This is a genomic window from Streptomyces griseoflavus, assembly GCF_014649995.1.
GTDB lineage: Bacteria > Actinomycetota > Actinomycetes > Streptomycetales > Streptomycetaceae > Streptomyces > Streptomyces griseoflavus.
Window position 1 is genome coordinate 215,767 of record NZ_BMUC01000006.1, and the last position, 56,662, is coordinate 272,428.

51 protein-coding genes and 3 pseudogenes (2 of these 54 running past the window's edge) are annotated in these 56,662 nt (G+C 73.4%); 36 read left to right on the plus strand and 18 right to left on the minus strand.

The window, feature by feature from the left end:
• Positions 1-1,048, plus strand: the end of a protein-coding gene (locus tag IE172_RS15395) for a SpoIIE family protein phosphatase (protein ID WP_190097789.1). It extends 1,385 nt beyond the left edge of the window; 1,048 of the gene's 2,433 nt are visible here — the last part of the coding sequence; its start codon lies off the left edge, out of view; the stop codon is at positions 1,046-1,048.
• Between the two features lie 18 nt (positions 1,049-1,066).
• Here IE172_RS15395 and IE172_RS15400 read toward each other — a convergent pair.
• Positions 1,067-1,498: pseudogene (locus tag IE172_RS15400) on the minus strand (ATP-binding protein); the annotation flags it as partial.
• 37 nt (positions 1,499-1,535) lie between these two features.
• Here IE172_RS15400 and IE172_RS15405 point away from each other — a divergent pair.
• From IE172_RS15405 to IE172_RS15420, 4 genes and pseudogenes are all read left to right on the plus strand, one after another.
• On the plus strand, positions 1,536-2,399 hold the full coding sequence (locus tag IE172_RS15405; protein WP_229886110.1) for a helix-turn-helix domain-containing protein: 864 nt from the start codon (positions 1,536-1,538) through the stop codon (positions 2,397-2,399).
• Entirely contained in the window at positions 2,396-2,581 is a 186-nt protein-coding gene (locus IE172_RS15410) for a DUF397 domain-containing protein (protein ID WP_190097790.1), read from the plus strand. The genes IE172_RS15405 and IE172_RS15410 overlap by 4 nt, the downstream gene beginning before the upstream one ends.
• 23 nt (positions 2,582-2,604) lie before the next feature.
• Positions 2,605-3,281 (plus strand): annotated as a pseudogene (locus IE172_RS15415) (DNA alkylation repair protein).
• 65 nt (positions 3,282-3,346) lie between these two features.
• Positions 3,347-3,907 carry a DinB family protein gene (locus tag IE172_RS15420; RefSeq protein ID WP_190097791.1) on the plus strand — a complete coding sequence of 187 codons (561 nt, stop codon included), beginning with the start codon at positions 3,347-3,349 and terminating at the stop codon, positions 3,905-3,907.
• 17 nt (positions 3,908-3,924) lie between these two features.
• Here the strand turns inward: IE172_RS15420 and IE172_RS15425 are convergent, their stop codons facing one another.
• Positions 3,925-5,469: a carboxylesterase/lipase family protein gene (locus IE172_RS15425; protein ID WP_190097792.1), complete on the minus strand. Its 1,545-nt coding sequence runs from the start codon at positions 5,467-5,469 to the stop codon at positions 3,925-3,927.
• Between the two features lie 210 nt (positions 5,470-5,679).
• Between IE172_RS15425 and IE172_RS15430 the strand changes: the two genes are divergently transcribed.
• Entirely contained in the window at positions 5,680-6,747 is a 1,068-nt protein-coding gene (locus IE172_RS15430) for a LacI family DNA-binding transcriptional regulator (protein ID WP_190097793.1), read from the plus strand.
• 245 nt (positions 6,748-6,992) lie between these two features.
• The gene (locus tag IE172_RS15435; protein ID WP_190097794.1) at positions 6,993-8,219 is read left to right on the plus strand and encodes an MFS transporter; all 1,227 of its coding nucleotides are present in this window, start codon (positions 6,993-6,995) and stop codon (positions 8,217-8,219) included.
• On the opposite strand, the gene IE172_RS15440 is transcribed toward IE172_RS15435, so the two are convergent.
• Entirely contained in the window at positions 8,194-8,883 is a 690-nt protein-coding gene (locus IE172_RS15440; RefSeq protein WP_190097795.1) for a ThuA domain-containing protein, read from the minus strand. The genes IE172_RS15435 and IE172_RS15440 overlap by 26 nt on opposite strands.
• A gap of 119 nt (positions 8,884-9,002) precedes the next feature.
• On the opposite strand from IE172_RS15440, the gene IE172_RS15445 reads away from it, so the two are divergent.
• Positions 9,003-9,407, plus strand: coding sequence for a VOC family protein (locus IE172_RS15445; protein ID WP_190097796.1), 405 nt, complete (start codon positions 9,003-9,005; stop codon positions 9,405-9,407).
• Here the strand turns inward: IE172_RS15445 and IE172_RS15450 are convergent.
• The 3 genes from IE172_RS15450 to IE172_RS15460 all read right to left on the minus strand — a co-directional run bounded on the left by IE172_RS15450 (position 9,390) and on the right by IE172_RS15460 (position 12,312).
• Positions 9,390-10,076 carry a helix-turn-helix domain-containing protein gene (locus tag IE172_RS15450; RefSeq protein ID WP_190097797.1) on the minus strand — a complete coding sequence of 229 codons (687 nt, stop codon included), beginning with the start codon at positions 10,074-10,076 and terminating at the stop codon, positions 9,390-9,392. The genes IE172_RS15445 and IE172_RS15450 overlap by 18 nt on opposite strands.
• A gap of 10 nt (positions 10,077-10,086) precedes the next feature.
• On the minus strand, positions 10,087-11,031 hold the full coding sequence (locus IE172_RS15455; protein ID WP_190097798.1) for an AraC family transcriptional regulator: 945 nt from the start codon (positions 11,029-11,031) through the stop codon (positions 10,087-10,089).
• Positions 11,032-11,160: 129 nt separating this feature from the next.
• On the minus strand, positions 11,161-12,312 hold the full coding sequence (locus tag IE172_RS15460; RefSeq protein ID WP_190097799.1) for a YihY/virulence factor BrkB family protein: 1,152 nt from the start codon (positions 12,310-12,312) through the stop codon (positions 11,161-11,163).
• 88 nt (positions 12,313-12,400) lie between these two features.
• Between IE172_RS15460 and IE172_RS15465 the strand changes: the two genes are divergently transcribed.
• From IE172_RS15465 to IE172_RS15530, 15 genes are all read left to right on the plus strand, one after another.
• A complete protein-coding gene (locus tag IE172_RS15465) occupies positions 12,401-14,035 on the plus strand; it encodes an acyl-CoA dehydrogenase family protein (protein WP_190097800.1) in 1,635 nt (544 codons plus the stop codon).
• Between the two features lie 252 nt (positions 14,036-14,287).
• On the plus strand, positions 14,288-15,574 hold the full coding sequence (locus IE172_RS15470; RefSeq protein ID WP_190097921.1) for a GAF domain-containing protein: 1,287 nt from the start codon (positions 14,288-14,290) through the stop codon (positions 15,572-15,574).
• A 182-nt stretch (positions 15,575-15,756) separates the two neighbouring features.
• Positions 15,757-17,031, plus strand: a complete 1,275-nt coding sequence (locus IE172_RS15475) for a hypothetical protein (RefSeq protein ID WP_190097801.1) — start codon at positions 15,757-15,759, stop codon at positions 17,029-17,031.
• Positions 17,032-17,115: 84 nt separating this feature from the next.
• Positions 17,116-17,688: a GNAT family N-acetyltransferase gene (locus IE172_RS15480; RefSeq protein WP_190097802.1), complete on the plus strand. Its 573-nt coding sequence runs from the start codon at positions 17,116-17,118 to the stop codon at positions 17,686-17,688.
• 127 nt (positions 17,689-17,815) lie between these two features.
• Complete coding sequence (locus IE172_RS35345) at positions 17,816-17,899, plus strand: putative leader peptide (protein ID WP_310591794.1); 84 nt, start codon at positions 17,816-17,818, stop codon at positions 17,897-17,899.
• Positions 17,900-18,027: 128 nt separating this feature from the next.
• The gene (locus IE172_RS15485; protein WP_190097803.1) at positions 18,028-19,725 is read left to right on the plus strand and encodes a nitrite/sulfite reductase; all 1,698 of its coding nucleotides are present in this window, start codon (positions 18,028-18,030) and stop codon (positions 19,723-19,725) included.
• The gene (locus IE172_RS34540; protein WP_229886090.1) at positions 19,722-19,901 is read left to right on the plus strand and encodes a hypothetical protein; all 180 of its coding nucleotides are present in this window, start codon (positions 19,722-19,724) and stop codon (positions 19,899-19,901) included. Before IE172_RS15485 ends, IE172_RS34540 begins: the two co-directional genes overlap by 4 nt.
• Positions 19,898-20,608, plus strand: a complete 711-nt coding sequence (locus IE172_RS15490) for a phosphoadenylyl-sulfate reductase (protein ID WP_190097804.1) — start codon at positions 19,898-19,900, stop codon at positions 20,606-20,608. Before IE172_RS34540 ends, IE172_RS15490 begins: the two co-directional genes overlap by 4 nt.
• 2 nt (positions 20,609-20,610) lie before the next feature.
• Positions 20,611-21,180, plus strand: a complete 570-nt coding sequence (gene cysC, locus IE172_RS15495; protein ID WP_190097805.1) for an adenylyl-sulfate kinase — start codon at positions 20,611-20,613, stop codon at positions 21,178-21,180.
• A complete protein-coding gene (gene cysD / locus IE172_RS15500; RefSeq protein ID WP_190097806.1) occupies positions 21,177-22,112 on the plus strand; it encodes a sulfate adenylyltransferase subunit CysD in 936 nt (311 codons plus the stop codon). Before cysC ends, cysD begins: the two co-directional genes overlap by 4 nt.
• Before the next feature lie 2 nt (positions 22,113-22,114).
• Positions 22,115-23,449: a sulfate adenylyltransferase subunit 1 gene (locus IE172_RS15505; RefSeq protein WP_190097807.1), complete on the plus strand. Its 1,335-nt coding sequence runs from the start codon at positions 22,115-22,117 to the stop codon at positions 23,447-23,449.
• Between the two features lie 226 nt (positions 23,450-23,675).
• Positions 23,676-24,779 carry an aliphatic sulfonate ABC transporter substrate-binding protein gene (locus IE172_RS15515; RefSeq protein ID WP_190097809.1) on the plus strand — a complete coding sequence of 368 codons (1,104 nt, stop codon included), beginning with the start codon at positions 23,676-23,678 and terminating at the stop codon, positions 24,777-24,779.
• Positions 24,780-24,815: 36 nt separating this feature from the next.
• Positions 24,816-25,604, plus strand: a complete 789-nt coding sequence (locus tag IE172_RS15520) for an ABC transporter ATP-binding protein (protein WP_190097810.1) — start codon at positions 24,816-24,818, stop codon at positions 25,602-25,604.
• On the plus strand, positions 25,591-26,487 hold the full coding sequence (locus IE172_RS15525; protein WP_190097811.1) for an ABC transporter permease: 897 nt from the start codon (positions 25,591-25,593) through the stop codon (positions 26,485-26,487). Before IE172_RS15520 ends, IE172_RS15525 begins: the two co-directional genes overlap by 14 nt.
• Positions 26,488-26,495: 8 nt before the next feature.
• Complete coding sequence (locus tag IE172_RS15530) at positions 26,496-27,233, plus strand: sirohydrochlorin chelatase (protein ID WP_190097812.1); 738 nt, start codon at positions 26,496-26,498, stop codon at positions 27,231-27,233.
• Between the two features lie 17 nt (positions 27,234-27,250).
• On the opposite strand, the gene IE172_RS15535 is transcribed toward IE172_RS15530, so the two are convergent.
• Both IE172_RS15535 and IE172_RS15540 read right to left on the minus strand, forming a co-directional pair.
• Complete coding sequence (locus IE172_RS15535; RefSeq protein ID WP_190097813.1) at positions 27,251-27,868, minus strand: mycothiol-dependent nitroreductase Rv2466c family protein; 618 nt, start codon at positions 27,866-27,868, stop codon at positions 27,251-27,253.
• Positions 27,869-27,981: 113 nt separating this feature from the next.
• Positions 27,982-28,530, minus strand: coding sequence for a DUF1697 domain-containing protein (locus tag IE172_RS15540; RefSeq protein WP_190097814.1), 549 nt, complete (start codon positions 28,528-28,530; stop codon positions 27,982-27,984).
• 258 nt (positions 28,531-28,788) lie between these two features.
• Between IE172_RS15540 and IE172_RS15545 the strand changes: the two genes are divergently transcribed.
• Positions 28,789-31,044 (plus strand): MMPL family transporter, encoded by a 2,256-nt coding sequence (locus IE172_RS15545; RefSeq protein WP_190097815.1) that lies wholly within the window; start codon positions 28,789-28,791, stop codon positions 31,042-31,044.
• A 71-nt stretch (positions 31,045-31,115) separates the two neighbouring features.
• Here the strand turns inward: IE172_RS15545 and mgt are convergent, their stop codons facing one another.
• Positions 31,116-32,315: a macrolide-inactivating glycosyltransferase gene (gene mgt / locus IE172_RS15550; RefSeq protein ID WP_190097816.1), complete on the minus strand. Its 1,200-nt coding sequence runs from the start codon at positions 32,313-32,315 to the stop codon at positions 31,116-31,118.
• Between the two features lie 204 nt (positions 32,316-32,519).
• On the opposite strand from mgt, the gene IE172_RS15555 reads away from it, so the two are divergent.
• Positions 32,520-33,383, plus strand: coding sequence for a phosphotransferase (locus IE172_RS15555; RefSeq protein ID WP_190097817.1), 864 nt, complete (start codon positions 32,520-32,522; stop codon positions 33,381-33,383).
• A gap of 16 nt (positions 33,384-33,399) precedes the next feature.
• On the opposite strand, the gene IE172_RS15560 is transcribed toward IE172_RS15555, so the two are convergent.
• Both IE172_RS15560 and IE172_RS15565 read right to left on the minus strand, forming a co-directional pair.
• Complete coding sequence (locus IE172_RS15560) at positions 33,400-34,122, minus strand: 3'-5' exonuclease (protein ID WP_190097818.1); 723 nt, start codon at positions 34,120-34,122, stop codon at positions 33,400-33,402.
• 131 nt (positions 34,123-34,253) lie between these two features.
• Positions 34,254-35,495: a DUF5919 domain-containing protein gene (locus IE172_RS15565; protein ID WP_229886092.1), complete on the minus strand. Its 1,242-nt coding sequence runs from the start codon at positions 35,493-35,495 to the stop codon at positions 34,254-34,256.
• Positions 35,496-35,793: 298 nt separating this feature from the next.
• Here IE172_RS15565 and glgX point away from each other — a divergent pair, with 298 nt between their 5' ends.
• From glgX to IE172_RS15610, 9 genes are all read left to right on the plus strand, one after another.
• A complete protein-coding gene (gene glgX / locus IE172_RS15570; protein WP_190097820.1) occupies positions 35,794-37,932 on the plus strand; it encodes a glycogen debranching protein GlgX in 2,139 nt (712 codons plus the stop codon).
• A 101-nt stretch (positions 37,933-38,033) separates the two neighbouring features.
• Positions 38,034-40,382: a malto-oligosyltrehalose synthase gene (treY, locus tag IE172_RS15575; protein WP_190097821.1), complete on the plus strand. Its 2,349-nt coding sequence runs from the start codon at positions 38,034-38,036 to the stop codon at positions 40,380-40,382.
• A gap of 116 nt (positions 40,383-40,498) precedes the next feature.
• Positions 40,499-41,347: an STAS domain-containing protein gene (locus IE172_RS15580; protein ID WP_190097822.1), complete on the plus strand. Its 849-nt coding sequence runs from the start codon at positions 40,499-40,501 to the stop codon at positions 41,345-41,347.
• Complete coding sequence (locus IE172_RS15585) at positions 41,344-41,712, plus strand: STAS domain-containing protein (protein WP_190097823.1); 369 nt, start codon at positions 41,344-41,346, stop codon at positions 41,710-41,712. The genes IE172_RS15580 and IE172_RS15585 overlap by 4 nt, the downstream gene beginning before the upstream one ends.
• On the plus strand, positions 41,709-42,128 hold the full coding sequence (locus IE172_RS15590) for an anti-sigma regulatory factor (protein ID WP_190097824.1): 420 nt from the start codon (positions 41,709-41,711) through the stop codon (positions 42,126-42,128). The genes IE172_RS15585 and IE172_RS15590 overlap by 4 nt, the downstream gene beginning before the upstream one ends.
• The gene (locus tag IE172_RS15595) at positions 42,125-43,162 is read left to right on the plus strand and encodes an ATP-binding SpoIIE family protein phosphatase (protein ID WP_190097825.1); all 1,038 of its coding nucleotides are present in this window, start codon (positions 42,125-42,127) and stop codon (positions 43,160-43,162) included. The genes IE172_RS15590 and IE172_RS15595 overlap by 4 nt, the downstream gene beginning before the upstream one ends.
• Positions 43,159-44,997: an ATP-binding response regulator gene (locus IE172_RS15600; RefSeq protein WP_190097826.1), complete on the plus strand. Its 1,839-nt coding sequence runs from the start codon at positions 43,159-43,161 to the stop codon at positions 44,995-44,997. Before IE172_RS15595 ends, IE172_RS15600 begins: the two co-directional genes overlap by 4 nt.
• Positions 44,994-46,610 (plus strand): fused response regulator/phosphatase, encoded by a 1,617-nt coding sequence (locus IE172_RS15605; protein ID WP_190097827.1) that lies wholly within the window; start codon positions 44,994-44,996, stop codon positions 46,608-46,610. Before IE172_RS15600 ends, IE172_RS15605 begins: the two co-directional genes overlap by 4 nt.
• A 184-nt stretch (positions 46,611-46,794) precedes the next feature.
• Positions 46,795-48,009 (plus strand): M14 family zinc carboxypeptidase, encoded by a 1,215-nt coding sequence (locus tag IE172_RS15610; RefSeq protein WP_403374898.1) that lies wholly within the window; start codon positions 46,795-46,797, stop codon positions 48,007-48,009.
• Between the two features lie 39 nt (positions 48,010-48,048).
• On the opposite strand, the gene IE172_RS15615 is transcribed toward IE172_RS15610, so the two are convergent.
• Positions 48,049-48,477, minus strand: coding sequence for an SSI family serine proteinase inhibitor (locus IE172_RS15615; protein ID WP_190097829.1), 429 nt, complete (start codon positions 48,475-48,477; stop codon positions 48,049-48,051).
• A gap of 121 nt (positions 48,478-48,598) precedes the next feature.
• Positions 48,599-49,150, minus strand: coding sequence for an FHA domain-containing protein (locus IE172_RS15620; protein WP_190097830.1), 552 nt, complete (start codon positions 49,148-49,150; stop codon positions 48,599-48,601).
• Positions 49,151-49,324: 174 nt separating this feature from the next.
• Between IE172_RS15620 and treZ the strand changes: the two genes are divergently transcribed.
• Positions 49,325-51,070, plus strand: a complete 1,746-nt coding sequence (gene treZ, locus IE172_RS15625) for a malto-oligosyltrehalose trehalohydrolase (RefSeq protein ID WP_190097831.1) — start codon at positions 49,325-49,327, stop codon at positions 51,068-51,070.
• 76 nt (positions 51,071-51,146) lie between these two features.
• Here the strand turns inward: treZ and IE172_RS15630 are convergent.
• The 3 genes and pseudogenes from IE172_RS15630 to IE172_RS15640 form a co-directional block, all read right to left on the minus strand.
• Positions 51,147-51,314, minus strand: a pseudogene (locus tag IE172_RS15630) (CGNR zinc finger domain-containing protein); the annotation flags it as partial.
• A gap of 371 nt (positions 51,315-51,685) precedes the next feature.
• Entirely contained in the window at positions 51,686-52,633 is a 948-nt protein-coding gene (locus IE172_RS15635) for an aminoglycoside phosphotransferase family protein (protein ID WP_190097832.1), read from the minus strand.
• Between the two features lie 49 nt (positions 52,634-52,682).
• Entirely contained in the window at positions 52,683-53,843 is a 1,161-nt protein-coding gene (locus IE172_RS15640; RefSeq protein WP_190097833.1) for an aminopeptidase P family protein, read from the minus strand.
• A gap of 191 nt (positions 53,844-54,034) precedes the next feature.
• Here IE172_RS15640 and IE172_RS15645 point away from each other — a divergent pair, with 191 nt between their 5' ends.
• On the plus strand, positions 54,035-54,790 hold the full coding sequence (locus IE172_RS15645; RefSeq protein WP_190097834.1) for a metallophosphoesterase: 756 nt from the start codon (positions 54,035-54,037) through the stop codon (positions 54,788-54,790).
• On the opposite strand, the gene IE172_RS15650 is transcribed toward IE172_RS15645, so the two are convergent.
• Positions 54,783-55,376: a PDZ domain-containing protein gene (locus IE172_RS15650; protein WP_190097835.1), complete on the minus strand. Its 594-nt coding sequence runs from the start codon at positions 55,374-55,376 to the stop codon at positions 54,783-54,785. The genes IE172_RS15645 and IE172_RS15650 overlap by 8 nt on opposite strands.
• Positions 55,377-55,406: 30 nt before the next feature.
• Positions 55,407-56,662, minus strand: the 3' portion of a protein-coding gene (gene cyc2, locus IE172_RS15655) for a germacradienol/geosmin synthase Cyc2 (protein ID WP_190097836.1). Its footprint extends 901 nt past the window's final position; 1,256 of the gene's 2,157 nt are visible here — the last part of the coding sequence; the start codon falls outside the window, past its right edge; the stop codon is at positions 55,407-55,409.

Below are 56,662 nucleotides of genomic sequence, written 5' to 3' on the forward strand. Positions count from 1 at the left end.
GGCCCGCACGCGGGCGGGACTGGGCGGCGACTGGTACGACGTCATACCGCTGTCCGGCGCCCGGGTCGCGCTGGTCGTGGGCGACGTCGTGGGCCACGGCCTGCGGGCCTCGGCCACGATGGGGCGCCTGCGGACCGCCGTGCGCACCCTGGCCGACGTCGACCTACCCCCGGGCGAACTCCTGACGCAGCTGGACGACCTCGTCACCCACGTGGCGTCCGCCGAGGAGACCCCGGCGACCCGCAGCGCCGACCTGGACGTGCCCACCGACCTCATCGCCACCTGCCTCTACGTCGTCCACGACCCCGTGTCCCGGCGCTGCACGGCCGCCGCCGCGGGCCATCCGCCGCCCGCGGTCGTCACACCCGCCGGCACGGTGGACTTCGCCGGCATCCGCCCCGGTCCGCCGCTGGGACTGGGCGGTCTGCCCTTCGAGACCTGCGAGTGGGACATGCCGCCGGGCGGCCTCCTCGCCCTCTTCACGGACGGGCTCGTCCAGGGCACGCGGCACGACCTGGGCAGCGGCCTCGCCCGGCTGCGCCGCTACCTGGAGCGGCCCGCCGACTCCCTGGAGGCCATCTGCGACGACCTGTTCCGCACGCTGCTGCCGACGCGGCCGCAGGACGACGCCGCCCTGCTCCTCGCCCGCACCCGGGCCTTCGACGGGGACCACGTCGCCACCTGGGATCTGCCGCCCGACCCCGCTGCGGTGGCCGACGCTCGCGCGGAGGTGGCCGCCCTGCTGGAGGCGTGGCACCTGGAGGACACCGCGTTCACCGCCGAACTCGTGGTGAGCGAACTCGTCACCAACGCCATCCGCTACGGGCAGCCACCCGTCCAGCTACGGCTGATCCGCGGCGGGACGCTCATCTGCGAGGTGTACGACAGCAGCGGTACCGCCCCGCACCTGCGGCGGGCCCGCACGTTCGACGAGGGCGGCCGCGGTCTGCTGCTGGTCGCCCAGTTCGCCCGGCGCTGGGGCACCCGCCACCGCGTCGACGGGAAGACCATCTGGGCGGAGGTCGAACTCCCGGGCGGCGCGGCGTGACGGCACGGCGGCGGTGACGAACTCGCCCCACACCACCTTGCCCGGCGCCCTCTCCTCCACCCCCCACCGGTCCGCCAGCCCGGACACGAGCAGCAACCCGCGCCCGCTCTCGTCGGGTTCACCGCGCGGTACGGCAGGCACACCACCGCCACTGTCGTGCACCTCGACACGGACCCTGTCGGCGTACGGCAGCAGCCTCAGCAGCAGGCCCCGGCCGGGCGGTACCCCGTGCAGCAGGGCGTTGGTCACCAGTTCACTGACGCACAGCAGCACGTCGTCGATCCGCGACGCGTGCACGCCCCAGTCCTCCAGCACCCGCCGCGCGAACGCCCGCGCACCGGGCACGGAGCGCCGCTCACGGCGGAAGAGGCGCTCACGGGGGCAGAGGGACTGGGACGGGGGTGAAGTTTCCTGATTCACGGGACGAGACTCACGCTCCGTGTCCACCATGGAACAGTCCGCGCACCCGTACGGCCCGACTGTACGGATGCGCGACGGTGAACGTACGCGCACGGCTGGGGGGTTCCGCCTCATGGGCACCACGACACGGAGAAACGCCTCGGCGATGAGGATGGTGGGCGCGCTGCTCGCCCTGTACCGCCAGTCCGCCGGCCACACCCAGAAGTCCCTGGGCGAGCGCTTCGTCATCGGCGAGCAGCAGATCGCCTCCATCGAGCAGGGCAGACGCCCGCTGAAGCCGGACCTCGCCGAGCAGCTCGACGACCTCCTCGACACCAAGGGCGCCCTCTCGGTCGCGCTCAGCCGGATGCCGGAGGTGGACCTGGTGCCGCTGTGGGCGGAGGAGTACCTGGACCGGGAGCGGGAGGCTATCGCGATCTCCGTGTACGGAAGCCTCGCCGTACCGGGGCAGCTGCAAACCGAGGCGTACGCCCGGGCCGTCTTCCGCAGCCGGGTCCCTGTCTACGACGAGGAGGAGATCGAGCAACTCGTCGCCTCGCGCATGCAGCGGCAGGACATCCTGCGGCGCAAAGTGCCGCCCACCACCAGCTTCGTCGTCTGGGAGGCTGTGCTCAGGGATCGTCTGGGCGGGAGGGACGTGTACGTGGAGCAACTGAGGAAGCTGCGCGAATACGCCGACGTACCCGGAATCACCCTTCAGGTGCTGCCCCTTGGCCGCACGTCTCACGCCGGGCTGGACGGCCCCTTCGTCCTCCTGGAAACCCCCGAGCATCAGCGGGTCGCCTACATGGAAACCCACCGAGGCAGTCAACTGATCGCCGATCCGGATGGGGTGGGGATCCTCACACAGAAGTATGCGATGCTGCGAACCCAGGCCCTCAACACCGAGGATACGAGGGACCTGCTGGACCGGCTTCGGGGAGAGGCATGAGTGGCACCGCACTTGAGTGGTTCAAGTCGAGTTACAGCGGCAGCGAAGGCGGCGAATGCCTCGAAGTCGCCACCCGGCCCGCCGCCGTCCACATCCGCGACTCCAAGAACCCGGACGCCCCCCACCTCACCGTCACCCCTGAGGCCTGGACGGCCTTCCTCTCCGTACCGTCGACGGAGTAACGCGCGAGGCACGGGAGGCCGGGATGTCCGGGACGACGGCGACGACGGCCGAGGTGATGGCCGAGCTGGCCGCGCTGGAGGATCCGAGGATCCGCGCCGTGAACGAGAAGCACGGTGACGACCACGGGTGAACCTGAGCAAGCTGCGGGCGCTCGCCAAGCGGCTGAGGACGCGGCAGGAGCTCGCGCGTGAGCTGTGGGCGACGGAGGACTCCGCCGCGCGGCTGCTGGCGCTGCTGGTGTGCCGGCCGAAGGCGTTCGGGCGGGACGAACTGGACGGGATGCTGCGCGAGGCCCGTACGCCCAAGGTGCAGGACTGGCTCGTCGCCTACGTGGTGAAGAAGAGCCCGCACGCCGAGGACCTGCGCCTCGCCTGGCTCGCCGACCCGGATCCGGTGGTCGCCGCCGCGGGCTGGGCGCTGACCACCGAGCGGGTGGCGAAGAAGCCCGAGGGTCTCGATCTGGCGGGGCTGCTCGACGTCGTCGAGTCGGAGATGAAGGACGCCCCGGACCGTCTCCAGTGGGCGATGAACCACTGCCTCGCGCAGATCGGCATCGACCACGCCGGGTACCGCGCCCGGGCGATCGGCATCGGTGAGCGGCTGGAGGTGCTCAAGGACTACCCGGTGTCCCCGGGCTGTACGTCCCCGTTCGCGCCGGTGTGGATCGGCGAGATGGTCAGCCGGCGGCAGGGCGCGTAGGCAACGCGCGGCACGGGCGGGAAAAGCGATGGCGCGGCCGGAACCGCCCGTCCAGCATGGGGCGCATGACTGACGCACCCGCGCGATGGACCGAGGCCACCGTCCACCCCGACATGTGGGCCGACCCCGACACGGACCCCCGCAACAACGACGGCCCCGCCCCGGACGGGGAGCTCGCGACCCTGGTGGACGTGCTGACGAACTACCGGCTGACCCTGCGGATGAAGTGCGAGGGGCTGGACGCGGAGCAGCTGGCGCGGCGGTCGGTGCCGCCGTCGACGATGTCGCTGCTCGGGCTGGTGCGGCACCTCGCCGAGGCGGAGCGGGACTGGCGCAACTGGATCACCGACGGGGAGCCGCTGCCGAAGCTGTACGGCAGGCGCGACGGGGACTTCGACGGGGCGGTCGGCGACCCGGCCGTGGTCGAGGCCGCGTACACGGACCTGGAGCGGGAACAGGCGGCGACCGACGCCGAGCTGGACGGGCACGCGGACCTCGGGGCGCGGCTCGGCAAGGACGGGATCGCGGTGCGGGAGCTGCTGGTGCACCGGGTCGAGGAGTACGCGCGGCACTGCGGGCACGCGGACCTGCTGCGCGAGTGTGTCGACGGGCGGGTCGGACAGTAACGGGCCCCGCTCGCGGTTCAGCCGCGGCGCAGGGCGCCCGTGCGGCGCAGCCGGCGGACGACCGAGCGGAGTTCGGCGGGCTGGTCGGTGGGGGTGGGGGCCTCCGGGGCGTCCCACAGGGCGAGTTCGCGGTCGCGGGGGCCGTGGACGGTGTGCGGGGCGCCGTCCCCGAACACCCGCACCGGGTGTCTCTCGTCCCACCGCTCCCATCCGGGGGAACCGTCGGTGACGAACCGTACCCAGGCGCCGTGCATCGCGTCGGCCAGGTCCTGCGGCGCGCCCTCGCCGGCGAGCTTGCGGGCGTCGGGTTCGTCGCCGCTGTCGAAGACGAAGCCGAGTTCCAGCGCGTGGCAGGCGCCCATGCCGGGGCGGCCGGAGGGCCAGGCGAACTCGTACACGTACGAGGGGGCGTCGCGGCCGTCGGCGAGGCGGTGCAGCGGAGCGCGCAGCAGGTGGTCGGTGACCATCTGGCCGACGGTCTCGGCGGTGCCGGCGTCGGGGTGCAGGGTGCGGTAGCCGCGCGGGACCTCGCTGCCGCAGTGGCAGCGGGCCTTCGCACCGGCCAGGGCGACCGTGCCGAGGCGGTCGACGCGTTCCAGGAGGCCGCCGGGGACCAGCCAGAGGCGGTACTCGTCGCGGGTCCAGCCGGTCAGGAGGTCGACGCCGGGGGCGGCGCCGTCGGTGAGGGCGTCCAGGGGGTCGCGCGGGACCAGGTCGCCGTCGACGACGATGCCGAAGGCGGGGCCGCCGAGCACGGGGCTGCTGCGGCGGCCGATGTCGGCCTGGACGCGCAGCAGGTGCTCGCGGTCGACGGCGGCGAAGGCCTCGGCGGTGGCGGGTGTCTTCAGGCGGGCCGCCATCCGGCGGACCATGCGCCGCACCTTGTCGCGGTCGGTGGTCTCGGGAGGGCCGCTCTGCAGGACGGCCCGGCGGACCAGGCCCCGCGCCTGCGGGGCGGCGAGCAGCGCGCCCGCGCTGATGGCCCCGGCGGACTGGCCGCCGAGGGTGACGCGGGCGGGGTCGCCGCCGAAGGCGGCTATCGCGTCGTGGACCCACCGCAGGGCGGCCAGCTGGTCGCGCAGTCCGGGGTTGGCGGGGGCGTCCGGGAAGAGGCCGTAGCCCTCGACGCCCAGGCGGTAGTTGAGGGACACGAAGACGACGCCGTCGCGGGCGAAGGTGCCGCCGTCGTAGACGGGGACGGCGGAGGATCCCCTGGTCAGGGCGCCGCCGTGGAGCCACACGAGGACGGGGAGCCGGGCGTCGGGGGACGGGTCCGGGGTCCACACGTTCAGGTTGAGGCAGTCGTCGCCGGGGATCACCGGGTCCGAGAGGTACTGGGCGAAGGCCTCGGAGTACGGGGGTTTCGGGGCCGTCGGGCCGAAGGCGCCGGCGTCGCGCACGCCGTCCCAGGGCTCCGGGGGGACGGGCGGGCGGAAGCGGCGGGGGCCGAAGGGGGGTGCCGCGTAGGGGATGCCCCGGAACACGGCGGCGTCCCGCTCCCAGCGGCCGCGCACGGCACCGTACGGCGTCCTGATCACGGGGTTCGCTCGGTCCGCCGTCATGTGCCCACCAGCCCTTCGTCGCGTGGCGCCCACGCCCCGGCCCCTCCGTCCGGGGCGTCGCGGGCCCGGACCCGCCGGTAACCACAAGAGCACCACACCGCTCACCGGTATTCCTGTCGTCTGTGAGAGTTCTTCCCGCCCCGGGCCACCGGATCTACAGTAGGAAGCGCTTTCTACACGCTGTCCGTCCGGTGGAGGTGGGGTGTCCCGATGGTTCGTTCGGGTGGTGCCGGGATGACGGCGGGGCCGACGCTGGCGGTCGTGGCCCGCGAGGCGGGTGTGTCGGTGCCGACCGCGTCCAAGGTCGTCAACGGCCGCGAGGACGTGGCCCCGGAGACCCGCCGGCGCGTCACGGAGGCCCTGGACCGGCTCGGCTACGTCCGCCGGCCCCGGTTCGACGGAGCCCGTTCCCCCCGCCTGGTGGACCTGGTGGTGCACTCCCTCACGGACTCCGCTTCGGGCGCGGTGCTGCACGGCGCCGAGGAGGCGGCGCACGACGCCGGACTGGAGATCGTGGTGTCGGCGGCCCTCTCCCGGGGCCGGGCCGCGGCCGGACGCCCGGAGCGTGCCTGGCTGGACAAGCTGGTGCTGCGCGGGTCGGCGGGCGTGCTGCTCCACCTGGCGGAGCTCAGCGAGCCGCAGTACGCCTGGCTGGAGCAGCACCGTGTCCCCTTCGCGATGATCGACCCGGTGCACGAGCCGCCGCCGGGCGCGGTCTCGGTGGGCGGGGCGAACTGGCAGGGCGGGGTGACGGCGGCCGAGCACCTGCTGTCGCTCGGCCACGAGCGCGTCGCCGTCATCGCCGGCCGCCGGCGCACGCTCTCCGGCGGTGCGCGCATCGCCGGATACCGCTCGGCCCTCGCCGCGGCCGGCCTGCGCCACCGCCCCGAGTACGTCCGGCACACCGGGCCCGACGAGAACGCCGCCCGCCGCCGGATGCGGGAACTCCTCGACCTGCCGGAGCCGCCGACGGCCGTCTTCCTCTGCTCGGACCGGATGGCGTTCGGGGTGTACGAGGCGCTGGCCGAGCGGGGCCTGCGGGTGCCGCGGGACATGAGCGTGGTCGGCTTCGACGACCTCCCCGAGGCGCGCTGGCCGGCCCCGGCGCTGACCACCGTCCGCCAGCCGCTGGCCGAGATGGCGGCGACGGCCCTGCGGCTGCTGGTCCGCATGATGGACGGCCACCGCCCCGAGAGCACCCGCACGGAACTGTCGACCCGGCTGGTGGAACGCGCGAGCACGGCGCCGCCCGGAGGGCGACCGGACGGTCACGGGTGACGGGCGTCGCCCCGCCCGGTCCGCCGTGACGCAGCTCACGTCGATCAGCGGCCCGATCTTGGAATGCGCGGCCCGCCGTCCTTGCTCCCCTCCTTATGGGCGCGCTCCGCCCATGGGCCTGCCCTCTCCCGGGGTGCGCCGGGCAATGGTGCTCAGCGCGACCGGCCACGAGAGCCGGGGACGACCTCGGTCCCACCCCCCTCCCTCGGATCCGGCCCGCTGTCTTCGAAAGGTTTCCCCGCACCATGCCCCTGGCCCTGCTGGCCCTGGCCGTCGTCGCCTTCGGCCTCGGCACGACCGAGTTCGCCACCATGGGGCTGCTGCCCCAGATAGCCGACGGGGTCGGCGTCTCCGTGCCGGACGCCGGCAACCTCGTCTCCGCCTACGCGCTCGGTGTCGTCGTCGGCGCGCCGCTGCTGACGGGCATCGGCGCGCGCCTGCCGCACAAACGACTGCTGCTGCTCCTGACCGGGCTGTTCGTGGTCGGCAACATCGCGTCCGCGCTCGCGCCCACCTACGGCACGCTCTTCGGCGCGCGCTTCCTGACCGGGCTGCCGCACGGGGCGCTGTTCGGCGTGGGCGCCGTCGTCGCCTCCCGGCTGGTCGCCCCCGACCGGGCCGCGCGGGCCGTCTCCCGCATGTTCCTCGGACTCACGGTCGCCAACATCGTCGGTGTGCCGGCCGGCACGGCCCTGGGCCAGCAGCTCGGCTGGCGGTCCGCCTTCCTCGCCATCGCCGTCATCGGGGTCGCCGCCCTCGCCGCGCTGGCCCTCTTCGTCCCCCACCAGCCCCGTGCCGGGCAGTCCGGCATCCGCCACGAGCTGCGGGCGATGGGCAACCGGCAGGTCGCCCTCGGCCTGGCCGTCGCCGTGGTGGGCTTCGGCGGCTTCTTCGCCGTCTACAGCTACCTGGTGCCCATCCTGACCAACGTCACGGGCATCTCCGAGTCCTCGACCACCCTGGTGCTCGCGCTCTACGGCGTCGGCATGACGCTGGGCACGCTGATCGCGGGCCCGCTCACCGACCGTGCCCTGCGCCCCACGCTGTACGCGGGCCTCGCCCTGCTCGCCGCGGCGCTGGTGACGTTCTCCTTCACCGTCCACAGCACCTGGCCCGCCCTGGTGACGATCACCTTCATCGGCGCGCTGGGCTCCCTCATCACCACGCCGATCCAGATGCTGCTCATGGCGAAGGCCAAGGACGCCCCCACCATGGCGGCGGCCTCCAACCACTCCGCCTTCAACCTGGCCAACGCGGGCGGCGCCTGGCTCGGCGGTCTGGCCCTCTCGGCGGGCTGGGGCTGGACCTCCCCCGCCCTGGTCGGCGCCGTCCTCGCCGTGGCCGGCCTCGGCCTCGCCCTCACCGGCGGCCTGCTGGGCCGGGGCGGCCGCCGCTCCGAGGTGATCACCTCGTCCTCCACCGGCGCCCCGGCGGGGGACGGCAGGGTCACGGCGTCCCACCGCCCGGACTGACCCGCTCGCCCGCCCTCGCCGCCCAGCCGATCCCGCCGCGCAGGTGGGCGAGGAACGCGGGGTCCTCGTAGGCCTCCGCGGCATGCCCGAGCGCGGTGTAGAACACCCGCCCGGCGCCCTGGTCACGGCACCAGGCCAGGGGGTGGTCGGATCCCATCCCGCCGCCCTCGTACGAGGACTCGTCGGCGCGGACCAGGACCCGCGCGGTGGGACGCGGGCTGGACCGGAAGTCGTACCACTCGTCGGTGAACTCCCAGACGGCCGGCAGGTGCCGGGTCGCCGGGTGGTCGTGGTCCTCGACGACGGCGCGGCCCGGCTGGTAGGCCGGGTGCCGGTCGAAGCGTGCGCCGAGGAGTTCGCCGTAGTAGGGCCAGTCGTACTCCGTGCACGCGGCGGCGTGCACCCCGGCGAACCCGCCGCCCGCCTCCACGTACGCGGCGAGCCGCTCGCGTCCGGCCGGGGTGAGGACCTCGCCGCTGGTGGAGAGGAACACGACGGCGGCGTACCGGTCGAGCGGCCGCTCGAAGAGGGCCGGGTCCTCGGTGGCGTCGACGTCGAACACACCGAGTCCGCGCAGGGCGGCGACACCGGCGGCGAGGGAGTCGTGCCGGTAGTCGGTGGTCCGGGTGTACACGAGGAGGGCGGGGCGCTCGGGGACGGTCATGCGCCAGAGCCTATGCGGCGGGCCGCCCCGGCCCGCCCGCTCCGCGAGGCCGTCCCGTCCGGACGCGCGTGTCCGATTCCTTCAAGACCGTCGTGCGGGCCCGGCCCTACGGTGAGCCCATGAGTGCACGATTCGAAGCCATCGGAATGGTCGTCTCGGACATGGCCTCCTCCGTCGCCTTCTACCGGCGGCTGGGGTTCGCCTTCCCCGAGGGGGCCGAGACGCAGGGACACGTGGAAGCCGAACTGCCGGGCGGGCTGCGGTTCATGATGGACACGGAGGAGGTGGTCCGCTCCTTCCTCACGCAGTGGCGGCCGCCGGCGCCGGGCGAGGGCAGGACCTCCCTCGCGCTGCGGTGCGACGGTCCGGCGGACGTCGACTCGCTCTTCGAGGAGATGACCGACGCCGGCAGCCGGTTCGAGATGAAGCCGTTCGACGCGCCGTGGGGGCAGCGCTACGCCGTCCTCCTCGACCCGGACGGCAACGGCGTGGACCTGTTCGCGCCGCTACCCGCGGGCGAGTAGGCGGCCCAGCGACAGCCCCGTCAAGTCCCGTACGTCGCGGGCCAGGTGGGGCTGGTCGGCATAGCCGGCGCGGGCGGCCGTCTCGGCGAAGGGGACGCCCGCGCGGGCCAGGTCCAGGGCGCGGCGCAGGCGCAGGATGCGCGCCAGCGTCTTGGGCCCGTAACCGAAGGCCGCGAGGGAACGGCGGTGCAGCTGTCGAACGCTGAGGCCCAGTTCGCCGGCGGTGGCGGCGGCCGGACGGCCCGCTTCGAGGGCGGACGCGAGACGGGTGAGCAGCGGGTCCGGCGGGACCGTGTCCGCCGTCCGGCGCAGGGCGAGGTCCTCCAGGCCCCGCGCCGGGTCGCCCACCGCGTCGACCCGGGCGGTGAGACGGCGTACGGCCGCGGCGGGCCACAGGTCGGCCAGGTCGACGCGACGGTCGCGCAGTTCGTGGGCGGGGACGCCCAGCAGGGCGGGCGCGGTGCCGGGAGGGAAGCGGATGCCCGCCCAGAGGCCCGACACTCCCCCGGTGAGGTGGGCACGGGTGTCCGGGCCGGCGACCAGCAGGCGCCCTTCGTGCCAGAGCAGGTCCATGCAGCCGTCGGGCAGCACCCTGTCCAGCCCGTCCCCGGACGGGCTGCTGGTCCACACGACCGCGCCCGGCAGCCGCGACGCCCGCTCCGTGTACACGCCGCCCAGGCTACGCCGCCCGGGCCGCTCCGTTCCGCCACTCCTGCGGGCTGACCCCGTAGGCCCGTTTGAAGGCGGCGGACAGGGCGAAGGCGCTGCCGTAGCCCACCTGGCGGGCGAGCGCGCCGAGGGTGTCGTCGGTGGCGCGCAGGCGGTCCGCGGCGAGGGCGAGGCGCCGGCCGGTGAGGTAGGTCATCGGGGGCTCGCCGACGAGCCGGGTGAAGCGGCGGGCCAGGGCGGCGCGGGAGACGCCCGCCTTCGCGGCGAGGGCGGCGACCGTCCACGGGTGGGCGGGGTCGTCCCGGAGCAGGCGGACCACCGGGCCGACGACGGGGTCGGACAGGGCCGCGTACCAGGCGGGCGGCCCGGCCTCCGGCCGGTCGAACCAGCTGCGCAGCGCGGTGACGACCAGCAGGTCCAGCAGCCGGTCCAGGACGACCTCCTGACCGGGTGCCTCCCGCCCGACCTCCTCCAGGAGGAGGGGCGTGAACGGGCAGTCCCGCGCGCCGGCGGGGAGGGAGAGCAGCGGCGGCAGCGCGTCCAGCAGGCGCCGGCCGGGCTCGCCGCACATCCGATAGGTGCCGATCAGCATCACCGTGGCGCCGTCGGGACGGTCGCCCCAGGTGCGGACGCCGAGGTCCATGACACCGTTCAGGGGGCGGCCGTCGGGGTGGTGGCACGCGCCGCCCGGGAGGATCAGCGCCCGCGGGGCGGTCCCGGGGGCGTCGGCGCAGGTGTAGGGGGCGGGGCCGCGAGCGAGGGCGAGGTCGCCGGGTCGCAGCCGCAGGCGTTCGCCGCCGTCCGGGACGATCCACGCGTCGCCGCGGACGAGGACCATCACCGTCAGCGGGGCACCGTCCTCCACGCGGACCGCCCACGGCGGGTCGAACGACGCCCGGATCATGAACGCGCCGCGGGCTCGGGTGCCTTCCAGCAGGGCGGTGAGTGCGTCCATGGGGGGCAGCGTAGACGCGGGCGTTCGGGGGCGGGCCGGGGCGTCGCCGGGGTGATGCGCCTCCGCCGCCTCCCGCCCCGGGACTCCGCCCCGGAGCCCGCTAGCCCGCTCGTCGAACGCCGGAGGGGGCTACTTCTCCTCGGGAGGCGGGGTTTCGCCGTTCTTCGGGTGGGTGGGCTTCGGGTGGGCGCGCAGGCGGGCGGTGACGTCCTCCGGGGGGAGGAAGCGGGACCAGCGTTCGGGGAACTCGGAGGGCATGTCGGGGTCGGCCCCGCCGGCCTCGCCCGCCGTGGCGGCGGTACGGGCGACGTACTCGGCGACCTGCGCCTGCCGCAGCCGCTCGTTGGCCTCGCGGGCGGCGGCGGTCGCGGCGGCCGGCCAGACCCGGTCGATGGCCGCGTTGACGGCCGCACCGACGAGCACCGCGAACGCGGACACGCCGATCCACAGCAGCACGGCGACGGGGGCGGCCAGGGAGCCGTAGATGGTGGGCCCCTCGACGGTGTTGGTCAGGTAGATCCGCAGCAGGAAGCTGCCCAGCACCCACATGCCGAGGGCGACCAGCGCGCCGGGCACGTCCTCGATCCACGGGGAACGCACGGGTACGGAGACGTGGTAGAGCGTGGTCAGGAACACGATGGACAGCACGATCACGACCGGCCAGTACAGGATCTGGACGAGCGTCGTCGACCAGGGCACAATCTCCACCACCGCGTCCGGTCCCGCGACCATCAGCGGCAGCGCGATCGAACCGATCAGCAGGGCCACGATGAACAGCAGGAAGGCCAGCAGCCGGGTCTTCACGATGCCCCGGACGCCGTCCAGGCCGTACATGACGGTGATGGTCTCGATGAAGACGTTCACCGCGCGGGAGCCCGACCAGACGGCGATCAGGAAGCCGAGGGAGATGACGTCGGGCCGGCCGCCCTTCGTCACGTCCCGCAGGATCGGTTCCGCGATCTGGCTCACGCCCCGGTCGGACAGCACCGTGCGGGAGGCGTCGAGGAGGTTGCGCTGCAGGCTCTGGATGGTGTCCGCGCCGGTCCAGGCGTCGACGTAGCCGAGCAGGCCGATCATGCTGAGCAGCAGCGGGGGCACCGACAGCAGCGTGAAGAACGCGGCCTCGGCCGCCAGGCCCAGGATCCGGTACTCCATGCAGGAATTGACGGTGTCCTTGAGCAGCAGCCAGGCGGTCCTGCGTTTGGAGACGTTCCGGTAGAGGGCCCTGGCCCGGTGGAGGCGGCCGGAGGGCTCGTCTGGGGATTCGCTTGCTGGCTGCACGTCCTAAAGGTATCCGTCGTGCCTGGTCGCACTCACCCAGAGGCCAGGTCACCGGTGAGGGGGGACTGCCACGGGGTACGTTCGGGACATGGCAGGCAGCACGCACACCGTGACCAATCAGGTCCCCCCGCTGGTGCAGTACGACGTCTTCGGCGCCGACCGGGCCCTGGTGGAGGCGGTCGAGCGGCACCTGGCCGCGGACGTGCTGGAGGAGGCGCGCCCGGAGCTGTCGGGACTGGGGCACACGGTCGGCTCCGCGCAGGTGCAGGAGTGGGGGGCGCAGGCCAACGAGAACCCGCCCCGGCTGCGCACCCACGACCGCTACGGCCACCGGATCGACGAGGTCGACTTCCACCCCTCCTGGCACCGGCTGCTCGGCAAGGGCGTCTCGGCGGGACTGACCGCCGCGTGGCGGCGGCCGGGCGGACACGTGCGGCGGGCCGCGGCGTTCCTGATGTGGACACAGGCGGAGGCCGGCAACGGCTGCCCGCTGTCGATGACCCACGCGGCGGTGCCGGCGCTGCGCGCCGACCCGGCGCTGGCGGCGCGGTGGGAGCCCCGGCTGACGTCGACGGTCTACGACCGCGCCCTGCGGCCGCCCGGCCGGAAGCCCGGCGCGCTGTTCGGGATGGGCATGACGGAGAAGCAGGGCGGCAGCGACGTACGGGCGAACACGACGGCCGCGCGGCCGCTGGCCGAGGACGGCGCGTACGAGCTGACCGGGCACAAGTGGTTCTGCTCGGCACCCATGTCGGACGCGTTCCTGGTGCTGGCGCGGGCGCCCGGAGGGCTCACCTGCTTCCTGGTGCCGCGGGTGCTGGAGGACGGCACCCGCAACGTGTTCCTCATCCAGCGGCTCAAGGACAAGCTGGGCAACCGGTCCAACGCGTCCGCCGAGGTCGAGTTCGACGGGACGTGGGCCCGCCGGGTCGGGGACGAGGGCGCCGGGGTGCGCACCATCATCGGGATGGTGGCGGCGACCCGGCTGGACTGCGTGCTGGGCTCGGCCGGGCTGATGCGGCAGACCGTGGCGCAGGCGGTGCACCACTGCACCTACCGCGAGGCGTTCGGCCGCACGCTCCTCGACCAGCCGCTGATGCGCAACGTGCTGGCCGATCTGGCGGTGGAGTCGGAGGCGGCCACCACGCTGGCGCTGCGGCTGGCGGCGGCGTACGACGACGGCGGTGAGCAGGAGCGGGCGCTGCTGCGGATCGCGGTGCCGGCGGCGAAGTACTGGGTGACCAAGCGGTGCCCGCCCGTCGCGGTCGAGGCGGCCGAATGCCTGGGCGGCAACGGGTACGTGGAGGAGTCGGGCCTGCCCCGGCTGGTGCGGGAGTCACCGCTGAACTCGATCTGGGAGGGCGCCGGCAATGTGCAGGCGCTGGACGTGCTGCGGGCGCTGCGCCGTGAGCCGGCGGCGCTCGACGCGTACCTGCGGGAGGTCGGGCAGGCGCGCGGGGCGGATCACCGGCTGGACGCGGCGATCAGGAACCTGCTGACGGAACTGTCCGACCTGGAGGGTGTCGAGGGGCGGGCGCGGCGGCTGGCGGAGCGGCTGGCGCTGGTGCTCCAGGGGTCGCTGCTGGTGCGGTACGCGCCGCCGGAGGTGGCGGACGCGTTCTGCGCCGGACGCCTGGGCGGCGACGCGGGCGCGGCGTTCGGGACGCTGCCGCACACGCTGGACCTGGCGTCGGTGGTGGAGCGGGCCCGGCCGGTGTCCTGAGCGGCGGAGCGCGCGACGCGGGGGTGGTGCTGCGCCGACACGGCACCACCCCCGCCGCACGGGCCCCTTGAGAGCCGTGGACGCCGCTCGGGACGGCGTCGCTCCATGGTCGATCAGCACCCGGCCGTCCACCAGGGTTGCAGGGGGTTGCAACGTACTGTTCCCCTCTCCGTACCGAGCGTCCGCACCCGGGGCGGAGGGCAGTATGGTCCGACAGGTTTTCTTCCGGGAGGTCCGGTGGCGCTCTCGCCCATGGACGTGACGCAGTTGGCCGCCGTCGACTCGGCGCGCGCGGCGCGGGTGCTCGACGAGGTCCGCTCCGCCGCGCTGTCCGGGCGGCGTGCGCCGGTGGCTCCCCGCCCGGTGATCGGGCAGTCCTGGGAGCGGATGCTGCGCGGCGGCGTGGACCCGGACCACGGCTTCCGCAGCGGGCTGCTGTCCCACGAGGAGGTGCAGCGGCGGCGGGCGTCGTCGACGCTGCGGCACGTGCTGCCGGTCCTGCGGGAGGGACTGCTCTCGGTCGCCGACGTCGCGCACCACATCATGGTGGTGGCCGACGAGGAGGGCCGGGTGCTGTGGCGGGAGGGCAGTCCGCCGGTGCTGCGCAAGGCGGACGGGCTGGGCTTCGAGATCGGTGCGGACTGGCGCGAGGACGTCGTCGGCACCAACGGCGTGGGCACGCCGGCGGTGACCGGGCATCCCGTGCAGGTGTTCGCCTCCGAGCACTTCGTACGGTCGCACACCTCCTGGACGTGTGCCGGGGCGCCGATCACCGACCCCCGGGACGGGCGGCTGATCGGCGTGGTCGATGTGAGCGGACCGCTGGAGACGATGCACCCGGCCACGCTGGCGTGGGTCGACTCGGTGGCGAAGCTGGCCGAGGCGCGGCTGCGTGAGCGGCATGTGCGGTCACTGGAGCGGCTGCGCGCCGTGGCGGCGCCGGTGCTGGCGCGCACCGCCGGGCGCGCGCTGGTGGTGGACCGGCACGGGTGGGCGGCGGCGGTGACCGGGATGCCGTACACGGAACGGCTGGCGCTGCCCAAGTCGGTGTCGGCGGGCATACGGTGGCTGCCGGCGCTGGGCCGGTGCTCGCTGGAGCCGCTGGCCGGGGGCTGGCTGGTGCGGGCGGCGGACGAGCCGGTGACACGTGCCGGGACGCGGATCGTGCTGGATCTGCGTCAGCCGCGCCGCTGGTCGGTGGACGTGTCCGGCGGCGCGGGCTCCTGGGCCCGTGAACTGAGCCCGAGACACGCCGAGTTGCTGTACCTGCTGGCCGTGCACCGCACCGGGCGCAGCGCGGCGGCGCTGGCCGGGGACGTGTTCGGCGATCCCGCCCGCACGGTGACGGTGCGCGCGGAGATGTCCCGGATCCGGCGCTACCTGGGCGGTCTGCTGGAGCACCGCCCGTACCGCTTCGCGGAGAACGTGGAAGTCGACGTCCTCCTCCCTGACGACCCCCACGACCTCCTCCCCCACTCGAGGGCCCCGACGCGGGACGGCCCCCGCACGTACGCCACGGGACCGCGCGCACACCCCTGACCCGCTGCGCCCGGCCGTCGGTCCCCGCGAAGGAGGCGGAAGGCCACGGATTCCGCGCAATCACGGGGTCTTCGTCGTGCGCGGCGGCCGGCTGTCGTAGCATCCCGGTACGGGCCACCCCATCTGCTCCTCGGTCAACCCTCGGATCACCGGACGCAGTTGGCTCGCTCCGGGAGGACGTTATGGGACATCGCGGCAGACACCGCCGGCGCAGAAGGGGCAGGGCGCTGCGCGCCGGGCTCGCCGGGACGGCGCTCGCGCTGACCGCGGCCGCCACCCTGATCAGCGCCTCGCAGGCCACCGACGCGGACGACCCCGGGGCACTGAAACCGCTGACCGCCGCCTCCGAGACCGCTCCGCTGCGCCTGACGGAGGACAGCGTTCCGGGCGACGCGCTCGGCCGTCTCACCGAGGGGATGGGCCCGCCCGTGGGGGTGGGTGACGTCCTCGCCGACCCCGACGGCTCGTTGCGCGACGCGGCGGACTGCACGGACGAGGAGCGGCGGGCCCTGCCCGTCGAGCCCGCCGCGACGCGGGCGTACTGCTGGCCGGGCCACGAGACCGACGGATGGCGGGCCGGCGCCGTCACCACCTCCGGGGACGCGGACGAGGACGGCCGCTGGGGCGAGAACCGGGTGATCCTCTCGGGATGGAGCAGGACCACGGGCACGGCGGCGGAGCAGGGACTCGCCCGGGTCGCCTTCGTGAACGCCGGTGACGCCGGCGAACTCCGCTACACCTGGGCGCTCCTCGCCGTTCCGGTGGACGGGGGCCGCGACTACCGCGGGCTGGGCTCCACCGTGTCGGGCATGGTCTGGTACCAGGACAAGCTGCTGGTCACGACCGGCCGCGGCGAGGGCGGCGCCCTCTACGTGTACGACCTGGACCGGGTGCAGCGGGCGACCGTGGAGGGCACGTCCGTCGGCCGGGTGCCCGGCGGCTGGTCGGCGGCCGGGGCGCGGTACGTCCTCCCGGCGGTCGCCTCCTACCGGACCACCGGCGCCGGCGCACCCCGGCCCGGCGGCATCGCCCTGGACCGCAGCACCGCCCCGGACAGCCTGGTCGCGCACGAGGCGACGCCCGCGGACGAGGACGGGCCGACCCGGCTGTGGCGGTACGCGTTCAGCACCCGCCCGGAGCGGACCGGACTGCTCGACGCGGTCCCGGTGGCCGTGTACGAGACCGAACTGACCCATGTGCGCAGTGTGCTGTCGTACCGGTCGGGCTGGTACCTGGGCCGGATGACCGGGACACCGGACGAGCGCGGCACCCTGTGGCGGCAGGACTCCGACGGCGCCCGCCCCACCCGCTGCGGGGCGGACGAGACGCACCGCTGCTGGAGCGGCGAGGCGACGTCCCTGTCCTACTGGCAGGAGACGGGCGACGTGTGGTCGCAGTCCGGGCGGATGCTGTTCGCGCTGCCGCTGGCCTCGGTCGACCGGTCCCTCGACGACTAGGCGGTGCCCACCGGCCCACCTCACCCGTCCGCGCACTGGTCAGGCGTTCGACAGGCGTGCGTGCCGGATGGTTCCCTTTCGGACATGACGACCATCGCCGTGACCACCTGGTCCCTGGAGCAGACCGCTCCCGCCGATCTCCGCCCGGCCGCCGTGCCCGAGGGGGACGTGCGGGTGGCCCGAGCCGGGGTGCCCTCGCCCGAGTTCAGCCGTTTCCTGTACGCCTCGGTCGGCGGTGACATCCGCTGGACCGACCGGCTGGGCTGGACGTACGCGCAGTGGACGGAGCACCTGGAGCGGCCCGGGGTGGAGACGTGGGTCGCCTACGACCGCGGGACGCCGGCCGGGTACGTGGAGCTGGAGGCGCAGGAGGACGGGGTCGTCGAGATCGTCTACTTCGGCCTGATCGCCGCCTTCCGGGGGCGCCGCATCGGCGGTCACCTGCTGTCCTACGGCACGGCCCGCGCCTGGGACATGGCCGAACGCCTGCCGGGGCTGAAGCCGACCAGGCGGGTGTGGCTGCACACGTGCAGCAAGGACGGCGAGCACGCCATGGACAACTACCTGCGCCGGGGCTTCACCCTCTTCGACACCAAGGTCGAGAACGAGCCGGACGTGGCCACGCCGGGCCCCTGGCCCGGCGCCTACCCGGCCTGACCAGCGCCGACAAGACCGCTCGCGGAGCTTGTGACCAACGACACCCTTGTCTCTCACTGCGAGACAAGGGTGTCCGCATTTTGGACGAAGCTGGACTGTGTCCAGATCTCCGTGCCACGCTTCCGTCATGTCCGGAACTGGAATCGCCTTGGTGAGTCGGCGGCACGTCGACCTCGGCCGCATGTCCAGCGCCATCTGTCCGGCGCGCTAGGAGCACCCAGCACCGCCCGGCATCCCCCTTTCCGCTTCACCCCTCGCGCAACGGCGCGCACATCACTCCGTGCGCCCACATGCGCAGGTCAGAGCCGCATTTCGCCTGTCCCGAAGGACGTATCAACCATGGCCGCCACCCCGCAGAAGCCTGCCGTCGCGACCCCCCGCCGCAAGGTGAGCCGTCACCGCGGAGAGGGCCAGTGGGCCGTGGGGCACCTGACCCCGCTCAACGGCAATGAGCAGTTCAAGAAGGACGACGACGGTCTCAATGTGCGGACACGCATTGAGACGATCTACTCCCAGCGCGGCTTCGACTCGATCGACCCCAACGACCTGCGCGGGCGGATGCGTTGGTGGGGTCTCTACACCCAGCGCAAGCCCGGCATCGACGGCGGCAAGACCGCGGTCCTGGAGCCGGAGGAGCTGGACGACACGTACTTCATGCTGCGGGTGCGCATCGACGGCGGGGCGCTGACGACCCAGCAGCTCCGGGTGATCGGCGAGGTGTCGCAGGAGTTCGCCCGCGGCACCGCCGACATCACCGACCGTCAGAACGTGCAGTACCACTGGATCCGCATCGAGGACGTGCCCGCGATCTGGGAGCGCCTGGAGGGCGTCGGCCTGTCCACGGTCACCGCCTGCGGGGACACCCCGCGCGTGATGATCGCCTCCCCCGTCGCCGGCATCGCCGAGGACGAGATCATCGACGGCACCCCGGCGCTGGAGGAGATGAAGCGCCGCGTCCTGGGCAACAAGGCGTACTCCAACCTGCCCCGCAAGTTCAAGACGGCCATCTCCGGCTCGCCCGTCCTCGACGTGGTGCACGAGATCAACGACGTGGCGTTCGTCGGCGTCCGCCACCCCGAGCACGGGCCCGGCTTCGACCTGTGGGTCGGCGGCGGCCTGTCCACCAACCCCAAGCTGGGCGTGCGGCTGGGCACCTGGGTACCCATCGAGGACGTGCCCGACGTCTACGAGGGCGTCCTGTCGATCTTCCGCGACTACGGCTACCGGCGCCTGCGCAACCGCGCCCGCCTCAAGTTCCTGGTCGCCGACTGGGGCGCGGAGAAGTTCCGGCAGGTGCTGGAGGACGAGTACCTGAAGCGCAAGCTGACCGACGGGCCCGCGCCCGAGCAGCCGGCGCAGCAGTGGCGCGACCACATCGGCGTGCACCGCCAGAAGGACGGCCGCTACTACGTCGGGTTCGCGCCCCGCGTCGGCCGTGTCGACGGCACCACCCTCACCAAGATCGCGGACCTCGCGGAGGCCCACGGCTCGGGCCGGGTGCGGACCACCGTCGAACAGAAGATGATCATCCTCGACGTGGAGGAGGGGCAGGTCGACTCCCTCGTGGAGTCCCTGGAGTCCCTGGACCTCAGCGCGAAGCCCTCCCCGTTCCGGCGCGGCACCATGGCCTGCACCGGCATCGAGTTCTGCAAGCTCGCCATCGTCGAGACCAAGGCGCGCGGCGCCTCGCTCATCGACGAACTCGAACGCCGCATCCCGGACTTCGACGAGCCGATCACCATCAACCTCAACGGCTGCCCGAACGCCTGCGCCCGCATCCAGGTGGCGGACATCGGTCTCAAGGGGCAGCTGATGCTCGACGAGCGCGGCGAGCAGGTCGAGGGCTACCAGGTGCACCTCGGCGGCGCGCTCGGCCTGGAGGCCGGCTTCGGCCGCAAGGTGCGCGGCCTGAAGGTGACCGCGGACGCGCTGCCCGACTACATCGAGCGCGTCCTCAAGCGTTTCCAGGAGGAGCGCGAGGACGGCGAGCGCTTCGCGGTCTGGGTCGGCCGCGCGTCGGACGAGGCCCTGTCGTGAGCGAGCGCGCGGCGCCGTTCCACTGCCCCTACTGCGGCGACGAGGACCTGCGCCCGGGGGAACAGGGGCACGGGGCGTGGGAATGCGGCGGATGCAACCGAGCCTTTCAGCTGAAGTTCCTCGGGCTGCTCGCCCGGGGTCTCCAGCGATCCGACACGGGAGGGGACCGGACATGACGGCTGTTCAGGAAGGGCGCGACACCGAGGAGTTGAAGGCGCTGGCCGAGCAGGCGGGCCGCGACCTCGAGGACGCCTCGGCGCCGGACGTCCTCCGGTGGGCCGCCGAGACCTTCGGCAAGCGGTTCTGCGTGACCTCCTCGATGGAGGACGCGGTGGTCGCCCACCTCGCCTCCCGGGTCATGCCCGGCGTCGACGTGGTGTTCCTCGACACCGGCTACCACTTCCCGGAGACCATCGGCACCCGGGACGCGGTCGAGGCCGTCATGGACGTCCACCTCATCACGCTGACCCCGCGGCAGACGGTCGCCGAACAGGACGCGGAGTACGGCCCGAAGCTGCACGACCGCGACCCCGACCTGTGCTGCGCGCTGCGCAAGGTGCGGCCGCTGGAGGAGGGCCTGAAGGGCTACGCGGCCTGGGCGACCGGCCTGCGCCGCGACGAATCCCCCACCCGGGCGAACACCCCGGTCGTCGGCTGGGACGAGAAGCGGCGGAAGGTGAAGGTCTCCCCCATCGCCCGCTGGACCCAGGACGACGTGGACGCCTACGTCGCCGAGCACGGTGTCCTCACCAACCCGCTGCTGACGGACGGGTACGCCTCCGTGGGCTGCGCGCCGTGCACCCGCCGGGTGCTGGAGGGCGAGGACGCCCGCGCCGGCCGCTGGGCGGGCCGCACCAAGACCGAGTGCGGGCTGCACGGCTGACCATGACCGCGCCTTCGACGAACCAGGAGAATCACGTGACGACCGGAGCCACCGTCTGGCTCACGGGTCTGCCGAGCGCCGGCAAGACCACCATCGCCCACGAGCTGGCCGCCCGGCTGGGCGAGCGGGGCCGGCGGGTCGAGGTGCTCGACGGCGACGAGATCCGCGAGTTCCTCTCGGCGGGCCTCGGCTTCGGCCGCGAGGACCGGCACACCAACGTGCAGCGCATCGGCTTCGTCGCCGAACTGCTCGCCCGCAACGGCGTCACCGTGCTCGTGCCGGTGATCGCGCCGTACGCCGACAGCCGGGAGGCGGTCCGCAAGCGGCACGCGGCGGGCGGCACACCGTACGTCGAGGTGCACGTGGCGACCCCCGTCGAGGTGTGCTCCGTACGCGACGTGAAGGGTCTGTACGCCAAGCAGGCCGCGGGTGAACTCACCGGGCTCACCGGTGTGGACGACCCGTACGAGGAGCCCGAGACGCCCGATCTGCGGATCGAGTCGCACAACCAGACCGTGCAGGAGTCCGCGGCGTCGGTGTACGCCCTGCTCAGCGAAAGGGGACTGGCATGACGACGGTCGCCACTGTCCGGGAGGGGACGGACAGCCCGTACGCCCTCTCGCACCTGGACGCCCTCGAGTCCGAGGCGGTGCACATCTTCCGCGAGGTGGCGGGCGAGTTCGAGAAGCCGGTGATCCTGTTCTCCGGCGGCAAGGACTCCATCCTGATGCTGCACCTGGCGCTGAAGGCGTTCACCCCGGCGCCCGTCCCGTTCTCGCTGCTGCACGTGGACACCGGGCACAACTTCCCCGAGGTGCTCGACTACCGCGACCGCACGGTCGCCCGCCACGGGCTGCGGCTGCACGTCGCGTCCGTGCAGGACTACATCGACCGCGGGGTGCTCAGGGAGCGCCCGGACGGCACCCGCAACCCGCTGCAGACCCTGCCGCTCACCGAGAAGATCCAGAGCGAGCGGTTCGACGCGGTGTTCGGCGGCGGGCGCCGCGACGAGGAGAAGGCCCGCGCGAAGGAGCGGGTGTTCTCGCTGCGCGACGAGTTCTCCCAGTGGGACCCGCGCCGTCAGCGCCCCGAGCTGTGGAACCTGTACAACGGCCGGCACGCCCCCGGTGAGCACGTCCGCGTGTTCCCGCTGTCCAACTGGACCGAGCTGGACGTGTGGCAGTACATCGCCCGCGAGGGCATCGAACTGCCCGAGATCTACTACGCGCACGAGCGGGAGGTCTTCGCCCGTGCCGGCATGTGGCTGACCGCCGGTGAGTGGGGCGGCCCGAAGGACGGCGAGAGGGTCGAGAAGCGGCTCGTGCGCTACCGCACCGTGGGTGACATGTCCTGCACCGGCGCGGTGGACTCCGACGCCGACACCATCGAGAAGGTGATCACCGAGATCGCCGCCTCCCGGCTCACCGAGCGCGGTGCCACCCGCGCCGACGACAAGCTCTCCGAGGCCGCGATGGAAGACCGCAAGCGCGAGGGGTACTTCTAGAGATGAGCACCATCACCACCGAGGAGCTCGCGGCCACCACACTGCTGCGGTTCGCCACCGCCGGTTCCGTCGACGACGGCAAGTCCACCCTGGTGGGCCGGCTGCTGCACGACTCCAAGTCGGTCCTCACCGACCAGCTGGAGGCCGTGGAGCGGGCGTCGGCGAACCGGGGCCAGGAGGCGCCCGACCTCGCGCTGCTCACCGACGGCCTGCGGGCCGAGCGGGAGCAGGGCATCACCATCGACGTGGCCTACCGCTACTTCGCCACGACCCGCCGGCGGTTCATCCTGGCCGACACCCCGGGCCACGTGCAGTACACGCGGAACATGGTCACCGGCGCCTCCACCGCCGAGCTGACGGTGATCCTGGTCGACGCCCGCAACGGTGTCGTCGAGCAGACCCGCCGGCACGCCGCGATCGCCGCGCTGCTGCGGGTCCCGCACGTGGTGCTCGCCGTCAACAAGATGGACCTGGTCGGCTACCGGGAGCCCGTCTTCGCGGCCATCGCCGAGGAGTTCACCGCCTACGCGACCGAGCTGGGCGTCCCCGAGGTCACCGCCATCCCGATCTCCGCGCTCGTCGGCGACAACGTGGTCGAGCCGTCCGCGCACATGGACTGGTACGGCGGCCCGACGGTCCTCGAGCACCTGGAGACCGTCCCGGTCAGCCACGACCTGGCGCACTGCCACGCGCGCCTCCCCGTGCAGTACGTGATCCGGCCGCAGAGCGCCGAGCACCCGGACTACCGGGGCTACGCCGGCCAGATCGCCGCCGGCACGTTCCGGGTGGGTGACGCGGTGACCGTGCTGCCGTCCGGACGGACGACGACGGTCAGCGGGATAGACCTGCTGGGCGAGCCCGTGGACGTCGCCTGGACCCCGCAGTCGGTGACGCTGCTGCTGGCCGACGACATCGACATCTCCCGCGGCGACCTGATCGTCCCCAGCGAGGACGCGCCCGCCACCTCGCAGGACGTCGAGGCCACCGTGTGCCACGTCGCCGACCAGCCGCTGACCGTCGGCCACCGGGTGCTGCTCAAGCACGGCACCCGCACGGTCAAGGCGATCGTGAAGGACATCCCGGCCCGGCTCACGCTGGACGACCTGTCCCTGCACCCGCACCCGGGCCGGCTCGTCGCCAACGACATCGGCCGGGTGAAGATCCGTACCGCCGAGCCGCTGCCCGCGGACTCCTACGCGGACTCGCGCCGCACCGGGTCGTTCATCCTCATCGACCCCAGCGACGGCACCACCCTCACCGCGGGCATGGTCGGCGAGTCGTTCGCCGCGCCGGAGCCGGTCAAGGACGCGGCCGAGGACGACGGGTGGAACTTCTGACCATGAACTCCACCGATTTCTACTCCACGTTCGCGAAGGAGGGCGGCCGCGTCGGCAGCGGTGCTCTCGGCAGCGGGCAGGGCGGGGTCGGCCGATGTGTGCGCTGACGTACGCGCACCGCTCGCGCGCCCTCACCCCCCACCGCCGTAGACGAAAACCCGCCGACTTCCCGGCCACGGCCTGAGAGAAGACCGTGACCGCCGGGCCTCCGAGAGGAACACCTCCCGTGCCTGCCACACCAGCCCTGCGCCGTACCCTCGCGGTGATGGCCGCGCTGCCGCTGCTCACCCTGGCCGCCTGCGGCTACGGGTCCGAGGCCGAAACGGACGACTCCGCGAAGGTCGCCGCCGGCGCGGAGAAGATCGACGGACTCGACTCCGTCAGGATCGGCTACTTCGGCAACCTCACCCACGGCACCGCCCTCGTCGGGAACAAGAAGGGCCTGTTCCAGAAGGAACTCGGCGCCACCAAGGCCACGTACGCGACCTTCAACGCGGGGCCGTCGGAGATCGAGGCACTGAACTCCGGTTCCATCGACATCGGCTTCATCGGCCCCTCCCCGGCCATCAACGGCTACACCAAGTCCGGCGGCAAGAACCTGCGCATCATCGGCGGTTCGGCGTCCGGCGGGGTCAAGCTCGTGGTGAACCCGGACAAGGTGACGTCCCTGAAGGACGTCAAGGACAAGCGGATCGCCACCCCGCAGCTCGGCAACACCCAGGACGTCGCGTTCCTCAACTGGGTGGCCGAGCAGGGCTGGAAGGTCGACGCGCAGAGCGGCAAGGGCGACGTCACGGTCGTCCGCAGCGACAACAAGGTCACCCCGGACGCGTTCAGGGCCGGGTCGCTCGACGGCGCGTGGGTGCCGGAGCCGACCGCATCCAAGCTGGTCGCCGAGGGCGGCAAGGTGCTGCTGGACGAGGCGTCCCTGTGGCCGGACGAGAAGTTCGTGATCACGAACATCATCGTGCGCCAGGAGTTCCTGAGGCAGCACCCGAAGGCCGTCGAGGCGGTGCTGAAGGCGACCGTCGAGACCAACAAGTGGATCAACGCCAACCCGGACGAGGCGAAGGCCGCCGCCAACCAGCAGTTGGAGGCCGACTCGGGCAAGGCGCTGCCCGCCGAGGTGCTCGACCCGGCGTGGGAGTCGATCACGTTCACCGACGACCCGCTGGCCGCCACGCTCGACGCGCAGGCGGAACACGCCGTCAAGGCGGGTCTCCTGGAGCGGCCCGACCTGAACGGCATCTACGACCTGACGCCGCTCAACAAGGTCCTGAAGGCCGCCGGTGGACCGGCCGTCGACGACGCCGGACTCGGCGTCAAGTAAGCCCGGATCACGAAGAGTTCCCAGGAGGTGACGACCATGGCCACGACCCTCGCCAAGGCCGCCGACGGCACCGGGGCGGTCACCCACGCCGCCCGCATCGAGCACGTCTCGAAGTCGTTCGCGGGCCCCGCCGGGCACCAGCTCGTGCTGGACGACATCACCCTCGATGTCGCCCCCGGCGAGTTCGTCACCCTCCTGGGTGCCTCGGGCTGCGGCAAGTCCACCCTGCTCAACCTGGTCGCGGGGCTGGACCGCCCCACGTCCGGCGCGATCGGCACGGACGGCCGGCCGGCGCTGATGTTCCAGGAGCACGCGCTCTTCCCGTGGCTGACCGCCGGCAAGAACATCGAACTCGCCCTGAAGCTGCGGGGCGTGCCGAAGAACGACCGCCGCGGCCGGGCCGAGGAGCTGCTGGAGCTGGTGCGGCTGAAGGGCGCGCACGGCAAGCGGGTGCACGAGCTGTCCGGCGGCATGCGGCAGCGGGTGGCACTGGCCCGGGCGCTCGCCCAGGACAGCCGGCTGCTGCTGATGGACGAGCCGTTCGCGGCGCTGGACGCCATCACGCGGGACGTGCTGCACGACGAGCTGACCAGGATCTGGCGCGAGACCCGGCTGTCCGTCCTGTTCGTCACGCACAACGTGCGCGAGGCCGTCCGGCTCGCGCAGCGGGTGGTGCTGCTGTCCTCGCGTCCGGGCCGGATCGCCCGCGAGTGGACCGTGGACATCCCGCATCCGCGTCGTATCGAGGACACCGCCGTGGCGGAACTGTCCGTCGAGATCACCGAAGAACTCCGTGGGGAGATCCGCCGTCATGGCCAGCACTGAGACGACCGCGAAGGACGGGGACGGGAGCGATCTCGCCGGTCTGGAGGCGGGCCTCGACGCACTGGAGACGGTGCAGACCGGACGCAAGCCGCTGCGGCAGACCTTCGTGGAGAAGATCCTGCCACCGGTCCTCGCCATCGCCCTGGTGCTGGCGGTGTGGCAGGCCCTGGTCTCGTTCAGGATCGTCGACGATCCGACCAAGCTGCCCTCGCCGGGCGCCGTGTGGGACGTCCTCCAGCAGGCCTGGCTCAAGGGTGAACTGCTCGGCTACATCTGGACCAGCGTCTCGCGCGGTCTGCTCGGCTTCTTCTTCGCGCTGCTGATCGGCACCCCGCTCGGGCTGCTGGTGGCGCGGGTGAAGTTCGTGCGTGCGGCGATCGGGCCGATCCTGTCCGGGCTGCAGTCGCTGCCGTCGGTGGCGTGGGTGCCGCCGGCGGTGATCTGGCTGGGTCTGAACAACCAGATGATGTACGCCGTCATCCTGCTCGGCGCGGTCCCCTCGATCGCCAACGGCCTGGTCTCCGGTGTCGACCAGGTGCCCCCGCTGTTCCTGCGGGCCGGCCGCACGCTGGGCGCGACCGGGCTGAAGGGCACCTGGCACGTCGTGCTGCCGGCCGCGCTGCCCGGCTATGTGGCCGGTCTGAAACAGGGCTGGGCGTTCTCCTGGCGTTCGCTGATGGCCGCGGAGATCATCGCGTCCTTCCCCGACCTCGGCATCGGCCTGGGCCAGCTGCTGGAGAACGGCCGCAACGCCAGCGACATGGCCATGGTCTTCGAGGCCATCCTGCTGATCCTGACCGTCGGTATCGCCATCGACCTGCTGATCTTCAGCCCGCTGGAGCGGTGGGTGCTGCGCAGCCGTGGTCTGCTGGTGAAGAGCTGAGGCACGCCATGCACCGTCCGGTACTTCTCGTCGTCGCCCACGGCAGCCGCGATCCGCGGCACGCCGCGACCGTGCACGACCTGGTGCGGAGCGTGCGGTCGCTGCGGCCGGGACTGCGGGTGGAGACCGGCTTCCTGGACTTCAACGTGCCGTCCGTGCGGGGCGTGCTGGAGTCCCTGGACGCCGAAGGGATCCGTGAGGTGGTGGCCCTCCCGCTGCTGCTGACCCGGGCCTTCCACGCCAAGTCGGACATCCCGGCGGTGCTGGCCGAGGCCCCGCCGCGGCTGCGCATCCGCCAGGCCGAGGTGCTGGGTCCCTCCCCGCTGCTGCTCGCGGCACTGGAGCGCCGGCTGTACGAGGCGGGCCTGACGCCCGCCGACAAGTCCTCGACCGGGGTCGTGCTGGCCTCGGCGGGGTCCTCCGACCCGGAGGCGATCGCAGTGATCGCAGACATCGCGCGGGAGTGGCGGCACACCGGTTGGTGCGCCGTGCGGCCTGCGTTCGCCTCCGCATCCCTCCCCCGCACGGAACAGGCGGTCCGCGAACTGCGTGCCCTGGGCTGCGCACGCGTCGCCGTCGCCCCCTACGTCCTGGCTCCCGGACGCCTCCCGGACCGGATCGCCCGCGGCGCGGCCGGGGCGGACGTCCTGGCGGACGTGCTGGGACCCGCACCGGAGGTGGCGCGGGTGCTGCTGGAGCGGTACGACGCGGCGCGGGTGCCGCTGCTCGCCGCGGTCGGCGCCTGATCAGCCGGCCGCGCCGTTCAGCCGAAGGACAGTGGGCCGGTCCGGGTGCGCTTCAGCTCGAAGAGGTCGGGGTCGCCGGCCAGCACCCGGAAGCTGTCGAACAGGGCGGCCGCCCGCTCGCCCCGGGGGACGGCCCGCAGCACCGGCCCGAACCACACCGTGCCGTCGACGTGGAGGGTGGGCGTGCCCACGTAGGCGCCCGTGTCCGGCTCGGCGCCCGCCTCGTGGCTGCGGCGCACGGCGTCGTCGTACGCCGGGTCGTGTGCGGCCGCCGCCAGGTCGCCGGGCAGGCCGAGTTCGGCGAGGGACGCGGCGATCACGGCGTCGAAGTCCTCGGTGCCCTGCTCGTGGATGCGGGTGCCGAGGGCGGTGTAGAGGTCGCGCAGCACCTTCTCGCCGTGCCGCTCGGCGGCGGCCACCGCCACCCGTACCGGGCCGGTCGAGCGGTCGACGAGGTCGCGGTACCAGTCGGGCAGTTCGTTGCCGGTGTTGTGCAGGTGGAGGCTCATCACGCGGAAGCGCAGGTCGAGGGGGCGCCGGCGTTCGACCTCCAGCAGCCAGCGGGAGGTGATCCAGGCGAAGGGACAGGCGGGGTCGAACCAGCAGTCGACACGGGTGGGTGATCCGTCGCTCATGGCACCCGACCGTAGGCGCGGCGGGGCGCGGGTGCCTGGTCCACTTCGGGGCCCGGTCACCGGTCCACTTCGGGGCCGGGTCACCGATCCGGTTTGGACGGTGCCCCGGCGGCTCATTCCCCGGTGAGCTCCACGAGCTTCGTCACCGTGTTCCAGTTGCGGCTGGTGGCGACGACGTCCTTGGTCAGGCGCGGTCTGGCGAGGTGCTCGGCGAGCTTGGAGCGGCCGAGGCCGTTCGGGGCGTAGAGGTAGAGGGCGCGGTCGCCGAGGCTGAACTCCTCGGGCCGGTAGGCGTCGGGGTCGATCCCGGCGAAGCGGTCGGGCGTGACGGGCACGGAGAAGTAGGTGACGTGCAGCTGCTTGGGCTCCAGCTCGCCGGCCGGGTACGGGCATGCCTCGACGACGGCCTTCAGGTAGGCGTGGTCGCGCACGATGACGTCCACGGCGAAACCGAAGTGGCGTTCGATCGCCGTGGAGAGCTCGGCGGCCAGTGACTCCTCGTCCCCGTGGCCGGAGGCGAACACCGCCTGGCCGCTCTGGAGGTGGGTGCGCACCCCGTCGTGACCGAGGCCCTCCATGAGGGTGCGCAGTTCGGCCATCGGTACTTTCCTGCCGCCGCCCACGTTGATGCCGCGCAGCAGCGCCGCGTATCTCGTCGCCATGCCCCAACGATAGGGCGGCGGCGGGGCCGGGACCGGGACCCGCATCGGTCCCGACCCTGATCTCCGACCCCCACCTCTCGGGGTACGTGTAGGGGGCAGCCGTCCTCCGCAGTGGGGAGGACGGGAACGCCGATGGGATGACTTCGCTCCCCCGAGCTTCACCGGACAGCACGACGAGAGGCGCTTACGCGGCCCCTACCTTCGAAAGGTCAGGTGGCGGCAGGGGGTCGCTGCCGAACACGAGGGAGCGAGCCCGTCATGGGGAACGGAGATTCGCGGGTACGGGGCCTCGCCGCCCGGGCCGGCGGCTGGAGCGCCCGGCACCGCTGGGCCGCCGTCGGCATCTGGGTGCTGTTCGTGGTGCTGGCGATGGGTCTCGGCTCGGCCGCGGGCCGCGTCGACGTCGGCAACAGCGATCAGCTCAAGGGGGAGACCAGCACCGCCGCCCGCATCGTCGAGGACGCCGGCATCGAGGAGCCGGCCAGTGAGACCGTGCTCGTCCAGGCGAAGGAGGACGGCCTCACGGCCACGGACGAGGAGTTCCGGTCGGCGGTCACCGCGGTCGTCACGGCCGTCGAGAAGACCGGCCGGGTCACCGAGGTCACCTCGCCGTACGACAGCGACACCATCTCGCAGGACGGGCGCAGCGCGCTGGTCCAGTTCGACATGCGCGGCGACTCCGCCACCGCCGGTGACCGTGTCGAGCCGGTGCTGAAGGCCGTGGAGGACGTCCAGAAGGACCACGGCTCGCTGCGGATCGAGGAGATCGGCGGCGCCAGCATGATGAAGACGTTCGACGACGCGTTCGGCGCCGACTTCAAGAAGGCCGAGTACTCGGCGGTGCCGGTGGCGCTCGGCATCCTGCTGATCGCGTTCGGCGCGCTGGTGGCGGCGCTGCTGCCGGTGGCGCTGGCGATCACCGCGATCATGGCGACGATGGGTCTGATGGGCCTGGTCAGCCACCTCCAGCCGATGAGCGAGACCGCCAACTCGGTGATGCTGCTGGTGGGTCTGGCCGTCGGTGTCGACTACTGCCTGTTCTACCTGCGCCGTGAGCGTGAGGAGCGGGCGGCCGGACGTGACGCGCAGACGGCGCTGCGGATCGCCGCGGCGACCAGTGGCCGGGCGATCGTCGTCTCCGGTGTCACCGTGTGCGTGGCCATGGCGGGCATGCTGTTCACCGGGCTGGCCGAGTTCGAGGCGATGGGCCTGGCCTCGCTGATGGTCGTGGCGGTCGCCATGGTCGGGTCCGTGACGGTGCTGCCGGCCCTGCTGTCGCTGCTGGGCGAGCGGGTCGAGAAGGGCCGCCTGCCGTTCCTGCGCAAGCGGCGCGCGAACGGCGGCAACGACAGCCGGTTCTGGACCGCCGTGCTGAAGCGGGTGCTCGCCAGGCCGCTGCTCGCGGCCGTGGTGGCCACCGGTGCGCTGCTCGCCGTCGCCGCTCCGGCGATCGGCATGAAGACCCAGAACCTCACGCTGGACCAGGAGTTCGGTGACTCGCTGCCGATCGTGCAGACGTACAACCGGGTCAACGAGGCGTTCCCGGGCGGTTCGGAGCCGGCCGAGGTGGTCGTCAGGGCGGACGACATCAACGCCCCCGAGGTGAAGGCCGCGCTCGCCGACTTCCGTGAGCAGGCGGTCAGTTCGGGCGCCTCGCGCGGCCCGGTCGAGATCAGGCTGCACGACGAGCAGAACGTCGCCTTCGTCTACGTGCCGCTGGTGGGCGGCTCCGACCAGGAGAAGGCGGGCGCGAGCCTGGACACGCTGCGCGACGAGGTGCGGCCCGCCACGCTCGGCACGGTCGACGGCGTCGAGGCACCGATCACCGGTCAGGTCGCCGGTTCGAAGGACTTCAACGACCAGCTGGTCGGGTCCGTGGTCCCGGTCTTCGTCTTCGTGGTCGTCTTCGCCTTCCTGCTGATGCTGCTGTCGTTCCGCTCCCTGACGGTGGCGCTCACCTCGATCGTGCTCAACCTGCTGTCGGTGGGCGCCGCGTACGGCATCCTCGTGGCGGTCTTCCAGCACGGCTGGGGCGCCTCCCTGGTGGGTGCGGAGGGCGTCGGCGCGATCATCACCTGGCTGCCGCTGTTCCTGTTCGTGATCCTCTTCGGCCTGTCGATGGACTACCACGTGTTCGTGGTCTCCCGGATCCGGGAGGCGCGGATGCGGGGCCGCACGACGCGGGACGCGATCCAGCACGGTGTGGTCACCACGGCCGGTGTGGTCACCAGCGCCGCCGTCATCATGGTCGCCGTGTTCGCGATCTTCGGGACGCTGTCCATGCAGTCCATGAAGCAGATGGGCGTCGGCCTGGCGGCCGCGGTGCTGATCGACGCGACGATCATCCGGGGTGTGCTGCTCCCGGCGGTGATGGCGCTGCTGGGCGAGCGCAACTGGTACCTGCCGAAGTGGCTGCACCGGATGCCGGACCTGACCCACGACGAGTCGCCGGAGGCGGTGGCGGCAGCCGCGCCGGAGGCCCGGGACGGCAGGGGTGAGCGGGTGCCGGTGTGATCCGGTGAGGCACTGAGAAGGCCCGGCGGTACTCCGCCGGGCCCTTCTCCGTGCCTTCGCCCGCGCCGGGGTCAGCGCCGTCCGGGCAGTTCCGCCTCGATCAGGTCGGCCGCCCGGCCCGTACCCCCCTCCCGCGCCATGTCCGCGGCGATGTCCTTCAGCCGCCGCGCCACCTCCGGGTCGTCGACCAGGGCGAGGGCCGCGGCTCCCAGCACCTCCGCGGTCGCCTCCCCGGCCGGGACGTGCCGGGCCACACCCAGCCCCTGCAGCATGTCCGCGTTGCCGAACTGGTCCACCGCCTGCGGCACGGCGATCATCGGCGTGGCCGTCGCCAGCCCTTCCTGGCTGCCGCCGGCGCCCGCGTGGGTGACGAACAGGTCGGCCTGCCTGAGGATCGCGAGCTGCGGCACCCAGGAGCGCACCTCGACGTTGTCCGGTACGTCCCCCAGTTCGGCGGGACCGACGTGATGGCCGACCTGGAGCACCAAGTGCCAGCCGGGCAGTCCGGCGAACGCCTTCACGCACTCCCGGTAGAAGGCCGGCTGCTTGGTGAAGGACGATCCGAGCGACACCAGGACGACCTTCTCCGCGCCGGCCGGCCGCCGCCAGTCGCCCTCCGCGCCGCGGTCGCCCTGGCAGGCGCCCACGAAGGAGTGCACGCTCTCGTCCACCCGGTCGGCGTGGGGCTGGAGCGCCTTGGGGATCAGGACGATCGAGCGGGCGGGGCGGCCGGCGAAGTCGTCGGGGTGCTGTGTGATCCCGTTCTCCTCCAGCCAGGCGTGGAAGCGGGCGTAGTAGGCCCGCCCCCGCTCGGTCCTCTTCGGCTCCTCCCACATCGGCCGGGCGACCTCCTCCTCGTACCCGTCCCAGGCGACGAGGTTGGGCGAGAGGGAGACGGCGGGCACGCCCCAGCGGTGGGCGAGCACGCGCGCCGGGTAGGAGGCGATGTCGTGCAGGACGAGGTCGGGGGTGTCCCCCTCGTACGCCTCGATGAGCTGCGGGAGCGCCTGGACGGCGTCGTCGAGGAACGGCTCCACGTTGTCCAGCAGGGTGGTGCCCCAGGCTTCGGGGTCGTCGTCGGGGCCCGGGAGAGTGGAGTTCCACAGCCTGGGTTCGGCGCCCGTCCCGGCGACCTTCCCGGCGAAGAGGGGCGGGATCGCGTAGGTCACCCGGTGGCCGCGCGCCACGAGCTCGCGGATCACCTCGAGGCTCGGGTTCACGTGCCCGTGGGCGGCGATGGAGAACATGGCGATGTGCGCGGGAGTGGTCATGCCGGAACCATAGGCGAGACGAGACGTCTCGTGCAACTTGTTTCCGGTCGCGGGGCCCGCACCTCGTGCGGCCGCAGCCACCGTCCGTGAAGGCGGTCCGCCTCGTCGGAGCACCGCGCACACCCCCCACCTGTGGGAATGCGAGACTGACCGGCGGATGGCCGGACCCCGGCGGTCGGGCGCGGACGGACACGGAGGGGAAGAATGGACGAGGCACGGGCGCGGGAGGTCCTCGGGGCCGCCGGAGTGCTGCCCGGCGGGGCGCGCGACGCGCGGCTCCTCGCCCTCGGCGAGAACGCGGTGTTCGCCGCCGCCGGTCTGGTGATCAAGGTGGGCCGCGATCCCGAGCTGCTGGAGCGGGCCCGCCGGGAACTGGAGATCGCGCGGTGGCTGGCGGCGGAGGGGGTGCCCGCGGTGCGGGCGGCCGAGCCCGGGGCGCTGCTGGTCGAGGGTCACCCGGTGACCGTGTGGCACCGGCTGCCGGAGGCGGTGCGGCCCACGGAGCCGGCGGATCTGGCCGAACTGCTGCGGCTGGTCCACGCGCTGCCCGCTCCGCCCTTCGCCCTGCCGCCCCGCGAACTGCTCGGCGGGGTGGAACGCTGGCTGCGCCTGGCGGGCGACACGGTCGATCCGGCGGACGCGGCGTATCTGCGCGAGCGCCGCGACGGCTTCGCCGCGGCCGCGGCGGCCCTGACGCCCGAGCTGCCGCCGGGGCCCATCCACGGCGACGCGCTGCCCCGCAATGTGCACGTCGGGCCGGACGGTCCGGTGCTGATCGACCTGGAGACCTTCTCGGCGGACCTGCGCGAGCACGACCTGGTGGTGATGGCGCTCTCCCACGACCGCTACGGGCTGCCGGACGAGGCCTACGCCTCCTTCACCGGGACCTACGGCTGGGACGTGCGCGCCTGGGAGGGCTGCTCGGTGCTGCGGGGTGCCCGGGAGACCGCCAGCTGCGCCTGGGTCGCCCAGCACGCGCCGGGCAACCCCAAGGCCCTGGCCGAGTTCGAACGCCGGGTGGCCTCCCTGCGGGACGGCGACGAGACGGTCCGCTGGTACCCCTTCTGAGGCCGAGCCGGACGGCTCAGACGCGCTCCCCCGCCGACTCCCGCAGCGGCCAGGTGCCGTCGATCACCGCGCCCGCGTCGCCCTTGCGGCGCAGGAACTGCTGGAAGTCCGCCGCCCACGCCGCGTGCCACTCGATCTGACGGCGGTGCAGTTCCGCCGGGCCGAGGGTGGCGACCTTGGGGTGGCGGACGGCTATCGCGCAGGCGAGCCGGGCCGCGGCGAGGGCGTCGGCGGTCGCGTCGTGCGCCGCGTCGAGGAGGACTCCGTACTCCGCGCAGACCGCTTCGAGGTTGCGCTTGCCGCGCCGGTAGCGGTCGACGGAACGGTCGATGGTGTACGGGTCGATGACCGGCGCGGGATCCGTGCCGCCCAGACGGTCCCGCAGGGACGGCAGTCCGTGGCGCCGCAGCTCGGCGGAGAGCAGGGTGAGGTCGAAGGCGGCGTTGTAGGCGACGACGGGGACGCCCGTCTTCCAGTAGGCGGTGAGGACACCGGCGATGGCGTCGGCGACCTGGTCGGCGGGGCGGCCCTCGGCGGCCGCCCGCTCGGTGCTGATGCCGTGCACCGCCACCGCGTCCTCGGGGATCGGCACGCCCGGGTCGGCCAGCCACTCGCGGCGGCCCAGCGGCTCCCCCGCCCTGACCTCGATCACGGCGCCCGTGACGATGCGCGCCTCGCGCGGGTCGGTTCCCGTCGTCTCCAGGTCGAAGCCGATCAGCAGCTCCCGGTGCCAGCCCATGGGCTGCCCCCCTTCTGTGTGGTGCGTTCCCCCAGTGATCTCCACCCTGCCACGCGCCACTGACAATCAGAGGAACGCGTTCCGCTTACCGGCCGGGACGACTCGCCACAACCGCCCGGGTTGCGGGGCGTTCACGACACGGGCCGCGAATCCGCCCACATCAGCTCGAACTCCTCGCGGTAGGTGGGGAACAGGCCGCCCTCCTCCACCTCGCCCGGCTTGACCACCTTGGTCCCGTTGCGCAGCACCAGCACGGGCGCCTCCATCCCGCGGGCGCGCCGCAGGTGGTTCTGCACGACCGCGACGCCGTCGGAACCGTCGCCGTCCACCAGGTAGGCGGTGCAGCGGGGCGTCTCGTCGTAGACCTGGATCTCGAAGGCGCCCGGGTCGCGCAGCCGGGACCGGACGCGGCGCATGTGGAGGATGTTCATCTCGACGGCGCGGCCGAGCTCGCCGCGCTTGATGCCGAGTTCGCGCTCCCGGCGCTTGACCGCGCTGGAGGCCGGGTTGAGGAACAGCAGACGCACCCGGCAGCCGGACTCGGCGAGCCGGACCAGACGGCGTCCGGAGAAGTTCTGCACCAGCAGGTTGAGCCCGATGCCGAGGGCGTCCAGGCGGCGGGCCCCGCCGAAGATGTCCTCGGCCGGGAACCGGCGCAGCAGCCGCACCCGGTCGGGGTGGACGGCGACGACGTCGGAGTACCGGTCGCCGACCAGGTCCTCCACCGCGTCCACGGGCAGCCGGCGCGCCGACGGCACGTCCCCGCCCGCGCCGAGCATCTCCAGCAGCCGTGCGGAGGCCCGCTCGGCCTGGTTCAGCACCGCCTCGGACAGCGCCCGGTTGCGGGAGACCACGTTCCGGGTGACCTCCAGCTCGTCCAGCGCGAGTTCGACGTCCCTGCGGTCGTCGAAGTACGGCTCGAAACAGGGCCAGTGCTGAACCATCAGCTCGCGCAGCTGCGGCAGGGTGAGGAAGGACAGCACGTTGTCGTCGGCCGGGTCGAGCAGATAGCCCTTGCGGCGGCTGACCTCGCGCACGGCGACCGCGCGCTGCACCCACTCCTGCCCGGCGGGCCCGGCCGCGGCCACCACCCAGTCGTCGCCGTGCACCGGCTCGTAGACCGGGCGCAGCACGGCGGCCACGACCGAGCGCAGCCGCTGTTCCACCAGGTTCAGCCAGATGTAGGCGCGGCCGGCCCGCTGCGCGCGGGTGCGCACCTCGCGCCAGGCGTCCGTGTCCCAGTCCAGCTCCGGCCCGATCGAACCCGCGTCCATCGGCCGCGCCAGGGACACCGCACCGGGCGGGACGTCCGTGGAGCCGCTCCCCTCGTGACCCTCGCCACCAGGGGGCAGTTCCAGCCCTCCCGACCCCACCCGCGCACCGCCTTCCGCTCCCCCGAGCACTCCCCGTCCCGACGATCAAGGAGAGTACTCCGCCAGCGGCGCACGGTGCAGCCCGATGCGCAGGGTCGTTTCCCAACTTCCCGTATACGTCCGATCGTTCCGCCGGGCCGGGGTCCGGGAGTGAGCGGATTCATAGCGAGTTCGGCGTGTGCGGGAATCATCGGCCGCGGGGTGTGGGTAGAAGGTGGTTCCCGCCTTTCGGGGAGACACGGGAACACTCGGAGCCAAGGCGCCCCACCGGCGCCGTACACCTGAAAGAGTCGTATCCATGCAGGTCTGGCCTGGCGAGGCGTATCCGCTCGGTGCCACGTACGACGGCGCCGGAACGAACTTCGCGGTCTTCACGGAGGCCGCGGACCGAGTAGAGCTGTGTCTGCTGCACGACGACGGCTCGGAGACCGCGATCGAACTGCGCGAGAGCGACGCGTTCGTGCGGCACGCGTACGTGCCCGGCATCATGCCCGGGCAGCGGTACGGCTTCCGTGTCCACGGGCCGTACGCGCCCGAGCGGGGGTTGCGGTGCAATTCCGCGAAGCTGCTGCTCGACCCGTACGCGCGTGCGATCAGCGGGTCGGTGCGGTGGGGCGAGGAGGTGTACGGCTACCACTTCGACGACCCCGACCGGCGCAACGACCTCGACTCGGCGCCGCACACGATGACCTCGGTCGTGGTGAACCCCTACTTCGACTGGGGCGACGACCGGCTCCCCCGTACGGAGTACCACCACACGGTGATCTACGAGGCGCACGTCAAGGGGCTGACGATGCGCCATCCGGGGCTCCCGGAGGAACTGCGCGGCACATACGCGGGCCTCGCGCACCCCGCGCTGATCGAGCACCTGACCGAACTGGGGGTGACGGCGCTGGAACTGATGCCGGTGCACCAGTTCGTCAACGACCACCGCCTGGTGGACATGGGCCTGAACAACTACTGGGGCTACAACACCATCGGCTTCTTCGCCCCGCACAACGCCTACGCGTCCTGGGGCGACCGCGGCCAGCAGGTGCTGGAGTTCAAGTCGGCGGTGAAGGCGCTGCACGAGGCGGGCATCGAGGTGATCCTCGACGTGGTCTACAACCACACCGCCGAGGGCAACCACCTCGGCCCCACCCTGTCCTTCAAGGGCATCGACAATCCGTCGTACTACCGGCTCACCGACGACCGCCGCTACTACATGGACACCACGGGCACCGGGAACTCCCTGCTCATGCGGTCCCCGCACGTCCTGCAGATGATCATGGACTCGCTGCGGTACTGGGTCACCGAGATGCACGTCGACGGGTTCCGCTTCGACCTCGCGGCGACCCTGGCGCGGCAGTTCCACGAGGTGGACCGGCTGTCGTCGTTCTTCGACCTGGTGCAGCAGGACCCGGTCGTCTCCCAGGTGAAGCTGATCGCCGAACCGTGGGACGTGGGCGAGGGCGGCTACCAGGTGGGCAACTTCCCGCCGCTGTGGACCGAGTGGAACGGCAAGTACCGCGACACCGTGCGGGACCTGTGGCGGGGCGAGCCGCGCGCGCTGGCGGAGTTCGCCTCCCGGCTGACCGGCTCCTCCGACCTGTACCAGGACGACGGGCGGCGCCCGCTCGCCTCGATCAACTTCGTGACCTGCCACGACGGCTTCACCCTGCACGACCTGGTGTCGTACAACGACAAGCGCAACGACGCCAACGGCGAGGACAACCGGGACGGGGAGAGCCACAACCGGTCCTGGAACTGCGGGGCCGAGGGCGAGACCGACGACCCGGACGTGCTGCGGCTGCGGGCCCGGCAGATGCGCAACTTCATCGCCACCCTGATGCTCTCCCAGGGCGTGCCGATGCTCAGCCACGGCGACGAGGTGGCCCGCACCCAGCGCGGCAACAACAACGCCTACTGCCAGGACAACGAGCTGGCCTGGCTCGACTGGCCCGCGCCCGGGGAAGGGGAGGAGGGCGGGGAGGACCCGCGCCGGGAGCTGCTGGAGTTCACCCGCGCGATGGTGTGGCTGCGCAAGGACCACCCGGTCTTCCGCCGGCGCCGCTTCTTCCACGGCCGGCCGGTGGAGGGCACCCACGACGACCTGTCCGACATCGCCTGGTTCACCCCGGAGGGCGCGGAGATGACCCAGCGGGACTGGGACTCCGCGCGGGCGTCGGCACTGACGGTGTTCCTCAACGGCAACGCGATCTCCGAGCCGGGGCAGCGGGGCGAGCGGATCACCGACGACTCGTTCCTGCTGATGTTCAACGCCTCCCCCAAGCCGCTGGACTTCGTGGTGCCCGTCGACCACGGCAAGCAGTGGCAGGTGGTCGTCGACACCGCGCGCGCGGGCGCCGTGCCGCCGGGGACCGGCCCGAAGGTGTCGGCCGGCTCCCGTCTGACCCTGACCGACCGCAGCATGACGGTGCTGCGACGGCCGGCGTAGCGGCCGGTACGGCGCCTTCCGGGATCACCCGTCCGGGCGACGGGTGACCCGGGGGCGCGGGCGATGACACGAAAGGCGGCCACGCGGGTACGTAGGTTCCCATGACCCCTAGGCGACCTGACCCGGCGGTGCCCACGGCCACCTACCGGCTGCAGCTGCAGCCCGGCTTCCCGTTCCGAGCGGCGGCGGACGCGGTGCCGTACGTGGCCTCGCTCGGCGTCTCCCACCTGCATCTGTCGCCCGTCCTGGAGGCCGTGCCCGGCTCGGCGCACGGCTACGACGTGGTGGACCACACGCGCGTGCGCGAGGAACTCGGCGGCGAGGAAGGGCTGCGGGGGCTGGCCCGCACCGCGCGCGAGCACGGGCTGGGGCTGGTCCTGGACATCGTCCCGAACCACATGGCGATGTCCCCGCGCCACAACCGCGCCCTGTGGGAGGTGCTGCGCGACGGCCCCTCCTCGCGCCGTGCGCGGTGGTTCGACATCGACTGGGAGGCCCAGGGCGGGCAGGTGCTGCTGCCGGTGCTCGGCGGGCCGCTGGACACGGTGGCCGGCGACCTGAGGACGGACGGCGACGTGCTGCGCTACCACGACCACGCGTTCCCGCTGCGGGAGGGGACCGCGGGCCTGCCGCTGCCGCAGCTGCTGGACGCGCAGTGGTACCGGCCCGTGTGGTGGCGGCTGGCCCGCACCGAGCTGAACTACCGGCGGTTCTTCAGCATCTCCGAGCTGATCGGGGTGCGGGTGGAGGACCCGGAGGTGTTCGAGGCGACCCACGCCAAGATCCTCCAACTGCTCCGGGAGGGGGTGATCGACGGGCTGCGCGTCGACCACCCCGACGGGCTCGCCGACCCCGACGGCTATCTGGCACGGCTGCACGAGGCCACCGGCGGCCGGTGGACGGTGGTGGAGAAGATCCTCGCCGACGGTGAGCCGCTGCCGGCCTCCTGGCCGGTCGCCGGCACCACCGGCTACGACGCCCTGCGGCACGTGGACGGCCTCTTCACCGACCCGGCCGGGTTCGGCGAGCTGCTCGGCCAGTACCGGAGCTTCGCGGCCCCGCGGGCGGACCGGGGCGGCGACTGGGACGCCACGGTGCGGCGGGCCGCCTACAAGGTGCTCACGCACGAGCTGGCGACCGAGACGGACCGGCTGACCCGGGTGGCGGACCGGCTGTGCGCGAGGGCCGCCGGGACGGCGCTGCGCGACCGCGCGCCGTGGGCCCTGCGCACCGCCCTTCAGGAGCTGCTGGTGCGGCTGGGGGTCTACCGCCCGTACGAGTCCACCGACGCGGCCGCGGTGGTCACCGAGGAGGCCGCCGCCGAGGCCCGGCTCGCCTTCGCCGTCCCCGAGGAGGCCGGGGCGGTGGACGTCGTACGGGATCTGGTCCTCGGGCGGTACGGGGACGGGCCGGCGTACGTGGAGTTCCGTACACGGTTCGCGCAGACCGCGTCGGCGCTGCGGGCCAAGTCCGTCGAGGACACCGCCTTCTACCGCTACGTGCCGCTGCTGTCGGCGACGGAGGTGGGCGGGAACCCCGGCGACCCGGCGGTGTCCCCGGAGCGGTTCCACGCGTACTGCGCGCGCGTGCAGCGCGACTGGCCGGCCACCGGGACGGTCCTGTCGACGCACGACGCCAAGCGCAGTGCCGACGTGCGCGCGGCACTGCACGTGCTCACCGAGTGCCCGGAGCGCTGGGCGGACGTCCTCACCGAGGTGACGCGCGGCGGTGACGGCGTGCCGGACGCCCAGCTGGCGTGGGCCGCCTGGCAGACGGTGTTCGGGCTGGGTCCCGCGGAGGAGGAGCGGGTGCGGGAGGCGCTGCTGAAGCACGTGCGCGAGGCGGGCCTGTACACCGGCTGGACGGAGCAGGAGCCGTCGTACGAGGAGGCGGTGGCCCGGTTCGTCGCGCAGGGGCCGTGCGGGGCGCCCGGCGAGCGGGTGGCGGCGCTGCGGGAGTCGCTGGAGCCGCACATCCGGGCGAACGTGCTGGGCGCCGCCCTGGTGCATCTGACGATGCCCGGGGTGCCGGACGTCTACCAGGGCACGGAGCGCGAGTACCGGGCCCTGGTCGACCCGGACAACCGGCGCACCGTGCGGTTCGCCGGCGACGGGGGCGACAAGGAGACGGTGACGCGCGCGGCGCTGCGGCTGCGGGCGCGGCGGCCGGACGTCTTCGGGGACACGGCGTCGTACGAGCCGCTGCCCGCCGAGGGCCCCGCCGCGGCGCACTGCACGGCCTTCGCGCGCTCCGGGGAGGTGCTCACCGCGGTGACCCGGCTGTCGCTCCGCCTGGCGCGGGAGGGCGGCTGGCGCGACACCCGGCTGCCGCTGCCGCCGGGACGGTGGGCCGACGTGCTGGAGCCGGGCCGGGAGTACGTCGGGCACGTACGCGCGCAGGAGCTGTTCGGGCGCCTGCCCGTGGCACTCCTGGAGCGGCTCCCGGAGTGACCCCGCGCCGTGCACGGCGGCTCCCCCGCCCCTCGCCGGTGCCGCCACGACAGGGCCCCGGCGGGGTGCCGTATCGTCTTTCGTGGCACATCGAATGAGTGTTTGATGGGGAAGACGTGAATACAGAGAGCAACATACGCCTGCTGGTCGACACCCTGACCGAGCAGCGCGAGAAGTTCCTCACCCAGTGGACCCGGACCGTCGGCGAGGACCTGCGCGGCAGGCTGAGCACGGCGGAGCTCGGCCGGGAGCTGGGTGAGCTGTACGACGCCGTCCTCGAGGCCATGACCGCCGGCTCCCTGGACAGCCGCGGCGAACACTTCGCCGAGACGCGCAGCCTGCTGATCGAGCTGTCCCGCAACCGCGCCCGGCAGGGCTTCACGCCCACCGAGACCGTGCGCAGCGTCTTCGCCCTGAAGGAGGTCCTGGAGCCCTCCCTCACCGGTGACGCGGACAGCGCCCGCGCCTACCTCCAGTTCGCCCGCCTGCTCGACGGCCTGGGCCTGCTGACCAGCGAAGCCTATCTGCGCACCCGCGAGGAGATCATCTCCTCGCAGGCCGAGCAGCTCCTCGAGCTGTCGACGCCCGTGGTCAAGCTGTGGGACGGCGTCGTGGGCGTCCCCCTGGTGGGCACCCTCGACAGCGCCCGCACCCAGGTCGTCATGGAGAAGCTGCTGCAGACCCTGGTCGACACCGACTCCACGCACGCCATCATCGACATCACGGGCGTCCCGACCGTCGACACCCAGGTCGCGCAGCACCTGCTGAAGACGGTGGTCGCCGCGCGCATGATGGGCGCCCAGTGCACCATCTCGGGCATCCGGCCGCAGATCGCCCAGACAATCGTCGCGCTCGGCATCGAGTTCGGCGACATCCCCACCAACGCCTCGCTGTCGGACGCGCTGCGGCAGGCGCTGAAGGAAGTGGCGCTGGACGCCGAGGACGACGTGCGGGGTCTCCTGTGACCGACCGCGTCCCCGTCCTCAAGATCGGCGAGGTCCTCCTGGTCTCCATCCAGACCGACCTGGACGACCAGATGGTGCTCGATCTTCAGGAAGACCTGTCCAACCGCATCGTCGCCACCGGCGCCAAGGGCGTCGTGATCGACATCTCCGCGCTGGAGATCGTCGACTCCTTCGTCGGACGGATGCTGGCCCACAACGCGGCCGTCTCCCGCATCCTCGGCGCCGAGACGATCGTCGTGGGCATGCGGCCCGCGGTCGCGATGACCCTCGTCGAGCTCGGGCTGTCCATGAGCGGTGTGCGCACGGCCCTCAACCTGGAGCGCGGGCTCAAGCTGCTGCGGCGCATCGCCGCAGGCCGCGCATGAAGGACTACGCGGCCGAGTGTGCCTCGCTCGAGACCGTCCCGGTCTCCACCAGCGGTGACGTGGTCAGCATGCGGCAGATGGTGCGCATCCTGGCGCAGCGGGGCGGCCTGTCCCTGGTGCACCAGACCAAGCTCGTCACGGCCGCGAGCGAGCTCGGCCGGAACATGCTGGTGTACGGCGGCGGAGGATCCGTCCGCGCGGCATCGGTGACCGACGCCGGCCGGCCGGGTGTCTTCGTGGAGTTCCGGGACAAGGGCCCGGGCATCGCGGACCTCGACCTGGCGCTGACCGACGGCTGGACGTCGGGCAACGGCATGGGACTCGGCCTCAGCGGCGCCAGGCGGCTCGTGGACGAGTTCGACATCGAGTCCGGGCCGTCCGGCACCACCGTGCGCATCGTGAAGTGGGCCAAGTGAACGACAGCCTCGTCGTCGAGGCCGGTGACGTGCACTGGCTGCGCGCGGACGTGGCGCTGGCCGCCGCCGCCCGCCGCCAGGCCGCGCAGCTCGCCCGCCGCCTCTGCTTCCCCGAGGACCGGGTGGCACGGCTCGAACTGTGCGTGACGGAGATGGCGACCAATCTCCTCAAGCACGCCCATGACGGCTCGCTGGCCCTGCGGGTGGTCCGCACGGCCGGCCGCGCCGCCGTGGAGTGCCTGTCCCTGGACAGCGGGCCGGGCATCCACGACCTGGACCGGGCGCTGCTGGACGGCACGTCCACCGCCGGCAGCCTGGGCATCGGCATGGGCGCCATCGGCCGGCTCGCCGACGTCCACGGCGTCCACTCCCTGCACGGCCGGGGCACGGTCGTACTGGCGCGCTTCTGGGACGACGGGCGGGCACCGGCGCCGGGCGCGGTGGCGGCCGGCGGTCTGACCCGCCCGATCAGCGGCGAGCAGATGTGCGGCGACACCTGGGCCGTGCGGACGGCGGGCGACCACGGTCCCGACGCCCGGCTGGTGATGATGTGCGACGGACTCGGACACGGTCCGCTGGCGGCCAGGGCCGCCGAGCACGCGGCCGCCGCCTTCCGCGACAGCACCCGGACCGGCCCGGTCGACCTCCTGCAGCAGGTGCACCAGCAGCTGCGCGGCACGCGCGGCGCGGCCGTCGCGGTCGCCCTGATCGACGTCGCCGCCCGGCGTGTCCGGCTGACCGGGAGCGGCAACGTCACGGCGGTGGTGGCCACCGCGGACACCCGGCAGGGCCTGCCGTCCATGCCCGGCATCGTGGGGGTGCAGATGGGCAGGCCGCGCGTCTTCGAGGCGGCGTTCCCGCCCGGAGCCTGCCTGGTCATGCACACCGACGGGCTCAGCGACCGGTGGCGGCCCGCGGACTTCCCCGGGCTGTTCGCCCAGGACCCGGTCGTGACCGCCGCGCAGATCCTCAACCAGGCCGCGGTCCGCCGGGACGACGCCGGTGTCGTGGTCGCCGCGCACGGGCAGCGATGACCGCCGACGCGCCCGTCCACGAACTGGCCACCGTGCTGCTCGCGGAGGAGGGGGACGTGATCACGCTGCGCCGGTGCACCCAGTCGGCCTGCCGGGCGGCGGGCCTGACGGGCAGTCCGCTGGTCCGGCTGACGACCGTGGTCAGCGAGGCCGGGGAGCACCTGAAGGGCGCCCCGGACCTGACCGCGCACCTCTGCCTGGAGGAACGGGACGGCCTGCGCCTGGCGGTGCACTTCACCTGGCGCAAGGCGCACCGGCCGCCCGCGGCCCTGCTGACCGCCGCCTCCCGCCTGCTGGACGACGGCCTGCTGCGGCTCTCCGACGGGGACGGCCCGCACCGGCTCGTCCTCGCGCAGCGCCTCCCCGCTCCGGCGGCGTCCGCCGCCGAGCTGGCCGGTGAGGTGCGCGAGGCGCTGACCGGCACCGACACGGCGGCCGACCTCATCGAGGCGCTGCGGTCCCAGAACCGTCACCTGCTGGCGGCGCTGGAGGAGTCCGAGCGGCAGCAGGAGGAGCTGCAACGGCTCAACGCCGAACTGGAGGAGACCAACGCCGGCGTCCTGGCGCTCTACTCCGAGCTGGCCAGTGAGCTGGAGGAGACCAACAGCGGGGTCGTCGCCCTCTACGCGGAGCTGGAGGACAAGACCCGCCAGCTGGAACTGGCCGACGCGTACAAGACCCGCTTCTGGGCCAACGTCAGCCACGAACTGCGCTCACCCGTGAACTCCGTCATCGCGCTCGCCCAGTTGCTCCTGGACACGGCGGCCGACCCGCTCTCCGCCGAACAGCGCCAGCAGGTGGCCATGGTGCACGCGTCCGGCAGCACCCTGCTGGCCCTCGTCGACGAACTCCTCGACGTCGCCAAGGCGGAGTCCGGCCGGCTGGAGCCGCATCTCGCCGAGGTGGACGTGCGTTCGCTGCTGCACCAGTTGCGCGGCATGCTGCAGAGCACCGCGCAGCCCGGCGTCGATCTGCGCATCCCGGACGAGGTGCCGGTCGGTACGCTCGTCACCGACGAGGTCATGCTCGCCAGGATCCTGCGGAACGTGCTGTCGAACGCGTTGAAGTTCACGAACGACGGCTCGGTGGTGCTCGACGTCACCGGGACGGGCCGTGGGGAGGACGCCCGCGTCGTCTTCCGGGTCGAGGACACCGGTGTCGGCATCCCCGCCCCCGACATCGAGCGCGTGTTCGAGGAGTTCTACCAGGTGCGCGGCCCGCACCAGCGGGGCCGGCCCGGCACGGGCCTCGGGCTGCCCTACGCCCGCAAGCTGACCGAACTCCTCGGCGGCACCCTGACGCTGGACAGCGAGGTGGGCCGCGGCACCCGGGTGACCATCCGGGTCCCGGCCCGCCCCGGCCCGCCCGCGGCTGCCGAGCCGCGGGCCGCGAGCGGCCACGGCCCGGTGCGCTCCGTCCTGGTCGTCGACGACGACCAGGCCTTCGTGACCGCGTTCCGGGCCCTGGTGCAGGACCTGGCCGAGACGGTCACCACGGTGACGGACAGCGCCGAGGCCGTCGCGGCCGTCGCCCGCGTACGGCCCGACGCGGTGTTCCTGGACATCGACATGCCCGGCCCGGACGGCTACGAGGTCCGGCGGCTGCTGGCCGCCACCCCGTCCACGGCCGGTGTTCCCGTGATCGTCCTGACGGCGCTGGAAGCCGGTGCCGTCGACCTGACGCGCCTGGCGGGCACCCGCGCCGTGCTGAACAAGTCGCGCCTGACCGCGTCCGTACTCGCGGACACCCTGCGGGAGCTGCGCACCGTACCGCCCACTGGGCAGACATCAGCTGCCGATCAGTCGAAGCCGTCCACGGCCAAGGAACACCCATGACCCTTCCCCTCGACGCGGACAACCGTCCGGCGCACATCCTGGTGGTGGACGACGCCCCCACCAACCGCTACGTCCTCGCCACCACCCTGCGCAGGGCCGGGCACGAGGTCATCGAGGCCGAGGACGGCACCCGCGCGCTCGAACTGCTCGACGGGCCGGGCCCCCTGCCCGAGCTCGCCGTCGTCGACGTCCGGCTGCCCGACATGACCGGCTTCGAGGTCTGTGAGCGCATCAAGGGCAACCCCGCCACGGCCGCCGTCCCGGTGATCAACATCTCCGCCTCCGCGATCACCGTCGACGACCGGGCACAGGGTCTCTACCGCGGGGCCGACGCCTATCTGGTCGAACCCATCGCCCCCGACGAACTGCTCGCCACGGTCCTCGCCAACCTGCGCTACGCGCGGGCCCGCCGCCGCGCGGAACTCCTCGCCGACCGGCTGAGCCTGCTGAACCGCACCACGCTCGCGCTGTACAGCGCCGCGGACGCGCACCAGCTGGCCGGGGTCGTGGCCGAGGGGGCGGCGACCCTTTTCCGCTGCGAGGCGGCGGCCTTCCTCACGGCTCCGGAGGGCGGCGTGCTGGTGGCCCACACCTGGCAGGACCCCGACACCCCGGCGTCGTCCGGGGGGCCGGCCGTGCACGCGGTCCCCGCCTGGCCGCATCACGGCGAGGACCCCGCCCGTGCCCGTACGGGCCCGCCGGCCGCCTTCGAAGCGCCCTGTCTCCCGCCGCGCCTGAAGGACCCGGAGGGCAGACGCACCGCCCTCGGCCGCGCCAAGTCCCCCCGCCCGCCCGTCGCCGTCGTCATCCCGGCGGACGCGGTCACCACGCCCGACGACGAGCAGCTGCTCGACCAGCTCCTCCAGGCCGGCACGCTGGCGCTGGAGGCGCTGCGCAGCTACAGCGAGGAACACGCGCTCGCGCTCACCCTGCAGCGCAGCTTCCTGCCCGAGAGCCTGCCGGACACCGCGTACGCGGACCTCGCCGTGCGCTATCTGCCCGCCAGCCAGCACACCGAGATCGGCGGTGACTTCTACGAGGCCGTCGACACCCCGGACGGCCTGGTCGTGGCGGTCGGCGACGTGGCCGGCCACTCGCTGGACGCGGCCATGGTGATGGGCCAGGTCAGGCACGCCCTGCGGGCCTACGCGGTGGAGGGGCACCCGCCCGAGGTCATCCTCGAACGGCTCGACCACCTGCTGACGTCCGTCGAACCCGGCGCCACGGTGACGCTGTGCATCGTCCTGATCGAGTCCGGCGACACCCTCCGCGTCGCGAACGCGGGACACCTGCCCCCGCTGGTACGCAACCCGGACGGCTCGACCTTCTACATCGACGAGCACGGGCCCCTGCTGGGCCTCGGCCTGCCGCACCCGCCCGCCCACCGGGTCACCGTGACGCCCGGGTCGCTGCTCCTGCTGGTCACGGACGGCCTCATCGAGCGCCGGCACGTCAATCTCCAGGACTCCCTGCGGACCCTCGCCTCCGTGGTCGGCCGGGCCTCCGGCGATCCGGAGGATGCCTGCACCCAGCTGCTGGAGCGCCTGCCGGCGGACGGCAGCGACGACGTGGCGCTGATGGCGGTACGGCTGAACGGTCCCCTGACCGGCTGACCGGCCCCTGGACCACCGCACGGTGCCGGGCCTCCGGCGTGCCTCCGGGCGCCCCCGGAGGGCTCCCCCGTCGCGCCCTTGACACGGTCCCCCGGCCGTGGGGTACTGCGCAGTGCGGTGCGGATTCAGGTGGTGACGGGGGGTGGGTCCGCTGCGGCAGTCACGCTATCCGACGGTGGCCGAAATGGTTCTCTCCGCCCGGGCGCTGGCCTTCCAGTGGCCGGGGCTGTGCGCGCTGCGGCAGGTGGGGGTCTCCCGTGCGGGGCGGCCCCTGCATCTGCTGTCCGTGGGCCGTGCCCCGCGGGCCGTGCTCGTGGTGGCCGGCGCGCACGCCAACGAACCGGCCGCCGGGGGAACACTGCTCGCGCTGGCCCGGCGGGCCGTCCGGGAGCGCGAGCTGCGCGACGGCGTGTCGTGGCACTTCCTGCTCTGCGCGGACCCCGACGGGGCGAGCCTCCACGTGACCCCGGCCCCGCGCAGTCTGTACGACTACCACCTGGGCTTCTTCCGTCCCGCGGGACCGGAGCAGCCGGAGTGGGCGCCCTCGGTGCTGCCGCCCGACCGGCTGCCGCCGGAGACCCTGGCCCTGACCGGGGTGATCGACGAGCTGCGGCCCTATCTGCAGGTGTCCCTGCACGGCACGGATCTCGGCGGCAGCTGGGTGCAGTTGACGAGGGACGTGCCCGGACTGGCCGAGCCGTTCGCCAAGTCCGCGGCCCAGCTGCACATTCCGGTGGAGACGGGCGCGTCGGACGCGGCGGGCTGGCCGGCGTCCGGTCCCGGGGTCCATGTGATGCCGGCGCCGGAGGCCGGACGGGCCTATCCGAGTCTGACCGACGACGCCCGGCACAGCACCTGGTACCACGCCCACCGGTACGGCGGGATGACCGCGGTGATCGAGGTGCCGATGTGGGCGAGCGACCTGGTGGACGACCCCGCGCCGCATCCGGCACCGGACGCGGCGATGCACCGGCTCGCGGAGCGGCTGCTGGCGGACGCGGGCGAGGTGCGGCGGGCGCTGGGCGGGACGGAGGCGCGGGCGCTGCCCGCGGGCGCCGACGGCCCGCTGCTGCGGGCGGCCGTCTGGGGCCTGGAGCTGGTGCCGGGGCTGGCCGACGACCTGGTCCGCACCCCGCCCGCGGACGGGACGCGCGCGTACGTGGGGAGCGTGGACGCGTTCGCGCGCCGGGTGCCGCTCAGGGCGGCGGCGATGCTGCGGCGGGCGCTGAGCGGGACGGACGCGGGGGCGGCGGGGCGGCTGGAGCGGCTGGTGGCGCACTGGAGCGACGCGTTCACCACTCGGTTCCGTGCGCGGTGGGTGCCGGTGGAGCACCAGGTCGAGCACCAGTCCCGCACGGTCGTGGCAGCGGCCCGCCACACCCGCGAACAGGCCCCGTGACCCCCGCCCCCGGCGGGGCGGGGGGAGCCGGGCGTGGTGTCAGGAGGCGTCCAGGGCGAAGACGGCGCCGGTCCGGGCGGTCAGGGCGCAGGAGTTCGGGAAGGTCGCGGTGTAGTCGACCCGCTGCCCCCGCCAGGTCCCGCTCGCCCGTGCCGTCACCGGCGCGTAGACCATCGGGCAGAACACCTCCTTCGCCGGGATGTCCTCGATGCGCCCGTCCACCGCGTCCAGCTCCGCGCAGGCGTCCGCGGCACGCCGGTGCCCCCGGGGCGGGTCGCAGCTCAGCACGGTGCCGCCGCCGGCCGTGGACGGCTTCTCTCCGCGGCTGACCGTCAGCAGCAGCCGGCTGTCCGGGACGGAACCGGAGGGGCGCTCCGTGCCGGCGGCCCGGGCGGGCGCCGCACAGGCGAGCAGGACCAGGGCGACGACCAGTCCCGCCCGTACCGTTCTCACTGAGGTGTGCGTCATTCCCGGTGCATCGGCACGGCGGCCCCCGAACCCCACCCCGCTCACCCGAACGGGAGGGTGCGGGCCTGTGCCGTGCGGCCGGCGCGGACGACCGGCCCCAAGCCGTCCCCGGGCCCTGCGGTCAGTTCACCGCGAGCCGGTAGGTGATGCGGCCGAAGCCGATCTGGTCGCCCTCGCGGACGACGGCGGCACCGACCACCCGACGCCCGTTCACCGTGGTGCCGTTGGTCGAGCCGAGGTCGCGCAGCACCCACAGGCCGCCCTGGTGCCGGAGTTCGGCGTGGACGCGGGAGACCGTCTCGTGGCTGATCCGCAGTCCGCTGGCGGGGTCGCGCCCTATGCGCAGCGGGTGTCCGGACGACGGGTGGGGCAGGAGCAGTTTGGGCAGTTTCTCGGCCTGCCAGGCGCGGCGCAGCCGCACGGTGAACCCGGACACCGCCTCCACCGAGCCGAACACCGCCCGCGCGAAGCGGTTTTCCTTCGGGAGGTCCGCGGTGAGCGCGGCGAGTTCGTCGGAACGGCGTGCCACCAGGGCGAGTTCCATGCGCCGGACGAACGTGTCGTGGGACAGGCGCCCCATGGCGACCCCGTCCCGCAGCACGCTCAGCGCCTTGTCGCGCTCCGCGTCGGACAGCCGCGCGGGGTACGTGTGGAACTCGAAGGACGACGTCACGCTGCCGATTGTCGGCCAGCGACAGCCCGGCTGTCCAGAATCCGGGGAAACGGCCGGCCCGCGGGCGCACCCGGCGACACCTGCCGCGGAAGGGGAAATCCCCCGGCGAATCGATCTCCGATGGCGCACGATGGACGGGCTACATCACGGTGAGCAGACGAAGGGGAACCGTCCGTGCAGTTCGAGGTGTGGGCACCGCAGGCCGGCAGAGTGACGCTCCAGTGCGACGGGGTGAGGGGTGCGCTGGAGCGCGACCCCGAGCGGGAGGGGTGGTGGCGGGGGGAGGCCGAGGCGCGGGACGGCTCCCGGTACGGCTTCGCGCTGGACGACGGGCCCGTCCTGCCCGATCCGCGTTCGCGCCGCCAGCCCGACGGGCCGGACGGGCCGAGCGCCGTCGTGGACCACGACCGCTTCGCCTGGAGCGCGCGATGGGCGGGGCGTCCGCTGCCCGGCGCGGTGCTGTACGAGCTGCACGTCGGCACGTACACGCGTGAGGGCACCTTCGACGCGGCCGCCGAGCGGCTCGGCCACCTCGCGGAACTCGGCGTGACGCACGTGGAGCTGATGCCGGTGTGTCCGTTCCCGGGCCGGCACGGCTGGGGCTACGAGGGGGTCTCGCTGTGGGCGGTGCACGAGCCGTACGGCGGACCCGAGGGGCTGAAGCGGTTCGTCGACCGGGCGCACACCCTGGGTCTCGGCGTCGTCCTGGACGTCGTGCACAACCACTTGGGGCCGTCCGGCAACCATCTGCCGCGGTTCGGCCCGTACTTCACGGACACCCATCACACCCCGTGGGGCGCCGCGGTCAATCTGGACGCGCCCGGATCCGACGAGGTGCGCGCCTACCTCGTGGAGAGCGCGCTGGCGTGGCTGCGGGACTACCGGATCGACGGGCTGCGGCTGGACGCGGTGCACGCGCTGGTGGACACGCGTGCGTACCACTTCCTGGAGGAGCTGTCCCGCGCGGTGGACTCCCTGTCCGCCGACACGGGCCGGCCGCTGTTCCTGATCGCCGAGTCGGACCTGAACGACCCCCGCGTCGTCACGCCGCGCGAGGACGGCGGCCTCGGCGTCCACGCGCAGTGGAACGACGACTTCCACCACGCCCTGCACACCGCCCTGACGGGTGAATCGCACGGCTACTACGCCGACTTCGCGCGGGATCCCTTCGCGGCCCTGGCCAAGACGCTCACCGGCGGGTTCTTCCACGACGGCACCTACTCGTCGTTCCGGGGCCGGCACCACGGCCGCCCGCTGGACCGCAACCGGGTGGCCGGGCACCGGCTCCTCGGCTACAGCCAGACCCACGACCAGGTGGGCAACCGCGCCCAGGGGGACCGTCTGGCCTCGCTCCTCTCCCCCGGTCTGCTGGCCTGCGCGGCGACCCTCACCCTGACCGCGCCCTTCACACCGATGCTGTTCATGGGCGAGGAGTGGGCGGCGGGCACGCCGTGGCAGTTCTTCACCGACCACACCGATCCGGAGCTGGCCAGGGCGGTGAGCGACGGCCGGCGGCGGGAGTTCGCCTCGCACGGCTGGGCGATGGAGGACGTGCCCGACCCGCAGGATCCCGCCACCCGGGACCGTTCCTGCCTGGACTGGTCGGAGCCGGAACGCGATCCGCACGCGCGCGTGCTGGCCTGGTACCGGCAGCTCCTCGCCGTGCGCCGCGCCCAGCCGGACCTCATCGACCCGGACCTCGGCGACACCAAGGTCGCCTACGACGCGGAGGACCGCTGGTTCGCCTTCCGGCGGGGTGACGTCCGGGTGGCCGTGAACCTCGGGGACCGGCCGGCGGCCGTCCCCCTCGGCGTCCGCGGCGCGCGCGTCCTGGCCGCGTGGGAGCCCGTGGAGACGCCGGGCGCGGACGGGGTGCTGCGCCTGCCCGCGGAGTCGGCCGTGGTGCTGCTCCAGGAGTGAGCGGACGGGCCCGCGGGTGTGCTGGGACGGCACCCCGCGAGGCCGTGCCGTACGAGAAGGCCCGATCCGGCGGTCGGGCCTTCTTCTGGCGTGCGTAGTGGCGCTGCGCCTTCGCCCGGTTCCCGCAGCCGGCCACCGAGCACCAGCGACGCGTGCCGTTCTTGGAGACGTCGTAGAAGCGCAGGACGCATTCGGGGTTGCCGCACGACCGGATCCGGTCGGGCCGCTCGGCGAGCAGCCGCAGCGCCGTCGGCAGGGCGCGGCGGCGGCCACCACGCTCCTGGCCGGGCCGGACCCGGACAGGGCACCCCGGCCGTTCGCGGCCGTGCCGTCCTTCTGGTCGGACCCGCACGGCGCCAGGATCCGGCCGGTGGGCCCGCCCGGCGTCGCCGGTGAGACGCGGGTGGTGGAGCACGATCCGGCGGGCCGCCGGATCGTGCTCCACCGGGCGGGCCGGTCGGAGCGCTGACCGTCGGACGGACGGCGCGGCCGGCCGCCTACCGCTCCGCGCTGGAGGAGCGCCTGGCCTCCGGGAAGGCGGCGACAGCACCGGCGGCCCGGTGAGGAAACCTGCTCGCGGAGTTCGTCGTCGGCGAGCCGTCCCGGGACGGCACCTCAGGGCGCCTCGTCGCCGTCCCCGAGATCCGTCACGCGCTCCAGCATGATCGGTTCCCAGGCGCGCCGCAGCCTGAGACGCGGGGGGCGCAGCGGCGGGGCGGGGCGGACGGCCAGCGCCCCGGAGAGCTGGATGAGGGCGTCGCAGCGGGCCAGCCACAGGCCGCGCAGACAGGGGCGGGCGCCGTAGCCGGCGAGGGTGGCGGCCCGTACCGCGGCCGGTGCCCCGACGGCGAGCGCGAGGCCGGCGATGTCCTCGGCCGGGTCGCCGACCACCGCCGCGTCCCAGCCGAGGACTCCCCGTACCCGGCCGTCGGCGCCGACCAGCAGGTGCCTGCCGCTGAGGGCGTGGTGGACGAGGACCGCCGTGCCGGACTGGGCGGCGAGCTGGACGGCGGCCGACGGGGTGAGGCGGCGCAGCCGTACGGGGTCGAACTCGTCGGCCGCGGCGAGCTGTTCGGCGGCCTCCGCGGCGACCCGTCGCAGCGCGTCCAGGGACCGTGGCGACACGCGCGGCACACCGAGCGTCTCCGCCTGCCGTGCCGGCACCTCGCGCAGCCCGGTGAGCAGTCCCGCGAGGTCGGTCTCGCCGACGGCGGAGACGGCGTGCTCCTCCGCGGTGCCGCCGGGCAGCCTGGTGTCGAGGGTGCAGAGCAGGCCGGGCGCCCACTCCCCCTGGGCCACTCCGGCCGGCAGGGCCACCGGGACGTGCGGGCGGACGAGGTCGCGCAGCCGCGCCTCCCGGCGCCGGCGGGCGCTCACCTCGCGGTTCGGGGCCAGGCGCAGCACGTGACGGTTGCCCACCCACCAGGTGGCGCCGTCCTCGGTGACGGGCCGCACGTCGGGTCCGGCGGCGGATGCCGCGCCGCCTCCCGCCCCGCCGTCGTCGAGCAGGGAACGGGCCAGTCGGCGGACGGTGTCCGCGGTGGGTGTCGGTGCCTGGGTCATGGTCGCGCCATTGCCGTTCGGGGAGGCAGGGAGGGGAGGGAAGGGTCGTTCAGTCCACGGTGACCATCTCCCGTACGGTGTTGTTCAACCGCCGTCCGCCGTCCTCGGTCACGGTCACGATGTCCTCGATGCGCACCCCGAACCGGCCGGGCAGGTAGACGCCGGGCTCGACGGAGAAGCACATGCCGGGGACGAGGGGCTGCTCCTCCCCCTCGATCATGTACGGGGGTTCGTGCGTGGTGACGCCGATCCCGTGCCCCGTGCGGTGGATGAAGTACTCCCCGTACCCCGCGTCGGTGATGACGGCGCGGGCGGCCCGGTCGACGTCCTGGCAGGCGGCTCCGGGCCGCACCGCGCGGAAGCCCGCCTCCTGTGCCTCGCGCACCAGGTCGTGCACCCGGCGTTCCTCGTCGGTGGGTTCGCCGACGTGGACGGTGCGGGAGGTGTCGGAGCCGTAGCCGTCCTTCAGGCCGCCGAAGTCGAGGACGACCATGTCGCCGCGTTCGATGACGCGGTCGCCGTTCTCGTGGTGCGGATTGGCCCCGTTGGGGCCGGAGGCGACGATGGTGAAGTCGACCTGCGAGTGTCCGGTACGGCGCAGCAGGGCGGCGAGGTCGGCGGCGACGTCGGTCTCCCTGCGCCCGGCGAAGGGGACCTTCCTGATCTCCTCGAAGGCCGCGTCGGCGGCGGCGCCCGCGGCGGCCATCAGTTCCAGTTCGGCGGTGTCCTTGACGGCGCGCAGCATCGGCAGGGCCTCGGTGAGGGAGGCGTACGAGGTGCCGGGCAGGGCCTTCTGCAGGCCCAGCAGGTGCATCGCCCAGGCGTTGTCGCTGATGCCGAGGAGGGCGCCGGGGGCACCTGGCGGGCCCGGCGGGAGGCCGTCGGTGTCCAGCAGGGCGGCGGTGAGGGCGTAGGGGTCCCTGCCGTCGGTCCAGTCGCGCAGGGTGATCGCGGGGGCGCCGGGGGCGCGCTCGGCGTCCGGGGCCTCCAGGGTGGGGACGACGAGCACGGGTTCCCGGCCGGGGGCCAGGACCAGGAGGGTGAGGCGTTCGGTGGCCGCGGTGGGGGTGTAGCCGGTGAGCCACACCAGGTCGGGGCCGGGCGCCACGAGGAGTCCGGCGAGCCCGGCCCCGGCGGCCTGCCGCGCCGCCCGGTCCATACGGGTCCGGTAGTCGTCGGCGGTGAAGGGCGCGGGCGCGGTGCCGGTCATCCGGTGGCCTCCCAGGGCGGACGTCAGGGCTACGGGCAGCATCCTGCCCGCCGGGCGGGGGCGGCGCGAGCCGGTTGACGGAGTTCGCCGCACATCCCGCGCCGGCCGACGGGTCACCCTTGCCTGCCCACGGCAGCTAATGCTTTGATCACACATACCCATTAGGGGTGTTGCCGAGGAGGCCCACGACCGTGCTCGTACTCGCACACATCAGCGATCTGCATCTGGACGGAACCGGGCGGGCGACCGAACGCGCCCGGCGGGTGCGCGACCGACTGTGGGAGCTGCCCGAGCCGCCGGACGCGCTGCTGGTGACCGGGGACATCGCGGACCACGGCACCGAGGCCGAGTACGAGGAGGCCGCCCGCCTGCTCGGACTGCGTGGCGGGGACGCCCCCTTCCCGGTGCTGACCTGCCCGGGCAACCACGACAGCCGGGCCCCGTACCGCGAGGTCCTGCTGGGACGGCCCGCCGCGGACGGGCCGGTGAACAGCGCGCACGTGCTGGACGGCGGCGCCGTGCTGATGTGCGACTCGAGCATCCCGGGCCGTGACGACGGCGAACTCGGCACGCAGACCCTCGCGTGGATCGAGTCGACGCTCGACGGGCTCGACGACGGCCTGCCGGTCCTGCTCGCCTTCCATCACCCACCCGTTCCCCTGCACCACCCCCTCCCGGACTCCTACCCCCTGCGCGACGCGGGACGGCTGGCCGGCCTGCTGGAGCGCCGGCCCCGCATCGCCGGGCTGATCACCGGTCACGCCCACACCCCGGCCGCCACCACCTTCGCGGGCCGTCCGGTGCTGGTGGGGCCGGGGGTGACCTGGACGCTGCGGCTGCCCTGGGAGGGCGAACCGGTCGCGGACCGGGACGCCCCGGTCGGTCTCGCCTTCCACGTCCTCGACGACGAAGGCCGGCTGACCAGCCACTTCCGCGTGGTCATGTGACGATGCCGGGCACCGCCGTGAGCCGCTGACGGGCGCCCCCGCGGTGGCGCACCGTCAGTTCCACCGCGTCGCCCGGGCGGGCGCGGGCGACGAGGCGGGCCAGGCCGGCGGCCGAGTCGACGCGCTGACCGCCGAAGGCGAGCAGCACGTCTCCCCGGACCAGACCGGCCGAGGACCCCGGGCCGGGGACGTGCACACCGACGACCCGCGCGCCCGGCCCGCGGGCGTCGGCCACCTCCACCCCGAGCCGGGCGGTGACGGGCGCCGCCCCCGGTCCCCGGGGGGCGAGGTGCCGTGACGGCGCGGACGGTCCGGACACGGCAGCCGTCCCCGGCTGCCGCGTCGGCCCGGCGGTCCCCGCGCCGACGACGGTGGCACCCATCGCCCCCAGCCCGACGCCGGACAGCACCAGCACCGCACCGGCCAGGACGCCGAGCACCACGGCCGTCAGCCGCCGTCCCCGGCCTCGCCCGGCGTGCTGCCCGGACGCCCGCGCGGACCCGGCACGGCGCTCCGGTCCGCCGGGGCCGCCCGCCGCGGTCCCGTCCCCGGGCATCGGTCTGGGCCGCAGAGCTGGTTGTTCCATGGTTCGCCTCCGGCGGAAGGGGCCCGGACGTCAGACGAGGACGGGCAGGGCCGGCGCGCGGTACGGGAGGAAGCCGTGGACCCGGCCGGACAGGTACTCGTCCTTGTACCGCGGCACGTTCCGGTGCCAGTTGAGGATGCCCGCCATCCAGTTCTGCAGGTCCGCCACATACCCCCGCATGACCGCCCGCGCCTCCTCGGACAGCTGGAAGTCGTCGTAGACGACGGGCAGTTCGTGCGCCACGACGTGCTGGAACTGGCGCATGCGCTGGTTCATCAGGTCCTGCACCACGGGCAGCGCGGTCGGATAGTCGACGCCGAAGAAGTTCTGCACGACCAGCACCGCGTTGTGGATCTCGCCCTCGAACTCGATCTCCTTCTGGTAGGAGAAGACGTCGTTGAGCAGGCACGCGTAGTCGATCGCCGCGTTCTCCAGGGACCGCACCGGGCCGCTGCGGTAGACCTCGGGCGGCACCGCCGGCCCGTGCCCCGCGCGGCAGAGCCCGAGGGTCAGGTCGGAGCCGAAGGTGGCACGCCGCATCTCCAGGTAGTCCACCGGGTCCGGGACCCGGTTCTGGATCTGGTTGGACAGCTCCCACACCCAGGCCTCGGTCATCACCTCGATCGCCGCCTTCAGGGGGCGGCGCTCCTCGGGTGTCATGCCGGCCGTCGTCCGCGCCCACAGGTCGGTCAGGGAGCGCTCCATGGCGTTGGCGGGCGGCGGCACCGGTCCGTCGTCGAGGGGCATGCAGGCGGCGAGGCGGGCCGTGGTGAGCCGGGCGGCGGCCAGGTCACGGCGGTGGCCGTACACCAGCGGGTAGTAGTCGTCCCCGTAGGTGCCGAAGGCCAGCCAGTCGGAGGCGAGGTCGAGTTGCTCCTGGGTGGCGTCCGGATCGAGGCCGGCCGCGCACAGCGGCAGGTCGCAGCTCGCCAGTTTGTCCTCGTCCCAGACGCCCTCGGCGAGGATGCCCATGCGCCGTGACCACTCCAGCAGGTGCCGGCGCGATCCGTCGAGCGCCGGGCTGAGCCGCAGCGGGAACGGCATCTCGATCTCGGGGATCAGTGACGGGCCGACCTTCGGGAACGGCACCTGGGTGTGGTTGCGCCAACGCCGGGCGCCGGTCGTGGCGAGCAGCGCGCCCACGCCGGCGGCGGACGTGCCCGGACCGGACAGCGACTGCCAGGGGGCGCCGGACCGCGCGCCCTCGTTCATGTACCGGCTGGAGCGCAGGTGCCATTCGTGGCCGCCGGACTGCCAGTCCTGGAGCCCTTTCGTGTACGCCGCCA

Coding starts and splice junctions, on each gene's coding strand:
- IE172_RS15405 (WP_229886110.1), top strand. CDS start 1,536: ATGCGCGACGGTGAACGTACGCGCACGGCTGGGGGGTTCCGCCTCATG.
- IE172_RS15410 (WP_190097790.1), top strand. CDS start 2,396: ATGAGTGGCACCGCACTTGAGTGGTTCAAGTCGAGTTACAGCGGCAGC.
- IE172_RS15420 (WP_190097791.1), top strand. CDS start 3,347: ATGACTGACGCACCCGCGCGATGGACCGAGGCCACCGTCCACCCCGAC.
- IE172_RS15425 (WP_190097792.1), bottom strand. CDS start 5,469: ATGACGGCGGACCGAGCGAACCCCGTGATCAGGACGCCGTACGGTGCC.
- IE172_RS15430 (WP_190097793.1), top strand. CDS start 5,680: ATGGTTCGTTCGGGTGGTGCCGGGATGACGGCGGGGCCGACGCTGGCG.
- IE172_RS15435 (WP_190097794.1), top strand. CDS start 6,993: ATGCCCCTGGCCCTGCTGGCCCTGGCCGTCGTCGCCTTCGGCCTCGGC.
- IE172_RS15440 (WP_190097795.1), bottom strand. CDS start 8,883: ATGACCGTCCCCGAGCGCCCCGCCCTCCTCGTGTACACCCGGACCACC.
- IE172_RS15445 (WP_190097796.1), top strand. CDS start 9,003: ATGAGTGCACGATTCGAAGCCATCGGAATGGTCGTCTCGGACATGGCC.
- IE172_RS15455 (WP_190097798.1), bottom strand. CDS start 11,031: ATGGACGCACTCACCGCCCTGCTGGAAGGCACCCGAGCCCGCGGCGCG.
- IE172_RS15465 (WP_190097800.1), top strand. CDS start 12,401: ATGGCAGGCAGCACGCACACCGTGACCAATCAGGTCCCCCCGCTGGTG.
- IE172_RS15470 (WP_190097921.1), top strand. CDS start 14,288: ATGGACGTGACGCAGTTGGCCGCCGTCGACTCGGCGCGCGCGGCGCGG.
- IE172_RS15475 (WP_190097801.1), top strand. CDS start 15,757: ATGGGACATCGCGGCAGACACCGCCGGCGCAGAAGGGGCAGGGCGCTG.
- IE172_RS15480 (WP_190097802.1), top strand. CDS start 17,116: ATGACGACCATCGCCGTGACCACCTGGTCCCTGGAGCAGACCGCTCCC.
- IE172_RS35345 (WP_310591794.1), top strand. CDS start 17,816: ATGTCCGGAACTGGAATCGCCTTGGTGAGTCGGCGGCACGTCGACCTC.
- IE172_RS15485 (WP_190097803.1), top strand. CDS start 18,028: ATGGCCGCCACCCCGCAGAAGCCTGCCGTCGCGACCCCCCGCCGCAAG.
- IE172_RS15490 (WP_190097804.1), top strand. CDS start 19,898: ATGACGGCTGTTCAGGAAGGGCGCGACACCGAGGAGTTGAAGGCGCTG.
- cysC (WP_190097805.1), top strand. CDS start 20,611: ATGACCGCGCCTTCGACGAACCAGGAGAATCACGTGACGACCGGAGCC.
- cysD (WP_190097806.1), top strand. CDS start 21,177: ATGACGACGGTCGCCACTGTCCGGGAGGGGACGGACAGCCCGTACGCC.
- IE172_RS15505 (WP_190097807.1), top strand. CDS start 22,115: ATGAGCACCATCACCACCGAGGAGCTCGCGGCCACCACACTGCTGCGG.
- IE172_RS15520 (WP_190097810.1), top strand. CDS start 24,816: ATGGCCACGACCCTCGCCAAGGCCGCCGACGGCACCGGGGCGGTCACC.
- IE172_RS15525 (WP_190097811.1), top strand. CDS start 25,591: ATGGCCAGCACTGAGACGACCGCGAAGGACGGGGACGGGAGCGATCTC.
- IE172_RS15530 (WP_190097812.1), top strand. CDS start 26,496: ATGCACCGTCCGGTACTTCTCGTCGTCGCCCACGGCAGCCGCGATCCG.
- IE172_RS15535 (WP_190097813.1), bottom strand. CDS start 27,868: ATGAGCGACGGATCACCCACCCGTGTCGACTGCTGGTTCGACCCCGCC.
- IE172_RS15540 (WP_190097814.1), bottom strand. CDS start 28,530: ATGGCGACGAGATACGCGGCGCTGCTGCGCGGCATCAACGTGGGCGGC.
- IE172_RS15545 (WP_190097815.1), top strand. CDS start 28,789: ATGGGGAACGGAGATTCGCGGGTACGGGGCCTCGCCGCCCGGGCCGGC.
- mgt (WP_190097816.1), bottom strand. CDS start 32,315: ATGACCACTCCCGCGCACATCGCCATGTTCTCCATCGCCGCCCACGGG.
- IE172_RS15555 (WP_190097817.1), top strand. CDS start 32,520: ATGGACGAGGCACGGGCGCGGGAGGTCCTCGGGGCCGCCGGAGTGCTG.
- IE172_RS15560 (WP_190097818.1), bottom strand. CDS start 34,122: ATGGGCTGGCACCGGGAGCTGCTGATCGGCTTCGACCTGGAGACGACG.
- glgX (WP_190097820.1), top strand. CDS start 35,794: ATGCAGGTCTGGCCTGGCGAGGCGTATCCGCTCGGTGCCACGTACGAC.
- treY (WP_190097821.1), top strand. CDS start 38,034: ATGACCCCTAGGCGACCTGACCCGGCGGTGCCCACGGCCACCTACCGG.
- IE172_RS15590 (WP_190097824.1), top strand. CDS start 41,709: ATGAAGGACTACGCGGCCGAGTGTGCCTCGCTCGAGACCGTCCCGGTC.
- IE172_RS15600 (WP_190097826.1), top strand. CDS start 43,159: ATGACCGCCGACGCGCCCGTCCACGAACTGGCCACCGTGCTGCTCGCG.
- IE172_RS15605 (WP_190097827.1), top strand. CDS start 44,994: ATGACCCTTCCCCTCGACGCGGACAACCGTCCGGCGCACATCCTGGTG.
- IE172_RS15610 (WP_403374898.1), top strand. CDS start 46,795: ATGGTTCTCTCCGCCCGGGCGCTGGCCTTCCAGTGGCCGGGGCTGTGC.
- IE172_RS15615 (WP_190097829.1), bottom strand. CDS start 48,477: ATGACGCACACCTCAGTGAGAACGGTACGGGCGGGACTGGTCGTCGCC.
- IE172_RS15635 (WP_190097832.1), bottom strand. CDS start 52,633: ATGACCCAGGCACCGACACCCACCGCGGACACCGTCCGCCGACTGGCC.
- IE172_RS15640 (WP_190097833.1), bottom strand. CDS start 53,843: ATGACCGGCACCGCGCCCGCGCCCTTCACCGCCGACGACTACCGGACC.
- IE172_RS15650 (WP_190097835.1), bottom strand. CDS start 55,376: ATGGAACAACCAGCTCTGCGGCCCAGACCGATGCCCGGGGACGGGACC.